Below are 57671 nucleotides of genomic sequence, written 5' to 3'. Positions count from 1 at the left end.
GCGCTGTCGCCGCTGATGCGCCTGCACGGCTTCCGCGACCCGGGCATGCCGCTCGGCCCTGACATGACGGGCGGTCCGAACGAGGTGTGGTCGTACGGCGAGGAGGCCGGCGCCATCCTCGAGAAGTACCTCCACCTGCGCGAACGCCTCAAGCCGTACGTCCTCGACGTGATGCGCGCCGCCCACGAGGAGGGCCTCCCGGTGATGCGGCCGCTGTTCCTCGAGTTCCCCGAGGACGAGACGGCGTGGTCGGTCGACGACGCATACCTGTTCGGCCCGGACCTGCTGGTGGCCCCGGTGCTGGAGGCGGGCGCGACGACCTGGACGGTGTATCTCCCGGCGGGCGCCCGCTGGACGGACGCCTGGACGGGCGAGGAGTACGAGGGCGGAGCGGCCGTGACGGTCGACGCCCCCCTGGACCGGATCCCGCTGTTCCTGCGGGACGGGGCGCGGCTGCCGGTAGCGGAGTAGCCGCGCAGGAAGGAGGGCGGCCGGTCCTTGGGGGGAACGGCCGCCCTCCGCCTACTGGCACCCGACCGCTCAAGGCCGGTGCCATACCAACGTGTATCGCCAGAACAAGCGACGACGCAGTCGCGCACCCGGCAGGACGTGCTGGGCTTCGCGGACGATCTGGGCGAAGCCCATCTCCGCCTGCCGGGTCCGGGCGGTCATCGAGACCGGCCGTGGTGCCGTACGGCCCTTGTTCTTGAACCAGCCCATGGCGGCGTTCAGCGGGATGGAGGCGACACTGAGCAGGTGGTCGCCGAGGGTCTCCTCGCGAGCCAGTCCGACGACCACCAGCGTTCCTCCCGGTGCCAGGTGCCGGTGGAAGGCGGTGAGCGCGTCGGTGAACGGCAGATGGTGGATGACGGCGACACACGTGATGACGTCGTAGGAACCGGCGGGGATCCCGGTGAGCGCATCCGCGACGGAGAACGTCACCGGGGCAGCCGGGGCGGTCAGTTCCTGCGCCCGGCCGACGATCGCCGGATCGGAGTCGATCCCGTGCACCTCCTTGGCGCGCGTGGCCAGGAGCCTGGCCAGGTCGCCACTGCCGGAGCCGACGTCGAGGGCACGGTCGAAGCGCCGCGGGAGCTGTCGCAGGATCCACCGGTGGTAGTGCGCGTTGTGGTCCCAAGGGTGGGCTTCACTGAACCGGCCAACCGCTTGCAGGACGCGGTGCAGCAGCATGGTCATACCCCTCCTAGCTGTCCTGGCCGCGGATGTTGCGGACAAGCCAGGGGCTGAGTGTCATGCGCAAGATCAGCTCCTTGTAGGTCTCGTCTCCGGGCAAGGGAACGATCAGCCACCGACCGGGCGGGAAGAACCTCTCTCTTACATGGGCCAGACCGCCGTAGACAGCCCGCAGGAACGCCGGAACCGAGTCGCGGGGGATGTCCTCGAACCCCACGCCTTCGACGGTGATCTTCGTGTCGCCGTCCGGGAAGATCCAGACGGTGACGGACGGAGAGCCCCCCAACTCGATGAACGCCTCGTGCGGCAACGAGCCGTCCGGGTCGAGAACCGTGAAGGCCCCGGCCGACGTCCGACGGGACGTCTGGTCAGCACCGATGTCGTGCGTGACGCTCAACTCCAGGTTGTGCTCACGCGCGATCTCGCGTATCGCCGTGACGGCAGCCTCGGTGGTGGGCAGATGCGGGTGACGTTGGTTCATGACCGGATCATCCCCCTCCCGGGAACATGACGTCGGCGTTCCCGGATTCCGAGCTGGTGCGCTGCGGCGTCCACCGTCTGAGCCAGCAGAACGGCGATGGTCATCGGTCCGACACCGCCGGGAACGGGAGTGATCAGACGAGCGCGCGTGCGGGCGGTGTCGAAGTCCACGTCGCCGACGTTGCCCGGGCTGTATCCGGCATCGATCACCACCGCGCCGGGCTTGATGTCCTGACCGCGGATCAGCCGGGGCCGGCCCACCGCCGCCACCACAACGTCCGCTTCCCGGACGATCGCGGGCAGGTCCGCGGTGCGGGAATGGCAGTACGTCACCGTGGCGTCCCGCGCGAGCAGGAGCATGCCGACCGGTTTGCCGAGGATCGCGCTACGGCCGATCACAACGGCGTGTCTGCCGGCGAGTTCGACGCCGTACTCGTCCAGCAGCCGCATGATCCCGCCCGGGGTGCAGGACACGAAGCCGGGAAGTCCGAAACTCATCGCGCCGAAGGAGTGCACCGTGACGCCGTCGACGTCCTTCTCCGGGGCGATGGCCTCGAAGGCCGCCCGCTCGTCGATGTCCGGGCCCGCGGGGTGCTGTAGCAGGATGCCGTGAACGTCCGGATCGCGGGAGAGAGTTGCGAGCGTGTCGACCAGTTCCGCGGTCGTGGTGGTGGCGGGCAAGCCGATGTGGCGGGACCGGATGCCGGCCTTGGCGCAGCGGGCCCGTTTCATGCGGACGTAGGTGACAGACGCGGGGTCCTCGCCCACCAGCACCGTCGCCAGGCACGGTGCGACCCCCGTGCTTTGTGAGATCTCCGCCGCCCTGGTGGCGGTCTCTTCGAGGATGCGCCGGGCGAGGCCGGTGCCGTCCATGAGCTGGGCCGTATGAGTCGGGGACATCATCGCCTCCCAGGCGTGATCGACCACTCGCCCAGGCGCACGGCATCGACGTTCTCGTCAGACCGCTCCCCGGTGGTGCTCCACCTCAGCGCCAGTCACGGCCCACGGCGCACTGTAGTGGAGTCGAGGTGTTCGGCGCGCCTCCTTTCTGCCCCGTGCCCGTCCGCTGGGAGACGGCGGGCACGGGTCGCGCCGTACCGGCGGCGCGCGGACGTCGCCGGTGTGTGGGCGATCGAGCGTTCCGCGGCTCAGGACGCCGCGTACGCCGTCGCCTGGATGCCGTACAGATCCGCGTACCGCCCGCCCAGCGCCAGCAGTTCCTCGTGCGTGCCGTGTTCGGTCAGGCTGCCCTTGTCGAGGACGAGGATCAGGTCGGCGCCGCTCACGGTCGAGAAGCGGTGGGAGACGATGACGGTCACGGCGCCCGTGCGGCTGGCGAGGGTGCGGGCGCGGTCCATGTAGCGCTGGAAGATGGCCTGTTCGCTCGGGGCGTCGAGGGAGGCCGTGGGTTCGTCGAGGACGAACAGCAGCGGGCCGCGGCGCATGGAGGCGCGGGCCAGCGCGGTCTTCTGCCACTGGCCTTCGGAGAGGTCGACGCCGCCCAGTTCGCGGCCGAGCTGGGTGTCCAGGCCGTCCGGGAGGCGGGCGACCAGGCCCTCGGCGTCGGCCGCCCGGACCGCGTCCGCGATGCGCTCGCGGTCGTCGATGTGCGGGAGGTCGCCGAGCCCGACGGTCTGGGCGAACACGGTGTGGAAGCGCCCGAAGTCCTGGTACGCGGCGCTGGTCCGGGCCCGCCAGGCGTCCGTGTCGAGCTCGGCGAGATCGGTTCCGTCGACGGTGATCCGCCCCTCGTCGGGCCGGTAGAACTTCGACAGCAGCTTCACCAGCGTCGTCTTGCCCGAGCCGAACTCGCCGACCACCGCGATCACGGCCCCGGCGGGCAGCGTGACGCTGATCCCGTCGAGCGCGCGGCGTTCCGTGCCGGGGTAGACGTACGACACGTCGGTGAAGGTGATGCCTTCACGGAGCGCGTCGGGGCTGGGCGCCGTGCCTGCGGTGCGGGCCCGCTGCTCGGCGGCGTACTCGCGCAGCCACAGGTACGGGCCGATCAGCCGCATCGAGTCGATCGCCCCGCCCGCTCGCATCACCGCCTGCTGCACGGACTGGCGCAGCGCCGCCGCGACGGTGATCGTCAGCACCAGGTCGCCGGGCGTGCCGAGGCCCTGTGCCGTGCGGTGGCCGACGAGCGCGAGGCCCCCGCCGAAGCCGAGCGTGAAGACCGTCCAGCCTGCCGCCCGCAGCCATGCGGAGCGCATCCGGGCCCGGTAGCGGACCTCGATCGCTTTACCGAAGGCCGCGCTCTGCCGCCGTACGATCTCGTCCCCCGCGCCCGCGACCCTGAGCTCCTTGCCGGTCGCCGCGCGCGTGCCGAGCTTGAACAGATGGCGCTGCACGCGGTGGTACTCGGCGGTGTCGGTCTCCGCCGCGTTGATCAGCCGCTGGCCGCGGGCGTTGGCCCACAGCGGGAGTGCGGCGGCGGGCAGCAGGAGCAGCAGCCAGGGGCTGACCGTACCCAGGAGCAGGAGCAGCACCACGAGCTGGAGCACGTCCGTGAAGATCGCGATCGCGCTCCACATGCTGGCGACGATGCCCCAGGCGGAGGTGCGGACCGTGGTCACCCGGTCCAGGTAGTCCGTGCGCTCCAGGTGCTCGAGGCCCTCCAGGGTCGCGATGTCGCGGTGGATGCCCTCATGGATGTCCGTCAGCCCGATCTTCTCGGTCGACATGATCATCAGGGAGCGGGCGCTGTTGTTCAGGGTGTGGGTCGCGGCGTATGCGCATGCCGCGCAGACCGCGCCGAGGGCCGCCGTGTCGTGGTCGCCGGTGGTGATGCCGTCCACGGCGGTGCGCAGGGAGAGCGCGACTGCGGTGGTGGCGGCCACGCCGAGCAGCAGTACGGAGAGGGTGGCCGCGGTGGCGGCCGGGATGCGGCGGCAGGAGAGCGCGAACAGTTCGCGCCAGAGCGCGAGTGTGCGCCTCACTGGTATTCCCCTTCCTCGATGCGGTCCTCGTGACCGCGCTGGAACCGTTCGGCCTGGATGGCGAACATCTCTGCGTATGTGCCCTCTCGGGCGATCAGTTCGTCGTGGGTGCCCGACTCGGTGATGCGGCCGCCGTCGAGGAGGACGATCCGGTCGGCCTGACGGACGGTGGACAGGCGGTGCGAGATCAGGACGACGGAGGTGTCGTTTCCGCGGGCCTGCGAGAGCCGGTCGAAGACGTCGAACTCGGTGCGGACGTCGAGGTGGGCGGTCGGCTCGTCGAGTACGAGGAGCCGGGCGCCGGTGTGCACGGCGTAGAGCGCGCGGGCGAGGACGACCTGCTGCCACTGTCCGCCGGACAGGTCGACGCCGTCGGTGCGGGAACGGGCGAGCGGGGTGTCCCAGCCGTGCGGCAGCCGCTCGAGGACGGCGGTCAGCCCGGCGTCGCGGGCGGCGGCTTCGAGTGCGGTGTCGTCGCGGGGGACGGAGGCCTGGCCGAGCGTCACGTTGTCGGCGGCGGAGAGTTCGTAGCGTACGAAGTCCTGGAAGACGACCGAGATGCGGCGGCGCCAGGCGTCGGGCGCGAGGCCGGCCAGGTCGGTGCCGTTCGCGGTGATGCGGCCGCCGGTCGGCTCGTACAGGCCGGAGAGCAGCTTGATGAGCGTGGACTTTCCGGCGCCGTTGAGGCCGACGACGGCGAGGAGTTCGCCGGGGCGGATCTCCAGGTCCAGGCGGTCGAGGACGGTGCGTTCGGTGCCGGGGTAGCGGAAGGAGACGCTCTCGAAGCGGACGTGGAGGGGGCTTTCCGGGAGGTCCTGGGTTCCCTGGCGCGGCACGGGCACCGGCAGGAGCTCCTCCAGCTCCGCGGTGGCTTCGAGTGCGGCCTCGGCCCCGGCGAGGTCGCGCGCGTCGGCGTAGTCGACGAGGGTCACCAGCGACCAGCCCGCGCTCAGCACGGCCGTGGCGACGGCCGCCGACTGCGTGCCGTCGGCTCCGCCTGCCGCCGCCGGTACGAACACGGCGAGCAGGCAGCCGAGGACGACGAGGCCGTGCCCGATGTTCTCCCACACGATGTGGACGGTCCGGCGCCACAGCGGCTCGAACATGGCCATCAGATGACGCCGCTGCTCGACGAGCATCCAATCGGCCAGGCCGAAGGTCCGTACGTCCTTCCCGGTGCTCGGTGACGTCATCGCCTCGGCCCACACCCCGCCCTGCTGGGCGCGGTCGGCGCCGGTCAGCCACTGCCGGATCAGCTCCAGGAAGCGCCGTACGGAGCGGATGCGCAGCGCGACGACGGGCAGCAGGATCACGGGCACCGCCCACCACGCGAAGGCGGCCAGCACGGCGGCGGAGGCGACGAAGCCGCACACGGCGCTGATGAACCGCAGCTGGGCGGCGGCGCCGTCGGCCGGGGTCCGCTCGGTCCAGTTCTCCGGGTCCGCGGAGGCGGCCTGCACGAGTTGCTGGGTCCTCGGCTGCTCCAGGCCGCCGATGGTGGGGACGGAGACGGCCCGGCGCAGGAGCGCGGCCCGGTGGGCGCCGACGATCCGCGCCTTGAGCAGCCAGTCCAGGGGTTCGATGAACGTTTCGAGGAGATGCGCGGCGAGGAGGAGGACGGTGAAGGCGGCCAGTGGCCATAGAAGGCCGCCGAGGGCTCCGTCGCCGGTCAGCCGCTCGGCGCGGCCGATGAGGTGCCCCATGGCGACCGCGGTGGCCGCGGGCAGCAGGGCCTGGGCGAGCAGGAGCAACGAAAGCCCCGCCAGCAGGGGGCGGGGTACGGTGCGGAGCGGGCGGAGCAGCGCGATGCGCTGCGTGAGTGGGCCGGACAGTAGGGGTCACCTCGCGGGTTCCGATGATGGTGGAGCCGGCCCCGGGACGGGACCGGCCCCCTTTCGCGGTACTCCATGGTGCCGTGGCGCTGTGGTGCCGTGCCGCTGATTTTCTTACGGCCCGTCAGCTGCTCGAGACGGTCAGGCTGTTCGTCTGGAAGTCCAGCCCGCCCGACGACGAGGTGATCTCGTAGCCGAACTGGACGTCTCCGATGGTCTCGTTGCCGAACCAGCCCTTGGTGTCCTTGATCCACTTGAGGATCGGGAGGATGTCGACGGTGCCGGAGGTCGAGTCCGAGGTGCGCAGGAACGAGAAGACGTCGTTGGCGCCGTTGTTGCCCTTGTAGACGGTCCAGGTGTGGCCGCCGAGGGTGACGTTGCCCTGTGAGGTGCCGAGCGGGCCGACGGCTCCGTTGTAGTTCACCCAGAGCATGACCTCGTAGTCGTAGTCGGTGTCCCAGATGTCGTACGAGGTGTTGTACGCGCCGGAGGACGGGACCGTGACGTTGTAGCTGCTGCTGAGCGAACCGAGCGAGGTGATCGACTTGTTGATCACCTTCTTGGAGTTGGGGTAGGACTTGATGCCGCCGGTGTCGGGGTGGTTGGCCCAGACGCCCCAGTTGGTGCCGGAGTTGGCCCATATGCACTGGCTGCCGGCGCCGGATCCCCAGATGTTGTTGTAGAGCGTGTAGCCGTCCAGCGTGGTGTTGCCCCACTGGTCGCAGGAGCTCCAGATGGCGGCCTGGGCGGGTGCGGAGGCGAGGCCGATCGTCGCACCGAGCGCGAGCGCCGGTGCCAGCAGGGCCTTGGTGATCTTGCTCAGTGTGCGTGGTGCCATGGTGTCCCTTTCCATGGGTGGGGGGATTTGCCGAGTTCGCCGATCTACCGCGCCTCCAGAGTGAGGACGCGGTCTTCCCCGGCATGCAGCGACACCTGTCGCGCGCCGGTGGAAGTCCATGGGGGCGTCCGCAGGTCGATGCGGACGGTGCGGGCGGGGCGGATCACGGCGGTGACTCCGTCGGAGCCCCAGGTGAGGTCGACTTCGGCACCGAAGCGGGTGCGTATGCCGAGGAGTTCGCCGCTCGCGTACACGGCCGGGAGCGCGGGCAGGAGGACGAGCCGGTCCGGTGTCGACTGCACCAGCATCTCGACGACCAGCGCGGGGAGCGCGTGGGCGGCGTCCGCGTTGTAGACGTCGCGGGCCGGGTAGTGCGCGCTCATCAGCGAGGCGTGGAAGAAGTCGCCCGCCAGGACCTGGCCCAGGGCGGCTTCGGCCCGCTCGCCGTCCCGCAGCCGGGCCGCGACCAGGGCGTGGTGCAGGTGGCCGTGTGCGGAGTCGTTCTCGGCGCCGCGGAGCTGGAGCGCACGGTGGGCTGCCGCGGCGAGGCCGGGCGTGTCGTAGGGGTTGATCTCGTCCAGCGGCCAGACGCCGTAGAGGTGGCTGAGGTGCCGGTGGTCGTAGGACTCCTCCAGACCCGGCCAGGCCCATTCGGCGAGCGCGCCGTCGTCGTTGACGCGGTGCGGCGGGAGCCGGTCGGCGAGGGCGCGCCAGCGGTCGGCGTCCGGGGTGCCGGGGTGGTAGGCGGCCGCGGTGAGCAGGGCGTGGCGGGCCGCGGAGAGGTCCATGGCGGCGTTGAGGGTGCCCCAGCTCGCGTTCGCGGGCCGGTTCTCCGGGGAGTAGGAGGGGACGACGACGAGCCGGCCGTCGGGTCCTTCCCGGGTGAGGAAGTCCTCGTAGAAGCACGCCACTTCGGTGAGCGCGGCGGCCAGGCGCGGGTCCTGTTCGCCGCGGATCTCGTCGTGGTCGACGAGCGGCTTGAGCAGCCAGTCGGCGCCCGCCGTCCACAGGTGGAGGGGGTACTCGCGGCTGAAGTGGTACGTGTGCCCGGACTCGCCGTCGGTGTGGGAGGGCGCGACGATGCCGCGTGTGCCGAAGATCGTGCGGGCGTTGTCCCGCCAGTCCGGCAGCTGGCCGTAGACCAGTGCGGCGTGCGCCTCGGTGACCTCGGGCAGGGCGGTGGCCGCGGCCGACGCGGTCTGCAGGTTGAGGTTGGCGTTGGTGGTGAACGCCCCGGACCACGCGGTGTTCCAGTCTCCGGTCCACAGGCCGGGCAGGCGCGGCGGCAGCATGCCGCTCGCGGAGAGCTGGTGGTAGCGGCCCGCCGCGAACAGCCGCTCCAGGAGAGCGGTGCTCTTGGGGCGGCTGAGCAGCTCGGAGCCGGGGAGTGTGCGGTCGGGGTCGTCGTCATCGGCGGTGCCGAGGCGCAGCGAGACGCGTTCGTAGGCGGGGCGGTGGAGTGCGGTGTGGCGGTCGAGGAGGTGGGCGTAGGCGTCGGCGATGTCCGCGGGCTCGCCCGCCTCGTCGCCGGGGCCGCCGCCGGGCAGCAGAGCGCGCAGCGCCTCGGCCTCGGCCAGGACGTCGAGTTCACCGGTGTGGCGCTGCACGCGTGTGAGGAGCAGTACGGCTTCGGCGTGCTGGACGCGGACGCCGGACAACTCCACCGTCGGGCGCCCGCCGGCGGTCACCACGAGCGTCACACCCGTGTAGGCGCGGTCGCTGTCCGGGTAGCGGGCGCGCAGCGTGAGCAGGGCGCCTTCCCGGGTGAGCGCCGCCCCGTGGCCGACCCCGAGGCCGGGCGGGGCGCCGGGGAGACGGTCGTCCTGGGAGATCTCCAGGGTCAGGCCCGGTCCGGTGACGTACTGGACGATGACGTCGTCCGCGCGGGAGACGAAGACGCGGCTGTGCCAGTCCGTGCACGCGGCGTCGGTGACGCCGGTGGTGAAGTCGACGGAACGCCGGTAGCCGGGCCGGTCGGCGGCCGGGTCCTGGCTGTTCTTCAGCCGGAGCTGGAACGCGGGGTGGAAGGGCTGCACCCACATCAGGCCGCGGCCGTCCGTGAAGCGCTCGGCGGCCGCCGTGTCACCGTCGAGCAGCCGGTCCTGGAGGGCGGCGAGTTCGGTGGCGAGCTGCGGGGGCCGGGCGTGCTCGCTGCCGTTGGGGCGGACGAGTGTGTGATGGTTGACGATGATCCGGTCGTCGTTCGGATCACCGAACACCATGGCGCCGTGCCGCCCGTTCCCGCTCAGGAAGGCGTCCTCCCAGCGGGCAGCGGGTGTCGGCTCCCATGTTCCGTCGCGCCACGCGCGCGTGCCGTCCCCGGTCGGCGTCGCGCGCGTGCCGTGCGTGTCCTGAAGCTCGTTCACTGCGCCAGCACCGCCACCCCGTACCGCTCCAGCTCCAGCGAGCCCTCGACGGCCTCGCCGGTGAGGAGATCCCGGTGCGCACCGGAGGGCACCTCCACCGTCACCGGTTCACGCCGGTGGTTGAGGACGAAGAGCAGCTCGCCGCGGCGGACCGCCTCGACGCCGGCCGGCAGGTCCTCGAGCACCGGGCGCACGCCCGCCTCGGCGGCGACCCGCGCCAGCAGGTCGCGCAGCGCGTCGGGCTCGGGCAGCGTCGAGACGTACCAGGCGCGGCCCTTGCGCAGCACCGCCGGCAGGCCGTCCAGCTCGCCACCCTTGTAGGGCGTGACGGCGTCCGCGTCCGCGGCCTGAAGCTCCTCGGACCAGAGCGTGCCGCGGAACCCGTCGGCCTCGACGGTCTCGTCCACGTCGAGGGGCCACCACTCGTGCAGGATCCGGATGCCGAACAGCTCGCGGAGCCGTTCGTCCATGCCGCCCGGCCGCACCCGGTCGTCCTCGTCGGCGACGCCGGTCTGGAAGCCGCAGACCAGGGTGCCGCCACCGCGCACGTACGCGAGGAGGTTGTCGATCGCCGTGTCGGTGAGCAGATACAGCTGCGGGACGACGACGAGCTTGTACGCGGACAGGTCGTGCTGGGGGTGCGCGAAAGCGGCCGTCGTGCCCGCCTCCCACAGGGCGCGGTGCCAGGAGCGTACGACGTCCTGGTAGTCGACGGCGGAGGAGAGCCGGCCGTCCTGCTGGCCGGCCCACCAGGAGTTCCATTCGTGCAGGATCGCGACATCGGCGGCCACGCGCGTGCCGGTCACCTCGCCGCTGATCCGGGCCAGTTCGGCGCCGAGCTGCTTGACCTCCTGGAAGGTGCGGCCCTGCTCACCGGCGTGGCTGACCATGCCGGAGTGGAACTTCTCCGAGCCCTGCCGGGACTGGCGCCACTGGAAGTAGCAGACGGCGTCGGCGCCGCGCGCGACGGCCTGGAGCGACCACAGGCGGTTGAGGCCGCGCGGCTTGGGGTGGTTGACGCCCCGCCAGTTGACCGGTCCGGCGGCCTGCTCCATGACCATCCAGGGACCGCCGCCCGCCTGCGAGCGGGTCATGTCCTGGATCATCGCGCCGTTCTGGCCGCCGAAGGGGTCGCGCGGGTCCGGATAGATGTCGACCGAGACGGCGTCCTCCTCCTCGGCCCACCGCCAGGCGTCCTGGCCCATCCAGAACGGCATGAAGTTGGTGGTCACCGGGATGTGCGGGGTGTGCCGGCGGACGATGTCACGCTCGGCGACGTAGCACTCCAGGAGCATGTCGGAGGTGAACCGCTTGAAGTCGAGCACATGGGCGGGGTTCTTCATGTAGTGGGCGCGGCGGGGCGGGATGATCTCGTCCCAGCTGTCGTAGCCCTGGCTCCAGAAGGCGGTGCCCCAGGCGGTGTTGAGGGCATCGAGTGTGCCGTACTTGTCCTTCAGCCAGCGGCGGAAGGTGGTGGCTGCCTCGTCGCCCCAGTCGTAGGTGCAGTACTCGTTGTTGATGTGCCACATCGTGAGGGCGGGGTGGCTGCCGTAGCGGGCGGCCAGGTCCTCGGTGATGGCGGCGGCGTACCGGCGGTAGGTGGCGCTGGAGTGCGAGAAGTGCTGGCGGGAGCCCCACCACTCGGTCTGGCCGTTCTCGTCGCGGGGCAGCGTCTCGGGGTGGAGGCGGCCCATCCACGGCGGGGGCGAGGAGGTCGGGGTCGCCAGGACGACCCCGATCCCGTTCTCGTGCATGAGGTCCATCAGGCGATCCAGCCATCCGAACTCACGTGCTCCCGGGCGCGGTTCCAGCTTCGCCCAGGAGAAGACGCCCAGCGTGACGGAGTTGACGCCTGCCTCGCGCATGAGGCGCACGTCCTCGTGCCAGGTCTCCTCGGGCCACTGCTCGGGGTTGTAGTCGCCGCCGAAGAGGATGTGGCCTCGGGTGGTGTCGGCAAGGGTCGGGCGGTCCGGCGTACCGGATGCGGTCAAGCTGGGCGTCTGGGGGGTCATGAGGAAGGTTCTCCGTAGGCGCTGGGCGTCTGGGGTCACGCCGTCGGGCGGGCTGTCAGGCCGGGTCTCCGTACTGGATGCCGCGGCCGTTGGTGCCGAGGTATACCCGGCCGTGGATGCGGGCGTCGCCGGTGATGACCTCACCGATCCAGCCCCACTGGTGGCTGTCGTCGTTGATCCGGATCCAGGTCTTCGCCTCGTCGTCGGACCGGTAGACGGCGGTGATCGCCTCCGTGGAGCCGACCTGGTAGATCGCCGGGTAGTCGGCTCCGTCGGCGGCCTTGCCGAAGCCGAGCGTGTACGACGCCCAGCAGCTGCTCACCTTGGTGAAGGTGGCGCCGCCGTCCGTGGAGCGGTAGAGGCCGTTCCACTTGGCCGAGAGCCACAGGTCGCCGCCGCGGCCGGGGGCTGCGGCGATCTTGAACTGGTTGTCGCCGGATGCCAGTCCGGTCGCACGGGCAGTGAAGGAGGCACCACTGTCAGTGCTCGCGTATAGCGTTCCTGTGTCGGTGTCGTACGCGTAGAAGAGTGTCGGGTCGGCCGGGTCGGCGACCGGCGTGGCGCCCTTCGGGAAGGAGGAGACCTCGGTCCAGGTCGCGCCGTTGTCCGTGGAGCGGTGCGCGGCGTACTTGGTGCCGTCCCAGTGGATGAACGACCACAGCAGCGTCGAGCCGTCGGCGCTGGTGGCGATCGGTCCCGGTGCGCTCTTGGCGATGTCGGGCTGGGCCGCGAAGGGCACCCAGGCCTGGCCTCCGTCGTTCGAGTAGGCGCCGTTGCCCTGGTCGCCCCAGCCGGACCGCACGACGTAGGACGGCTTGGCCGCGGCCAGCGCGAGTCCCGTCGCCGACCCGAACACGGGGTTCGTCGCCATGCCGCGCGACGGAGACGCCGTGAGCAGCTCGTGGTACATCACGCCGATGTCCCCGAGCCCGCTGAGCAGATGCGCTTCCCCGGCCGGAGGCGAGATCAGCTGGCGCACGGCGGTCTCCTCCAGACCGCGGATCTGCGGTGCCCAGTTCTTCAGGTCCCGGGTCGCGTAGAGCGTCGCGCCCGTCCCGTACACGATGTGCTTCGAGTCGTACGGGTCGATGCCGACGGCCTGGATCCACCAACCGAACTTGGGCTTGTCCCCGCCCCACTTCAGGAAAGGAGTCTCGGACACGTCGAAGACAGCGGAGTCCTTCAGGGACGTCCAGGTGCGGCCGCCGTTGGTGGACCGGTAGAGCGTGTCGATGTCCGCCCAGCGGTTGTTGGTGGAGACGACGACGGTGCCGGGGCGGCAGACATCCACGGCGACGCCGCCGTACCCGAAGGTGTCGTTGGAGCCGTCGGCCGTGGTGCCGCCCGGCTTCACCGGGGTGACCTCGGTCCACTTGCCGGACGCGGTGTTCAGCTTGTGCACCGAGCCGGTCGAGTGGCCGTTCGGGCCGGGGGTGTCGGCGTAGGTCACGTACAGCTCGCGCGTGCCGGAGTCGTACGCGGCGCGGATCGGCACCTTGGCGGCGGTCCCGGTGGGCTGCCCGGGCACGGCCTCCCAGCTGCCGGACGTGGTCGTGCGGTACAGGGTCGTTGCGGTCGCGCTGCCGTCGCCGTCGCCCCAGCCGGCGTACAGGGTGCGCCCGGCCGCGACGAGGAACATGATGCCCTGGCCGGACGCCGTCGCCTGCGCCGGGAAGTCGGCGGACGCCCAGGTCGCGCCCCGGTCCGCGGACTTGAGCAGGCCGTCGTGGCGGGTGCCGAGCCACAGGGTGTCGCTGTCGCGCGGGTCGACGAGGAGCCGCTCGCCGGCGCCGCGGCCGTCCTCGTTCGCGCCGAGCTTCACGCTCAGGTCGGTGCGGGTCCAGGTGGCGCCGCGGTCGTCGGAGCGCAGTACGGCGCCGTTGCCCGCCCACGACTGGGCGTACGTGCCGAGTGCCACGTACACGCGGTCAGGGTGGGCGCAGTCGACGGCGATCGCCTCGACGCCGAGCAGGTTCCAGTCGTCCCAGCCGATGTGGTCGATGAGCGGGACCCACGCGCTCGTGCCGTCGTCCCAGCGGTAGGCGCCGCCGATGTCCGTGCGGGCGTAGGCGAGTCCGCGGACGGAGGGGTGGAAGAGCACACCGGTGACGAAGCCGGTGCCGCCGATGGCGGCGTTGCGCCAGCGGTACGGGTTCCCGTTGGCATCGGCTGCCGCGGTGGTCGTGGGCGTCTTGGTGGCCGCATGTGCCGTGCCCTGGAGGGCGGGGAGGGCGGTGAGTGCTGCCGTGGCGGCAGTCCCGGCGAGGACGGAGCGTCTGCTGAGGTGGTACGTGCTCATGACATACCTCGTTATGTGCGGGGAGGAGCGGAGGAGCCTGATGGATCTGGAACCTGTCGGGGGACGGTGGGGCCAGAACAGGGAGGGACGGTCGGGAACAGGCAGTTCCGAGAGCGTCGCGACAGGCGGCCGCCGGGGGGATCCGGCCGCCGTATGGCGGGGCTGCGAGGGGGGAGGTGGGGGGAGCCGCGCCGTGGCGGGGATAGGGAACCCGCCGCGGCGCGGGGTTGGAGCCTGCCGTGTCCGGCCGGTGACAGGCCCGGCCGGACACGGCGGCGAACGAGGGGCGGTGCGGGGCGTCAGCCCTTGACCGCGCCGGTGAGCATGCCCTTCTTGAAGTGCTTCTGGACGAAGGGCGACAGGACGGCGACGGGCAGCAGTGCCATCGCCATGACCGCCATCTGGACGGCGAGTCCGGACAGCTGGCCGGTCTTGATGGCCTGGCCCATCCCCACCGGGGGCTCCTGCTTCTGGACGAGCTGGATCATGACGTTCTGCAGCGGCATCATGTCCTGGTCGCTCAGGTAGATCGACGCGTTGAACCAGGCGCTCCAGTAGCCGACGGCGTAGAAGAGCGTGATCACCGCGACGACCGCGCGGGAGAGCGGCAGCACGATCTTCCACAGGATCCGCCAGTCGCCGGCGCCGTCCATCCGCGCGCTGTCGATGAGTTCCGGCGAGATGCCCATGAAGAACCCGCGCAGCACGAGGATGTTGAAGACGCTCACCGCACTCGGCAGGATCAGCGCGAGATAGGTGTCCGCCAGCCCCAGGGACTGCACCAGCAGATACGTGGGGATGAGGCCCGCGCCGAAGAACATCGTGGCGAGCAGCGTCATCAGGAACCAGCGGTGCCCGAGCGACGACGTGCGGGACAGCCCGTACGCGCACAGGACGGACACCGTCATCGAGAACAGCGTGCCGACCAGGGTGATCAGAATGCTGATGATCGCCGCGCGGCTGACCTGACCGCCGCCCAGAAGTTCCCGGTAGGCGATGAAGGTGATGCCCTTCGGCACCAGGACCAGGCCGCCGGCCTCGGTGATGGTCTTCTTCGTGGAGAGGCTGGTGACGATGACGATCCACAGCGGGAAGAGGACACCGAGGCAGGCGATGCCGAGAACCAGGCCCTTGCTCGCCAGCCCGGCCTTGCTGGGCTCGCCCTCCCATGAGGGCCTCGGCGGGGCCGCCCAGCGGCCGGGCGGACGTTCTTGGGTGACGGCGCTCACTTCTTGTACACCCCTTGCTCGCCCATGAGATGGGCCACCTTGTTCGCCACCAGCACCAGCGCCAGGCTCACCACGCCCTTGATCAGGCCGGCGGCCGCCGCGTAGCTGAACTCCTGGTTGCGGACGCCGTTCCACCACACATAAGTGTCGAGGACCTCCGACGCGCCCGGGCCGACCGCGTCGCGTTGCAGCAGGATCTGTTCGAAGCCGACGGTGAGGGCGTCGCCGACGCGCAGCACCAGCAGCAGGGCGATCACCGGGCGCAGAGCGGGCAGTGTGACGTGCCACATCCTGCGCCACCGCGACGCCCCGTCCATCGCCGCGGCCTCGTACAGGTCAGGGCTGACGGAGGCAAGCGCGGCGAGGAAGACGATGATGCCCCAGCCCGCGTCCTTCCAGACGCCCTCCGCCGTCACCAGGAACTTGAAGATCCCCGGGTTGGTCATGAGGTCGAAGCCCTCGTAGCCGTGCTGCCGCAGGGTCTGCGCGATGATGCCCGCGCCGCCGAAGATCTGCTGGAAGACGGTGATGACCAGCACCCACGAGAAGAAGTGCGGCAGGTAGAGGATCGCCTGGGAGACGGCCCGTACGCGGGGCCTGACCACGCTGTTGATGAGCAGCGCGAGCAGGATCGGCACGGGGAAGAAGAGCACCAGCTGCAGGATGAACAGCACCAGCGTGTTCTGCACGGCGTCCCAGAACGCCGAGTCCTCGAAGATCCGCTGGAACTGCTCGAAGCCCACCCAGGGGCTGTGCAGGATGGCGATGACGCCGTTGTCGCTGACGTACGGGTCGTACTCCTGGAAGGCGACGACGTTGCCCAGGATCGGTACGTAGTTGAAGACCAGGACCAGCAGCACGGCCGGCAGGGTCATCAGGATCAGGGCGCGGTCCCGCTTGAAGCGGTTCCTGAACGTGCCGCTCTTCGCGGACGAGCCGGTCTTCTTCCTCCGGGCGGTGCGGCCCGTACGGGCGACGGACGGCTCGGTGCCGTCCGTCACCACGGACGAGGCGGTCCGGACTGGGGCGCCCGGGGCGGTGCTGTGCGACGACACCTCGTCACCCCTGCGAGCCGTTGGTGTCGAGCAGCTTCTTGTACCAGTCGCGCAGCTTGTCGCCGCCGCCGCTCTTCCAGTCGGCGATGGCCTGCTGCATGTCGCTGATCTTCTTGCGGCCGCGGACGACGTCGTCCTCCAACTGCTCGAAGTCGTTGGAGAGGTTGGTGTAGCGGGCGGGCTCGGTGATCTGCAGCCCGTAGAAGGAGGACTTCTTGGTGAAGGCGCCCATCCGCTGCTGCCACTCGACCATGTCCTTGGTGATGTCCGGGAAGTCCGGGTGCGCAATGGTCGCGGCGGGGCTGGCCAGCATGACGTAGGCGTTCACGACCTCCTGGTTGCCCTTGTCGGTCTTGACCGGCATGCCGTTCTTGACGGTGTAGTGCGTGCCCTCCACCCCGTACTCGGTGAGCATGTACTCCTTGGTGCCGTACGGGGCGGCGGTCACGTTGGCGGCGGCCAGGACGTCCTTGATCACGGACTCGGACGCCTTCTTGTTGACGAAGGCCCAGATACCGGCGGGCGAACCGGCCCACAGCGTCGGGTCACCGCCGTCGTGGCCGAAGATGTCCATGCCGCCGACGCGGAACTTCGGGTTCTGGGTGGCCTGCTCGGCGCTCTTGCCCCACCAGGCCGAGATGTCGTTGTTGTACATCAGCACCTCGCCCGAGGTGAAGCGCAGGCCCGCGTCGCCCTGGTTCTGCGCCTTGGCGTCCGGGTGGACGACGCCCGCTGCGTACAGCTTCCGCGTCCACTCCAGGGCCTCGAGGTACTCGTCCGTCTCGACGCGGTAGATCAGCTTGCCGTCGACGAGGTTCCAGCCGAGCGGCTTCTCGCCGCCGGACAGGACACCGAACACGTTGAAGGCGGTCCACTTCATGTCGTCGCAGGCCCACACCTTCGCCTTGGCGTTGGTGATCTCCTTGGCCAGCGACAGGAACTCGTCGGCAGAGGTGGGGAGCTTGTACCCCTTCTTGTCGAAGATGTCCTTGCGGTAGAACGGCACGATGTTGGCGACGTAGGACGAGGGCATCGGCAGACCGCGCAGCTTGCCGCCGAAGATGGAGCGCTGCCAGGCGTCGGTCGGGATGGCCGCGAGGTTCGGGTACTTCTTGACCTTGTCGCCGGAGAGGTACGGGCCGAGGTCGGCCATCTTGTTGATGATGGCGCTGGGTATCTTGCCGCCCATGTTCCAGCCGGGGATGACCACGACGTCCGGCATGTCGCTGGAGGCGAGGACCGCGCCGAGCTTCTCGTCGTAGGTGTTGCCGTCCTGGTTCTGCCAGACGATGTCGGCGCCGATCAGCTCGTTCATCGCCTTGTAGTAGGGGTTGCTGCCCTTCGGCGGCGTACCCCAGAACGGCGACATGATCTTGACCGTGGAGCCCTTGCCGAGCGTCTTCGGCACCGAGGTCTTCAGGTCGGCGAGCGAGAGCTCGCTGGTGAAGCCCATCGCAGAGCCGTTCTTCGACGGGATGTCGGGCGTCACGACGTTCTGCGCCACGAAGGTGGGAAGGATCTTCTTCGCGTCCTTGCCCGAGGTGGTGCCGTCCTTGGAACCGCCGTCCGACCCGCCGCAGGCGGTCAGCAGCGGCATCCCGCCGGCCACGGCCGCCGCTGCGACAGCCGTGGAGGCGAGGAAGCTTCTCCGGCTCGGGGAGGAGCTCGCGGAGGAGGAGTTCGGCGTCATTGCGTCAACCCTTCATGGCGCACCAGGACACCCGGGGGGCGTGCCACCGGTCGGCTGCGGTGTCGTGAGTGGTAACTGGCTGAGCCGAAGCGGACAGGGGAGCGGTTTGTGCACCTGAGGTGCCCGGCCCGTTGTCGAAGCGCTTCGATGTTGCTGCGAGGTTAAGTGAACACCCCGAGGCGCACAAGAGCCGATTCGAAGATTCCTCCGACCTATATATGGACGGGTAGGGGCTCCATGCGAGACTCAGAGCCAAGAGTTGTTGCCATGACGTGTCTTGACACCCGCCGTTCCGCGGCAACAGCATCGAAGCGCTTCGAAAGCGCGCCAGGCTCGTTCGACCACACCGGATCGTCCGACCACCCAGGGCGCACACCTCGCTCCACCACAAGGGGATTCCCACGTGACCGCACATCCGCTGCCCTTCCGCGACCCGCAACTCCCGGCCGCCGAACGCGTCGACGATCTGCTCGCGCGGCTCACGCTCGACGAGCGGATCGCGATGCTGCACCAGTTCGCACCCGCCGTGGAACGGCTCGGCGTCGCCGCGTTCCGCACCGGCCAGGAGGCACTGCACGGCGTGGCCTGGATGGGCCCGGCGACCGTGTTCCCGCAGGCCGTAGGGATCGGCGCGACCTGGAACGACGATCTCGTACGCAGGGTCGGCGAGGCGGTGTCGACCGAGGTCCGCGCCATGCGCGCCCGCGACGACCGCATCGGCCTCAACGTCTGGTCCCCCACGGTGAACCTGCTGCGCCACCCCCTGTGGGGCCGCAACGAGGAGGGCTACTCGGAGGACCCGAAGCTGACCTCGGCCATCGCGACCGCGTACACCCGCGGCCTGCGCGGCGACCACCCCGCGTACTGGCGCACGGCCCCCGTCCTCAAGCACTGGCTGGCCCACAACAACGAGACGGGCCGCGACGTCACCTCGTCCTCGGTCCGTCCGCGCGTGCTGCACGAGTACGACCTGCGTGCCTTCCGCGAGTCCGTCGAGGCGGGCGCGGTCGCCGGCGTCATGCCCGCGTACAACCTGGTCAACGGCCGTCCCAACCACGTCTCGCCGTACCTGCGCGAGCACCTGCGGACCTGGACGGACCAGGAGCTGCTGGTCTGCTCGGACGCGGGCGCGCCGTCGAACCTGGTCGACTCCGAGCACTACTTCGACACGCACGAGGAGTCGACGGCGGCCGCGCTGATCGCGGGCGTCGACAGCTTCACCGACCACGGCACCGACGGCTCCCAGATCGTGGCACGCGTGCGTGGCGCCCTGGAGCAGGGCCTGCTCTCCGAGGCCGACATCGACACGGCGGTACGCCGCCAGCTGGCCGTCCGCCTCAGCCTCGGCGAGTTCGACCCGGAGCTCGACCCGTACGCCGGCACCAAGGACTTCGACACCCCGGAGCACCGCGCGCTCGCCCAGGAGGCCGCCGAGCAGGCGATCGTCCTGCTCAAGAACGACGGCGTGCTGCCGCTGGCCGCGGACACCCGCATCGCCGTGGTGGGCCTGCTCGCCGACGAGTGCAAGCTCGACTGGTACAGCGGCACGCTGATCCACCGCTCGACTCCCCTCGAGGGCCTGTACGAGCGGTTCGGCGCCGAGCAGGTCGAGTTCGCCGAGGGCGTGGACCGCGTACGGCTGAAGACCTCGTCCGGCACGTACCTCACGGTGCCCGAGGCCGAAGGCGCGGACGACCAGGTGCGCGGGGCCGAGGGCGCCCTGGACCCGGCGCTGCTCGCGGGCCGCACGGACCTGCCGCCGCTGACCGCCGACGCCACCGGGACCGACCTCGCGCTGATCGACTGGGGCAACGACGTCATCACGTTCCGCGCCCCCGACGGCCGCTATCTGTCGGTCGCGGACGACGGCTTCGTACGGGCTTCCGCGGACCAGCCCGGCGGCTGGGTCGTCCAGGAGACGTTCCGCCTCGAGGCGTCCGAAGCCCACGAGAACGGTCACCTCCTGAAGCACCTGGGAACGGGCCGGTACGTCTCTGTCACCGCCGACGGCGTGAAGGTTGCCGCGGAAGACGCATCCGATGCGGAGATCTTCGAGGTGGCCGTCACCGAGCGCGGCGAGGACGTGGTGGCCCGTGCCGCGGCCGCGGCGGACGTCGTGATCGTGGCGGCGGGCAACGACCCGCACATCAACGGCCGCGAGACCGAGGACCGCACCACGCTCCGCCTGCCCGAGCAGCAGGAGCGCCTGCTGCGCGCCGCCCGCGCCGCGAACCCGCGCACCGTCCTGACCCTCGTCTCCGCGTACCCGTACGCGGTCGACCACGAGGACCTGCCGGCCGTGCTGTGGACCGCGCACGGCGGCCAGGCGGCGGGCACGGCGCTGGCCCGCGTCCTGGCCGGCGACGTCTCCCCCGCAGGCCGCCTGCAGCAGACCTGGTACGCGTCGGACGACGACCTGCCGGACCTCCTCGACTACGACATCATCGGCAGCCGCCAGACGTACCTGTACTTCGAGGGCACCCCGCTCTTCCCGTTCGGCCACGGCCTGTCGTACGCGTCCTTCGCGTACGGGGACCTGTCGGTGCAGCGGGACGGGGAGGTGCTCCAGGTCTCCTTCACCGTCACCAACACCGGCGGTGTGCCCGCCGACGAGGTCGCCCAGCTCTACACCCGCGCCGTCGACCCGACGGTCCCGCGGCCGCGCCGCGAACTGGCCGCGTACCGCCGCGTCCACCTGGCGCCCGGCGCGTCGGCCGAGCTGTCCTTCGAACTCCCGGTCAGCGGGCTCGGCTTCTGGGACGTCGCCCACGGCCGCTGGTGGGTGGAGCCGGGGCAGTACGAGCTGCTGGTGGGCGCGTCCAGCGAGGACGTCCGGCTGCGCGAGACCGTCCGGATCGACGGCGAGGCCGCGGGCCCGCGTCCGGTCGTCGCGAACGGCCTGGACGCCGCCGACTACGACGTACAGCGCGGCACCACGATCGTCGACCGCAGCAAGACCTCGGGCGACGCCGTGACGCCGGTGGACGACGCGACGGGTGAACTGGTCTTCCGCCGCTGCGACTTCGGTGACGGCGTCACCGAGGTGTCCGTCGAAGCGGCGGGCGAGGGCACCGTCGAACTCTCCCTGGCGGGCGAGTCGGGTGAGGCCGACGGCACGGTGCTCGCCTCGATCGATGTCCCGGCGACCGGCGGCCCCTACGCGTACGCCACCGTCGGCGCCGCGTTCACGGCGGTCGGCGTGCAGGACCTGCACATCAGGCTGCGCGGCCCGCTGCGGCTCGCGCACGTCGGCTTCTCTGGTTGAGGGTCCGGAAGAAGCCGGCGCACATGAGAAGGGGCCCGGCACCGAAGGCAGTGGGATGCTTCGGTGCCGGGCCCCTTCGTCACGCTCGTCGCGGCGACCGGCCGGCTAGAGGGCGATGCCCGTCAGGACCAGAACCCGCTCGTACGTGTAGTCCTCCATCGCGAACCGCACGCCCTCGCGGCCCACACCGGACTGCTTGACGCCGCCGTACGGCATCTGGTCTGCGCGGTAGGACGGGACGTCGCCGATGACCACGCCGCCGACCTCCAGCGCGCGGTGGGCGCGGAACGCGGTCTGCAGGTCGTGGGTGAACACGCCTGCCTGCAGGCCGTACTTGGAGTCGTTGACGGCTGCGAACGCCTCGGCCTCGCCGTCCACCTTGTGCACGGTGAGGACCGGCCCGAAGACCTCCTCGCAGGAGATGGTCACGTCGGCCGGGACGTCGGCGAGGACGGTGGGCGCGTAAGAGGCGCCGTCACGCTTGCCGCCGGTGAGCACCTGGGCGCCGGCCTGCGCGGCCTCGTCGACCCAGGACTCCACACGCTTGGCGGCGTCCTCGCTGACCAGCGGGCCGACCTCGGTGGCGTCGTCCGACGGGTCGCCGGTGACCTGCGCCTCGACGGCCGCCACGATCCGCGGCACCAGGCGCTCGTAGAGCGAGGCGTCCGCGATCACGCGCTGGACGGAGATGCAGGACTGGCCGCCCTGGTAGTTGGAGAAGGTCGCGATGCGCTGCGCCGCCCAGTCCAGGTCCTCGTCCGATGCGTAGTCGGCCAGGACGACGGCCGCGCCGTTGCCGCCGAGCTCGAGGGTGCAGTGCTTGCGCGGCACCGAGTCCATGATCGCGTAACCGACCTTCTCGGAACCCGTGAAGGAGATCACCGGCAGCCGCTCGTCCTGGACGAGGGCGGGCATGCGGTCGTTGGGGACCGGCAGGATGGACCAGGAGCCCGCCGGGAGGTCGGTCTCGGCGAGCAGCTCGCCGAGGACGAGGCCGGAGAGCGGGGTCGCGGGCGCGGGCTTGAGGATGATCGGCGCACCGGCGGCGATCGCGGGGGCGACCTTGTGGGCGCACAGGTTCAGCGGGAAGTTGAACGGCGCGATGCCGAGGACGACGCCCTTGGGGAAGCGGCGGGTCAGGGCGAGGCGCCCGGCGCCGCCCGCGTCGGTGTCGAGGCGCTGGGCCTCGCCGCCGTTGAAGCGGCGGGCCTCCTCGGCGGCGAAGCGGAAGACGGAGACGGCACGGCCGACCTCACCGCGCGCCCACTTGATGGGCTTGCCGTTCTCGGCGGAGATCAGCTGGGCGATCTCCTCGGTGCGCTCGACGAGCCGCTTGCACACGTGGTCCAGGGCGGCGGCCCGTACGTGCGCGGGGATCGCGGCGAGCTCGTCCCGGACGGCGTACGCGGCGGCCACGGCCTCCTCGACCTGGGCGTCGGTCGGAACGGCGGCCTTGCCGACGAGCCGGCCGTCCCAGGGGGACGTCACGTCGAAGGTGGCGTCGCCGGTGGCCTGGCGGCCGGCGAGCCAGAAGGCGTGGGTGGCTGCCTCGTTTCCCTGTGGCATCTTGAGTCCCGGCCCTTCCGCTGTCGGTGTCTTGGGTGGTGCAGGGGCCGGTGGTGCATGGTCCGCCGACCCGGGTGATGCGTGTCCCACCGTAGGGCCGGGGGCAGCCGGGGTCGCTTGTCCGGTACGGAGTGATCGGCCCGCCGGACACACCGCTTTGGCAGTGTGCCGTGGCGGGCGGTCGTCATTCGCTCGCGGTCGCCTTCAGCGCCAGCCACAGCTCCATGCGTACGTCCGGGTCGTCGAGGGAGCGGCCGAGGATCTCCTCGACGCGGCGCATGCGGTAGCGCAGTGTGTGCCGGTGGACGCCGAGGTCCGCGGCGGCCGCGTCCCACTGGCCGTGGCGTGACAGCCAGGCCCGCAGCGAGGCGACGAGGTCGCCCCGGCCCCGGGCGTCGTGTTCGTGCAGGGCCCGCAGCAGCCCGTCCGCGAAGGCGCGTACCGCGTCGTCGGCGAGCAGCGGCAGTACGGAGCCTGCCGCCAGTTCCTCGTGCTCGACGAGGCAGCGTCCGCGCCGGCGGGCGACGGACAGGGCCTGTTCGGCCTGCTTGTAGGCGGTGGCGGCGGCGATCGGACCGGCCGGCGCGGACAGGCCGACGACCAGCTCCTGCTCCTCGCCCGCAGAAGCCTCGTGGGCCGTGGCCTCACGCCCGGCGGCGTCTCGCAGCACGGCACGCGCGTGCTCCAGCGCATCGGCGTGCTGAAGGCAGGCCGCCACTGCGGCGCCTCCGTCGGCGGCGAGCAGGATGAGCCGGTCGCCGTCGGGGACCAGGAGAATCGCTTCACCGGCGCGCGCCGCCGCGGCCTCGACGACATCGGCGAGTGCTGCCCGCGGGTCGCCGGCCGCCGCATCGGCCGTGGGCGGCACGGCCGCCGACCGCTTGGCAGGCGGCACGCACGCGTGGCCGCTCGCCTTCGACGAGGCGGCACCAGCCACACCCGCGGGGCCGCCCGCCTGCGATTCGGCGACAGCCACGCGTGCGTGCCCGCCGGCCGGCCCTCGCGGGGGCGTGTTCTCGGGGGACGTCCCGTCGGGCTCGCCGTGCTCCGTCCGCCCGGCGGAAGAAGCACCCTTGGCATGGGCGCGCGCCGCAGAGGCCGGTGCCGCCTCCGCGATGATCAGGCGGAAGGGGGCGTCCAGCAGCCCGCCGTACAGGTCCCCGGCGACGGCCCGGGCGTGGTCGGGCTGTCCGGCGAGCAGCATCCGCAGCACGGCGGCGCCGATGCGCTGCTCGGCGTCGTGCAGGGAACGGGACCGCTCTGTCGTGAGCGTCAGCAGAGCGACGGCCGAGTGCACGGCGTACCGCTCAGCGGTACCCAGCGTCGACGCGGTGCCGACGGCGAGCGCGGCGCGTGCCCGGCGGCCGGTGCCCAGCGAGTGCAGCTCCACGCGGTCCTCGCCGCTGTCGCCCGGTGAGCCGCCCACGACGGCGCTCGCCGGAGCGGTCCGCTGCTGCAGCCGCTCGACGTCGGGGGTGAGCCGGGCGGCCCGGCGAGCGGCCCACTCCGGCGCGGCGGCGACGACGGCGCCCGACGCGTCGTACAGCGCCGCCCAGCCGTCGACCTGCGCGGCGAGCGCGGTGAGCAGGCCCTCCGGGCCGCCGCTCAGCGCCTGCTTGGTCAGTTCACGCTGGGCGGCGAAGCCGGCGGTCACCGCCCGGTACTGATCGGCGGCGATGGCGGCCGACACGGCCTTGCTTATGGCGAGGAACGGCGTCCGCCGCGGCACCTCGAGCAGCGGCAGGCCCTCCGCCTCGGCCGCCTCGACGAGCGCGTCGGGGATGTCGTCGTAGTTGACGCCGACGGCGAAGCCGAGCCCGACGACACCGGCGCCCACCAGTCGCTTCACATAGCGGCGCATCGCCTCGGGATCCTCCGCGTCCAGCTTGAGCGCGGTGATCAGCAGCAGCTCGCCGCCCTCCATGTAGGGGACGGGGTCGGCCAGCTCGCTGACGTGCGCCCACCGGACAGGGGTGTCCAGATGGTCCTCGCCCGCGCGCACCGTGAGCTTGAGCGCGGAGTGCTGGACGAGCGAGGCGAGCGTGGGGCGCATGGGTCTTCAGATCTTCTTCACAGTCGTCGGTCGAGGTGGAGTCGGAGTGACTTCGGCGTGAGGCCCCGGTGATACCGAGGCGCTTCCTTGGCCGCCGCGTACGAACGACCACCTCCGATTCTGCCTCACCGTACGATGCGCATGTGACCGAATGTCCGGACGTGACAGCCGAATGTCCGAACGTCACACCCCTTCCGCACGCTCCGCCGGGCCCGGACTCGGCCCTCAGCTTCTGAGATCCACCAGCAACGGCGGCGCGTGTTCGCCGCGCACATTCGTGAGGGACAGCACCGCGTGCCCGGGCGGCACGCTGTGGGCCAGCTCGGAGGCGGACCAGCGCTCGCGCTCCACCTGGCGGACGGTCACCGCGCGGGCGGTCGGGGCGTGGCCGGTGATCACGCGCCGCAGGACGTGCACGGTCTTGCCGAGCGGTGTCTCGGCGATGATCTGCCGGTCGGTGACGTCACGCGCCTCGATCCACTCCTTGCCCCACACCTCCGCGAAGTCCTGCCCGTCCCAGGGGGTCAGCCCCGACAGCGCCATACGGCAGCCGGTCGAGCCCAGCAGAGGTCCGCGCAGCGGCCGCGGGACGTCGTCGAGCGTGCGCAGCGTCAGTACAGCCCCCGCGTTCGCCGATCGCAGCCGCTGCAGGCCGCGTACCGCCTCCGCAGTGACCGCGCCCGTCGCGTCGTCGAGGACGAGGCAGGCGAACAGCGACCGGTCGTCGCGGACGGCGGCACCGGCCGTGAACTGGGCGAGCACGAGCCTGGAGAGGATCCGGGAGGCGTCGGCGTGCCCGCGCTCGGGAAGGTCGATACGGACCCGCACCGGGTGGTCGATCGACCGGAGCGAGAAGGGACGGCTCTGCCCCGACGTGTCGAAGAAGCCGGCGAAGGCCGGCCGGTCGAGGAGCGCGATCCGGTCGGCGAGCACCCCACCCAGGTCTCCGGGATGCCCCAGCTGCCGCTCGCGCGCGTCGAGCTCGCGCAACATCACCTCGTGCCCGGCCTCGGCGATCGCCTTGCGCAGCGCGCCGAGCGGACCGGGCGCACCGTCCAGAAGCTGCCGCAGCTCGGGTACGGAGGGGAAGCGGCCGTGGACCGCGTGGAACGGCCCGAGCAGTTGGGCGAGCACGGTGGTGGGGCGCCGGCCGGCGCCGCCGGGGTGCGGGTCCGCGAGGTCGCCGACGAGGGCCTCGGCGAGAATCGCCGCGGCCTCGTCGGGGTCGTGGGTTCCGCCGTACAGATCGAGGTCGTACACGGATTCGGGGTTGCCGATGCGGACGACGACGTCATACGCGTCGGCGGGCCCGAGCCCGGCGCCCGCGGCGCCGACCACGACCACGGCGGCCCGCCCCGCCAGCGCCTGCAGGCACAGCGCCTCGGCGAGCGGCCGCACGACACTGCTGGTCTTGCCGGATCCGGCCGGGCCGACGGCGAGCAGCGAGGTGCCGAGCAGCTCGGGGCCGAGCGCCAGTCCGGTGCCGCGGTACTGGTAGGGGTTGCGCGGATCGTCGGCGGTCGTGCCGATCCGCACCTGCGCTGTGGCGAGATCGTGCCGGGCGGCGCGGACGGGGAGGTCGCGCTCGCCGGAGGGGTGCAGACAGGCGGCGGCTCCGTCCTTGAGGACGGCGCGGGTGAAGGTCGCGAGGTTGTGCCGCCCGGTGCGTACGCCCTGCCACGCGCGCGTGATCCTCGCGTGGTCGACGTCGCGCATGAGCCCGGCGCGGGCTTCGGCGGCGAGCCTGTCGGCGGCGTCCTGGGCGCCGGCGGCCCTCAGCTGGGGCCATTGGGCGGGGTCCACCGCGGGCGGGGGCGGGGGCTCGGCCCTCGGGGCCGCCCGGCGCCACGCGGGGAGCCCGTACCGCCGCCAGATCTCCGACCACCGGCCGAGCCGCCCGACTCCCACCATGATCACAAGCGCGACGACGGTGTAGTACGCGTAGACGGCGACGACCGCGGCGAACGAGTGGGGCTCGGCCCAGGAGTCCGGAATCATCGCGTAGAGCGGCAGCAGCCACCATCCGCCGAGGTACCCGTTCCACAGCAGCGACCAGACCAGCCACCCCACGAGAAACGCGACCAGCGCCCCGCTGAGCAGCTGCCGCGCCGGGATGGCCTCGGGCTCCTCGGCGGCCCGCGGCCGGTGCCCGAAGCGCCAGATGCCGGGCGCGGCTTCGGGCCGGGGGGCCCGCAGCCAGGCGAGGAAGGCGGACCCGTCGGGAACGGGAGGGGCTCCAGGCGCCTGCGCGGGCCGAGGCGGGACACCGGCGGGCGGCCCGGCGGCCGGGGGCTGCGCGGGCATTTCGGGCCGCGCAGCCTGCACGGCCCGTGAAGCCGCGTCGGCCGACAGCGCGTCGGCGGAGGGGTCTACATCCGGCGACGGCCCGGCGTACGGGGGCTGTGCGGGCTGTGACGGCACATCGTCCGCCGGCCCGCCGTCCGGCGTCCGGCCCTGCACGGGCCGCCGCGGCCCGGCGCCCTGCGCGGCCCCGGCCGGCCCGGGCCCGACCGGGCGCGGCCCCGCCGGGCGCGGCACCGGATCGGCCTGTGTGCCGTGTGCGTCCTGCGTGCCGTCGGTGTTCATCGACCCCTTGCCCCCTGGCCTGCCGGTCCGTACGTCGTCCGCGAGTCAATCTAATGCGCTCGTATGGGGAGTTCACCGGTTACGCGCCCGGGCCTGCGGGAATGCGTCAGCGCGCCCCGGCGGGCGCGCCCGGTCGGCCGCTATGTCCACGAAGGACAACCGGCTCCTCGGACAGCGCCCTCATGGAGCATGCCCACTCCCCTCCCCCGGACCTAGCCTGCGAAGAGAGAACCGAAGCGTCCGGAACACAAGCGTCCAAGCGAAGCGTCCGGAATTCCGGAAATTCCGGATACGAACACCGCCGAACACCATCCCAGGAGCCCCGCATGAGTGCACTTCCGCAGGAGCGCCGCGTCGTCACCGCCATCCCCGGCCCGAAGTCGCAGGAGCTGCAGGCCCGCCGTATCGCTGCGGTCGCAGCCGGTGTGGGCTCCACGCTGCCCGTCTTCACGGCACGCGCGGGCGGCGGCATCATCGAGGACGTCGACGGGAACCGGCTGATCGACTTCGGCTCCGGCATCGCGGTGACGTCCGTCGGCGCCTCCGCCGAGGCCGTCGTACGCCGCGCCTCCGCCCAGCTGCAGGACTTCACCCACACCTGTTTCATGGTCACCCCGTACGAGGGCTACGTGGCCGTCGCCGAGGCGCTCGCCGAGCTCACCCCGGGCGACCACGCGAAGAAGTCCGCCCTGTTCAACTCGGGCGCCGAGGCCGTCGAGAACGCCGTCAAGATCGCGCGTGCCTACACCAAGCGCCAGGCCGTCGTCGTCTTCGACCACGGCTACCACGGCCGCACCAACCTCACGATGGCGCTGACGGCCAAGAACATGCCGTACAAGCACGGCTTCGGCCCGTTCGCGCCCGAGGTGTACCGCGCTCCCCTGGCGTACGCCTACCGCTGGCCGACCGGTCCGGAGAACTGCGGCCCCGAGGCCGCCGCCCAGGCCATCGACCAGATCACCAAGCAGGTCGGCCCGGACAACGTCGCCGCGATCATCATCGAGCCGGTGCTCGGCGAGGGCGGCTTCATCGAGCCGGCGAAGGGCTTCCTGCCGGCGCTGGCGCAGTTCGCCAAGGACAACGGCATCGTCTTCGTCGCCGACGAGATCCAGTCCGGCTTCTGCCGCACCGGCCAGTGGTTCGCCTGCGAGGACGAGGGCGTCGTCCCGGACCTGATCACCACGGCGAAGGGCATCGCGGGCGGTCTGCCGCTCGCCGCCGTCACCGGCCGCGCCGAGATCATGGACGCCGCGCACGCGGGCGGCCTGGGCGGCACCTACGGCGGCAACCCGGTGGCCTGCGCGGGCGCGCTCGGTGCGATCGAGACGATGAAGGAGCTCGACCTCAACGCCAAGGCCAAGCGCATCGAGGAGGTCATGAAGGGCCGCCTCACCGCCATGCAGGAGAAGTTCGACATCATCGGCGACGTGCGCGGCCGCGGCGCGATGATCGCCGTCGAGCTGGTGAAGGACCCGGCCACCAAGGAGCCGAACCCGGAGGCCACCGCCGCCCTCGCCAAGGCCTGCCACCAGGAGGGCCTGCTGGTCCTGACCTGCGGCACGTACGGCAACGTGCTGCGCTTCCTGCCGCCGCTGGTCATCGGCGAGGACCTGCTCACCGAGGGCCTGGACATCATCGAGGCGGCCCTGGCCCGTATCTGAGCGACCTGGGCCGTACCCGAAGGGCCGCACCACCGGCCTGAGGAGCCGCTCGGCCAGTTGGAGCCGCGATCTGCCCCAAACCGGGCGGATCGCGGCTCCGTATGTGCTCTGACATGTGTGGACGTCATACGGTAGAACTCTCGTGACCTGGGGTAACGGTCAGAGCATGTGAAGAACGTGTGCGAGGGCCATGGCAGGATGCCGTTCCGCCTGTTCGGTCCCGCACCCCTGCCGTAGGTTTTAGCCAGATGAGAGAAACACCCCGCCCACAGGCGACTGTGGGCGACGCCAGGTCGCGGCCTCCCCAGCTTCGTCCTGGTCGTGCCTTCGCGCACACACCCGGAGTTTCAGGCTCCGGAACTCCTCACCGGTCGGACGGCCGCCCGCCCCAAACCCCCCGGGGCGTGCGGCAAACCGACCAGGACGGCCGCCCCGGAACTCCCCCCCCTGTTCCGGGGCGGCCGAACGCACTTCGGCGCACACGCGTGCAGGGCCTGTGCGGGCTCCTCTTCCTCTTCGCCCTCATCACCTGGCAGGTGGCCGCTCACGGCCCCTTGCGCCGGATGGACGAGCGCATCGGCCTTGCGGCCAGACAGACCCGCCTCCCCAACGCCGTGGCGGAGTTCTTCGCCGATCTGGGCAGCGTGCCGATCGCAGTGCCGATCCTGCTCGGTGTGGCCGGCTATGTCGCCTGGCACGCCCGCCGCACCGGTGCGCCCCGCTGGTGGCTGCCACCGCTGGCCGCCCTGCTGGCGATGGCGGCCGTCCCCATGCTGATCGTCCCGATCAAGCTCCTGATCGCCCGTCCGGGCCCGCCCGGCATGGGGCTCGGCGACGGCTTCTACCCCTCGGGGCACACCGCCACCGCGACCGTGGCCTACGGAGCGGCGACACTGCTCCTGCTTCCGTATCTGCGCCCCAGCGCCTACGCCCGCCGCGAGGTGGTGATCGGCTGCCTGCTGCTGAACGCGGCAGTGGGCTTCGGCCTGGTCCGCCGCGGCTACCACTGGCCGCTGGACGTGCTCGGCAGCTGGTGCCTGTGCGGGGCGCTGCTCGTACTGGTGAGCGCGTGCATCGACAGGTTCGGCGACGCCCCGGACGACCCGTCTGCCTCATCCGGCAGTCCGGCAGAGCCTTCGCGCTGAACGGCCGCCACGCGCGCGTGGCGGCCCTCATCAGCTGTCGAAACCGAGGCCCATTCGGTCCATCACCTTCAGCCACGCGTTGCGCCGGCCGCCGTGTGCGTCGGCGCTCGCCATCGACCACTTGGTGAGTGCGATGCCGGTCCAGGCGAACGGCTCGGGCGGGAAGGGCAGCGGCTTCGTGCGGACCATCTCCAGGGACGTGCGTTCGGTGCGCTCGCCGGACAGCAGGTCGAGCATGACGTCCGCACCGAAGCGGGTGGCGCCCACGCCGAGGCCCGTGTAGCCGGCCGCGTAGGCGACACGGCCCTTGTACGCCGTGCCGAAGAAGGCCGAGAAGCGCGAGCACGTGTCGACGGCGCCGCCCCACGCGTGCGTGAAGCGCACGTCCTCGAGCTGCGGGAAGCAGCGGAAGAAATGGCCGGCGAGCTTCGCGTAGGTCTCCGGCCGCTCGTCGTATTCGGCGCGCACCCGGCCGCCGTACCGGTAGACGGCGTCGTAGCCGCCCCACAGGATGCGGTTGTCCGCGGACAGCCGGAAGTAGTGGAACTGGTTGCCGCCGTCGGCCAGGCCCTGGCGGTTCTTCCAGCCGATGTCGGCCAGTTGGGCGGGGCTCAGCGGCTCGGTCATCAGGGCGTAGTCGTAGACCGGGACGGTGTACGACCGGACGCGCCGGACCAGGGACGGGAAGACGTTGGTGCCGAGGGCGACCCGGCGGGCGAGGATCCGGCCGTACGGCGTGCGGACGCCCATGCCGGCGCCGCGCGGGGCCAGGGAGAGGGCCGGGGTGTGCTCGTACACCCGCACTCCCAGCGCGAGACACGCGCGCTTGAGGCCCCAGGCGAGCTTGGCGGGGTGGAGCAGGGCGACGCCCCGGCGATCCCAGAGTCCGCCGGTGAATGTCGGCGAGTCGATCTGTCCCCTCACCGCATCCGCGTCCAGGAGTTCGACGCCGTCCGCGAGACCGAGGCGGCGCATCGCCTCGTAGGCCTCGCGGAGCTCCTCGGCCTGGTACGGCTCGGTGGCGACGTCGATCTCGCCGCTGCGTTCGAAGTCGCAGTCGAGGGAGTAACGGTCGACGGCGGCCTCGATCTCGTCGAGGTTGCGGGCGCCGAGTTCCTCGAGCCGCGCGATCTCGTCGGGCCAGCGGGACAGGCCGTTGCCGAAGCCGTGGGTGAGGGATGCGGCGCAGAAGCCGCCGTTGCGACCGGAGGCGGCCCAGCCCGCCTCGCGGCCCTCCACGAGCACCACGTCGCGGCCGGGGTCGCGCTCCTTGGCGAGGAGCGCGGTCCACAGTCCGCTGTAGCCGCCGCCGACGACGAGCAGATCACACTGCTCGGCGCCGGTGAGGGCGGCTTCGGGGCGCGGCCTGCCGGGGTCGTCCAGCCAGTAGGACACCGGCTGGGCGTCGGAAAGAGATTTCGTCCAAGGGGCCATGGCGCTTGGGGCCATGATTGTCATCTCCCTACGAGGAATACGAATAACAATTGCCTACGGACACAAGAGAGGTTTACGTCTTCGGACTGGCGCGGCGCTTTCCGACCAGCATTCCGCTCAGCACGCACAGTACGGCCACCAGGAACATCGCCGTGCCGATGACATTGATCTGTACGGGTGTGCCGCGCTGCGCGGATCCCCAGACGAACATCGGGAAGGTGACGGCCGAGCCGGCATTGAAATTGGTGATGATGAAATCGTCGAAGGAGAGCGCGAAAGCCAGCAGCGCGCCCGCGGCGATTCCGGGGGCGGCGATCGGCAGCGTGACCCTGATGAACGTCTGGAAGGGGCCCGCGTAGAGGTCCTGTGCCGCCTGCTCGAGGCGCGGGTCCATCGACATCACGCGCGCCTTGACCGCCGTGACGACGAAGCTCAGGCAGAACATGATGTGGGCGATGAGAATCGTCCAGAAGCCGAGCTGGGCGCCCATGTTGAGGAACAGCGTGAGCAGCGAGGCGGCCATCACGACCTCGGGCATCGCCATCGGCAGGAAGATCAGCGAGTTGACCGCGCCGCGCGCCCGGAAGCGGTAGCGGACGAGCGCGAAGGCGATCATCGTGCCGAGGACGGTGGCGCCGAGCGTCGCCCAGGCGGCGATCTGCAGGCTGAGCCCGAGCGATCCGCACATATCGGCGACGCCGCACGGGTCGGTCCAGGCGTCCATGGAGAACTTCTGCCATTCGTAGTTGAAGCGCCCCTTCGGATCGTTGAAGGAGAACACCGTCACGACGACGTTCGGCAGCAGCAGATAGGCGAGCGTGAGCAGGCCGGCTATGACTACGAGATTCCGGCGAATCCAGCGGCTGAAGGATCCAGGGGACATCAGACGAGATCCTCCGTTCCGGACTTTCGGATGTAGAGCGTGACGATGACGAGAATCGCGGCCATGAGAATGAAGGAGAGCGCGGCGGCCGTCGGATAGTCGAGAATCCGCAGGAACTGCGTCTGGATGACGTTGCCGACCATTCGGGTGTCGGTGGAGCCGAGCAGATCCGCGTTCACGTAGTCGCCGCTGGCGGGGATGAACGTGAGCAGCGTGCCGGAGACGACGCCCGGCATGGAGAGCGGGAACGTCACCTTGCGGAAGGTCGTGAAGGGCTTCGCGTAGAGATCGCCCGCCGCCTCGTGCAGCCGCCCGTCGATGCGCTCCAGCGAGGTGTACAGCGGCAGGATCATGAACGGCAGGAAGTTGTACGTCAGGCCGCAGACCACCGCGAGCGGCGTGGCCAGGACGCGGTCGCCGGCCGTGATGCCCAGCCAGCTCGTGACGTCCAGGACGTGCAGGCTGTCCAGGGCTCCGACGACCGGGCCGCCGTCCGCGAGGATCGTCTTCCAGGCGAGCGTACGGATCAGGAAGCTGGTGAAGAACGGCGCGATGACGAGGATCATGATCAGGTTCCGCCAGCGGCCGGCGCGGAACGCGATCAGATACGCGAGCGGGTAGCCGAGCAGCAGACACAGCACGGTGGCAGCGCCCGCGTAGAGCACGGAGCGCAGGAACTGCGGCCAGTAGTCGGCGAGCGCGTCCCAGTACGTCGCGAAGTGCCAGGTGACCTTGAAGCCGTCCTCCAGGGAGCCCGTCTGCACGGACGTGGAGGCCTGGTAGACCATCGGGAGCGCGAAGAAGACCAGCAGCCACAGGATGCCGGGGAGCAGCAGCCAGTACGGGACGAGCCGGCCGCGGCTGCGCGGCCTCCGCGGCTCCTCGACGGGCGTGGGCGCGAGGGGTGGCGCCTCGGTGACGGTCGTCATGCGGCGGCCTCTTCCTCGACCGACTCGATGCCCGCGTCGATGGCCTGGGCGGCGTCGAGACCGAAGGTGTGGGCCGGGTTCCAGTGCAGGACCACCTCGGCGCCGGGCACCAGGCGCCCGTCGCGCTCGATGTTCTGGGCGTACACGGCGAACTCGTCGCAGACCGGGGTGTCGATGACGTACTGCGTCGAGACGCCGATGAAGCTGGTGTCCGCGATGGTGCCGGTGATGCGGTTACGGCCCTCCGGGATCGAGCCGGCGTCGTCCGCGTGGATGAGGGATATCTTCTCCGGGCGTATGCCGACCAGCACCTTGCCGCCGGTGGAGGCGGGGGCAGAGCAGCGCGCGGCGGGCAGGACGAGCTTGCTGTCGGCCGCCTTGAGGACGATCTCGTCGCCGCTCTTCGCGTCGACCTCGGCCTCGATCAGGTTCGAGGTGCCGAGGAAGTTGGCGACGAACGTGGTCCCCGGATTCTCGTAGAGGTCGGCGGGCGAGCCGAGCTGCTCGACGCGGCCCGCGTTCATCACGGCGACCGTGTCGGCCATGGTCATGGCCTCCTCCTGGTCGTGCGTGACGTGGATGAAGGTGATGCCCACCTCGGTCTGGATGCGCTTGAGTTCGAGCTGCATCTGGCGGCGCAGCTTGAGGTCGAGGGCGCCGAGGGGCTCGTCGAGGAGCAGCACCTTCGGGTGGTTGATCAGCGCGCGGGCGACGGCGACGCGCTGCTGCTGGCCGCCGGAGAGCTGGTGCGGCTTCTTACGGGCCTGCTCGCCGAGCTGCACGAGGTCGAGCATCTCCTCGACCTGTTTCTTCACGGACTTGATGCCGCGCCGGCGCAGGCCGAAGGCGACGTTCTCGAAGACGTCGAGGTGCGGGAAGAGCGCGTACGACTGGAAGACGGTGTTCACGGGCCGCTTGTACGGCGGCAGCACGGTCACATCCTGGTCGCCGAGCGCGACGGTCCCGGTGGTGGGCTCCTCCAGTCCGGCGATCATGCGCAGCGTGGTGGTCTTGCCACACCCGGACGCCCCGAGCAGCGCGAAGAAGCTGCCCTGCGGCACGGTGAGGTCGAGGGGGTGCACGGCGGTGAAAGAGCCGAAGGTCTTACTGATCCCGGAGAGGCGAACGTCGCCGTTGGTGTCTGTCATTTGGGGGTTCCCAGGGGTCGAGGGGGACGGGAGTGCTGCTGTGGGCAGAAGGCCAGTGCCTACGACCCCGTGAGCTTGGCGAACTTCTCCTCGTACGCCGTCTCTTCCTTCGGCTTCAGCGACCGGAAGGCATGCGACTTGGCGGCCATGGCCTTGTCGGGAAGGATCAGCGGATTGTTCGCCGCGTCCTTGTCGATCTTCGCGAGTTCGTCGCGTACCCCGTCGACGGGACACACGTAGTTGATGTACGCGGCGAGCTGAGCGGCGGGCTTCGGCTCGTAGTAGTAGTCGATGAGCCGCTCGGCGTTGGTCTTGTGGCGCGCCTTGTTGGGAACCAGCAGGTTGTCCGAGGACGTGAGATAGCCGCTGTCGGGGATGATGAAGTCGACGTCGGGGCTGTCCGCCTTGAGCTGGACGACGTCGCCGGCCCAGGCGAGACACGCCGCGAGGTCGCCCTTGGTGAGGTCCGACGTGTAGTCGTTGCCGGTGAAGCGGCGTATCTGGCCATTGTCGACGGCCTTCTGAAGACGCGCGACCGTCGCGTCGAAGTCGTCGTCCGTGAACTTCCCGGGGTCCTTGCCCATGTCGAGCATCGTCATGCCGATGCTGTCGCGCATCTCGGAGAGGAAACCGACGCGCCCCTTGAGCTTGGGGTTGTCCAGCATGTCGGAGACCGAGGAGACCTTCTCGCCGTCCAGCGCCTTCTTGTTGTACGCGATGACCGTCGAGATGCCGGTCCAGGGGTACGAGTACGCGCGGCCCGGGTCCCAGTCGGGGCTGCGGAACTGGGACGACAGATTGGCGAACGCGTGCGGCAGGTTGGACGGGTCCAGTTTCTGGACCCAGCCGAAACGGATGAGCCGGGCGGCGAGCCAGTCGGTGACGCAGATGAGGTCGCGCCCGGTGTCCTGGCCGGCGGCCAGTTGCGGCTTGATCTTGCCGAAGAACTCGACGTTGTCGTTGATGTCCTCGGTGTACTTGACCTTGATCCCGGTGCGCTTGGTGAACGCGTCCAGCGTGGGGTGGTGCTTCTCGCTGTCGTCGACGTCCATGTACTCGGTCCAGTTGGAGAAGTCGATCTCCTTCTCCTTGGCCGAGTGGTCCTCGGAGGAGACACCCTGGGTCTTGCTCGCCGGGGGGATCCCGCAGCCGCTGAGCAGCCCGAGCCCGCCGACGGCCAGCGCGCCGCCGGTGGAGGCACGCAACAGGGAACGGCGGGTGAGGGCGGCTCTGCCGTTCCTCATACTGCGCCGCATCGCGGCCAGTTGGGCTGGGGAAAGGCGGTCGGGCTCGAACTGCTGCATGCGCGTGGTGCCCTTTCGGGTGGGTTCCCTTGGCGTGAAAACTGCCCTTGGTGGGGGTGGTGGGTGCCGTGCGGGTGAGGGGCGGCGTGCGGGCGGCTGCTACCGGTCCCCGAAAACCGTGCGGTGCCAGTCCTTCGCGACCACCGCAGTGTTGTCGAACATGACGTGCTTGATCTGCGTGTACTCCTCGAACGAATACGAGGACATGTCCTTGCCGAAGCCGGACGCCTTGTATCCGCCGTGGGGCATCTCGCTGATGATCGGGATGTGGTCGTTGACCCAGACGCAGCCCGCCTTGATCTCGCGGGTCGCGCGGTTCGCGCGGTACACGTCGCGGCTCCAGGCGGAGGCCGCGAGGCCGTACGGGATGTCGTTGGCGAGCTGAATGCCTTCGTCGTCGCTGTCGAAGGGGAGCACGGCGAGCACCGGCCCGAAGATCTCGGACTGCACGACCTCGCTGTCCTGCGGGGCGTCCGCGACCAGCGTCGGCCTGTAGTACGCGCCGTTCTTCAGGGCGCCGCCGGGCGCATCGCCGCCGGTGACGATCCGCGCGTAACCCCTGGCGCGCTCGACGAATCCGGCGACGCGGTCGCGCTGGACATGGGAGATGAGCGGGCCGAGATCGGTGGACGCATCGAAGGGGTCGCCGAGCCGGACGGTCGCCATCAGGTCGGCGACGCCCTGGACGAACGCCTCGTAGAGCGGACGCTGCACGTACGCGCGCGTGGCGGCCGTGCAGTCCTGTCCGGTGTTGATGAGCGAGCCCGCGACCGCGCCGTGGACGGCGGCCTCCAGGTCCGCGTCGTCGAAGACCACGAAGGGCGCCTTGCCGCCGAGTTCGAGGTGGAGGCGCTTGACGGTGGCGGTGGCGATCTCGGCGACGCGCTTGCCGACGGCCGTGGACCCGGTGAAGGACGTCATCGCGACGTCCGGGTGCCCCACGAGATGCTCGCCTGCGTCCTTGCCCATGCCGGTGACGATGTTGACGACACCGTCGGGAATGCCCGCGTCGGTGGCCGCCTGCGCGAAGAGCAGGGAGGTCAGGGGCGTCAGCTCGGCAGGCTTCAGAACGATGGTGTTGCCTGCGGCGATGGCCGGCAGGATCTTCCAGGCGGCCATCTGCAACGGGTAGTTCCAGGGGGCGATGGACCCGACGACCCCGATGGGCTCGCGACGGACGTACGAGGTGTGGTCGCCGCTGTACTCCCCCGCGGACTGCCCCTGGAGATGACGGGCGGCGCCCGCGAAGAACGCGGTGTTGTCCACCGTGCCCGGCACGTCGAACTCGCGGCTCAGCTTGATCGGCTTGCCGCACTGCAGCGACTCCGCGTGCGCGAACTCCTCGGCGCGCTCGGCGAGTACGGCGGCGAAACGGTGCATGGCGTCGGAGCGCTCGCCCGGGGTGGTCCCGGCCCAGCCCGGAAAGGCCTCGCGGGCGGCGGCGACGGCGGCGTCGACATCCGCTGGGCCCCCGAGTTCGTAGGTGTACACCTCGTCGCCCGTGGCCGGGTCGATCACCGCGTGCGTGCGGCCCGACGTGCCCTTGGCCGGGCGGCCCGCGATGTACTGCGCGCCCTGCGCGAAGCGGTCCTGCGCAGACCAGCGGTCGCGGTTTCCGTGCCCCGGGTTCTGCATGTCGCTCTCCTTTGCCGACCTCCCCTTTTACGTGAGGGCAGGCGTGGCTCCAGCTCGATTTGAGTGCCGATCCTGACAGAGCCATACTCCCCCAACAAGTGATTCCGTTGTTTCCTTTTGGTTACGCGACGGAATCTGTCGACACGCAGGCCGCAAGGCGCGGAAAGCCGGAGCATGGTGTCAGTGGCGGCTGCCAGACTCGGGGCCATGGTGACGATCGATTCTTGGGAGTCCCTGACCAGGGAGATCCGCTCGGGGGCGAGGGTCAAGTACCTGCACTTCTGGGGGCACAGACCGCGGCCCGACGGGACCGTCGGCGTGAGCTGCCTGAGCCAGTGGTGGCCGGCCCCGTTCACGGTCGGCGGGGTGGACTATGCGACCGCCGAGCACTGGATGATGGCCGAGAAGGCGCGGCTGTTCGACGACGCCGAGGCCGAGAAGCGCGTGCTGGCCGCCTCCTCGCCGGCCGCCGCGAAGAAGGCGGGGCGGCTGGTGCGCGGCTTCGACGAGGCGATATGGGCGCGCGAGCGGTTCGCGATCGTCGTGGAAGGCAGCGTGCACAAGTTCTCGGCGCATGCGGATCTGCGGGAGTTTCTGCTCGCCACGCGGAGGCGGGTGCTCGTGGAGGCCAGTCCCATGGACCGGATATGGGGAATCGGGCTGGCCGCGGACGACGAGCGGGCCCAGAACCCGGAGCGCTGGCGTGGGCTGAACCTGCTGGGTTTCGCGCTGATGGAGGCACGCGAGCGGCTGGCGGCGGACCTCGTCGACCGGCCCTGACCACCCGAGTCGACCGGCCCTGACAGTCCGGAACACCGGACCGTCAGGGCGGGGGTGTGCGTCAGGTCAGGTCATCCCCATGACGCTGGCGAACAGCACGATGCCGAGCAGGGGCAGCAGCACGGTGGCCACGATGCCGCAGACGAGTCCGGCGGTCGCTGCACCCTTGTTCGTGGCCTCGCCGCGGTTGGCCTTACCCCGGCCGATCGCACCGAAGATGATCGCGAGGATGCCGAGGATGACGCCGAAGATCCACAGGAAGAACGTCAGGCTGCAGACGACGCCGATGATGCCCAGGACCAGACCGGTGGTCCCCATACCGTTGCTCGGCTGCACCGGCACCACATAGCCCGGCGCTCCGTACGGCGCGGCCGGCGGGGTCGCCGGGCCCGGGTAGCCGTATCCGGGAGCCGCCGGCGGCGTCTCCGGACCGGGATAGCCGTACCCGGGAGTGGGCGGGGTAGGCGGAGTGGGCGGCTGCTGCGGCGCCCCGTACGGGTTGTTTCCGTAGTCACCGGGTGGTCCGAAACCACCGGGCTGTGCATTCGGATCGGACACGAAACGATCTCCCCTCCGTTAACGAGTCGAGCCATCGTATGGCCATGAACACGACCAATGGGCTCAGCTGCCGGAGCCCACGATCAGAGAGGTGGAGAACGGGTCGCTGTCCCCCGATTCCTCGTACTCCGACAAACTGCTGAATCCCCAGATCATCAGGCCCACGACCACTATTCCCAGCACGATGCCGACGATGCCCGTGACGACCCCCGTGATGGCCATCCCGGAGTTGGTCGCCTCACCGCGCCGCACGAGTTTGCGCCCTTGCAGGCCGAAGATCAGGGCGAGAATGCCGAGGACGATGCTGACCACGCCGTACAGGCAGAAGAGACAGACCGAGAGGATGCCGAGGACCATGGCCGCGACGCCCATCCCGTTGCGCGGCTGCGCCGGCACACCGGGCCACCCGTATCCGGGATAGCCGTAGCCGCCGTAGCCCTGCGCCGCCGCCCCCGAGGTCTCGGGGTAGGGCGGGAGACCTCCATAGCCCAGGGCCGGACCGTCGGGGGCGAGCGGTACCGGGGGCACCCCGTCGCCCGGCCCCGGAACCGGACCCGGAACGGGACCCGGAACCGCACCCGCGCCCCCGTCCAGCGGCGCGAACGAACCGCCCGCCCGCCCGTCGATGAGCGTCTCCGACTGCTGCACCGGTACGTCCTGCCCGCGCTGGGGCGGCACCGGCGGCTGCGGCGGCTTGCTCAGCCCGATCCCGGGGGCGGAGTCCTCCGGCGGCGCCCACGGGTCCCGGGGCGCGGGATCACCCGGTATGTGCTGGTCGTTGTCGGTCATCCGGGCGAGTCCCCCTCGTCGTCTGCGTGCAGGTCATGTTAGGGCCCCCACCGGCTCGGCGCTGGCGCCGCCTACCCTGATCCCTGAACCACCGATCAGCCGATCACCCGCGCCCCCCGCACACCGGGCAGGCGCCGTTCCCGGGAGGGACCCTTGACCGACCGCCGCGACAGCGACCGCATCCACCACCGTGATCTGCACGCCTTCATCGCCGGACTGCCCAAGGCCGAACTGCATGTGCACCACGTCGGCTCCGCCTCCCCCCGGATCGTCTCGGAACTCGCCGCCCGCCACCCCGACTCGAAGGTGCCGACCGACCCCGAAGCGCTGGCCGACTACTTCACGTTCACGGACTTCGCGCACTTCATCGACGTGTACCTGTCCGTCGTCGACCTGATCCGCACCCCCGAGGACGTACGGCTGCTGACGTACGAGGTGGCCCGCGACATGGCCCGGCAGAATGTGCGCTACGCCGAGCTCACCATCACCCCGTACTCGTCGACCCGCCGGGGCATCGACGAGCGGGCCTTCATGGACGCGATCGAGGACGCCCGCAAGGGGGCCGAGGCCGACCTCGGTGTCGTACTGCGGTGGTGCTTCGACATTCCGGGTGAGGCGGGGCTCGAGTCGGCCGAGGAGACCGCGCGCCTTGCCACCAGTGACGGGCTGCGCCCGGAGGGCCTGGTCTCGTTCGGGCTCGGCGGACCAGAGATCGGCGTACCGCGGCCCCAGTTCAAGCCCTACTTCGACCGCGCGATCGCCGCGGGCCTGCACTCCGTGCCGCACGCGGGCGAGACCACGGGCCCGCAGACGATATGGGACGCCCTGACCGAGCTGCGCGCGGAGCGCATCGGCCACGGCACGAGCGCCACTCAGGACCCGAAGCTGCTCGCCCATCTCGCGGAGCGGCGTATTCCGTTGGAGGTCTGCCCGACGTCCAACATCGCCACCCGTGCCGTGCTCACCCTCGACGAGCACCCGATCAAGGAGATGGTGGCGGCCGGCGTCCTGGTCACGATCAACTCCGACGACCCGCCGATGTTCGGCACGGACCTCGACAACGAGTACGCGGTCGCGGCCCGCCTCCTCGGTCTCGACGAGCAGGGGCTCGCCGCCCTCGCGAAGAACGCCGTCGAGGCGTCCTTCCTGGACGCCCCGGGCAAGGCCCGTATCTCCGGCGAGATCGACGCCTACACCGCGGCGTGGCTCGCGGGATGAACCGAACCGTCCCGGCCGACAGCGGCCGCGGCACCGGCGGCTCCGGTCCGCGCGACGACAGCCTGCGCTTCTACGGCCTCCCGGGGGGCGGGGCTGCCGACAATGGGCCCTTGCGCACTGTGGCAGCCGTGGCCCACCGGGGAGACCCGTACCGCTTCCGGGAGAACACGCTCCCGTCGCTGCGCTCCGCGATCGCCCGGGGCGCGGACGCCGTCGAGTTCGACGTCCGCCTGACCCGCGACGGCGTCCCGGTGCTGCTGCACGACAGGACGCTGAAGCGGCTGTGGGGGCGCGACCGGCCGGTCTCGGCCCTGTCGGCCACCGAGGTGAAGGAGATCACCGGCAACGGCGTACCGACCCTGGTGGAGGCGCTGTCGGTGCTGACCGCTCCCGCAGACGGCGACAGCGGCAAGGGCGACGGCAGTGGCAAGGACGGCGGCCGGATCATGGTCGATCTGCCGGACGCCACGCCGGAGGCGGTGCGCACCGTCGTGGGCGTCGTCCGCGACTGCGGGGCAGCCGACCGGGCGTACTACTGCGCGGGCGCGAGGGCGATGCTGGCCGTCCGCGCGGCCGACCCCGGCGCCGAGATCGCCCTGACCTGGACGACGCTGGCGCCGCCGCGCCCCGCCCTGCTCGACGCGATACGGCCGCGGTGGCTCAACTACCGTTTCGGGCTGATCAGCCGGGAGCTGGCCGCCAGGGTGCACCGCGACGGGTACCTGCTGTCCGTCTGGACCCCGGACACCCGCCGCTCCATGCTCCGGCTCCTCGGTCTGGGGGTCGACTCGATCACGACGAACCGCATCGACACACTGTGCGCGCTGCGCCGCCGCTGACAGGCTCGTGGGGCGGCGCACGTACGGTGGTCCGCCCCTACACGCGGGACTGCTGAGGCACCGTCGCCGGATCCGCCGGAGTCGCGCGCGTGACGTACTGCGGCACCGGGGCGGTGTCCTTGCCGTTGTCGCGTACGAGGCCGTAGCGGATCGCGCCCTGGGCGGGCCCGGTCATGATGTCCTTGGTCGCGGCGTCCCAGCTCGACGGGAAGACGCTCAGGCCGTAGTCGCAGCCGCGTTCGTTCACGGTGAGGGTGACGCTGCCGTCGAGGTAGAAGTACTCGTTCTGCCACATCTGCTGGGTGCCGGGCGGCAGTACGGCGTAGCCGATGCTCGGCCCGCCCATACCGGTGACGTAGCCGTCAGGGCTGCCCGGGAGCGGATCGTCCATCCGGCGCCAGCCGCCCGAGGCCACATGGAAGAGCTTGCCCTTCAGACCGGTCCAGGATGGCATGACCACCAGTCCGGACCGGTACTTCGGCGAGAGCTGCCAGCGTACGAGGACGTAGCCCCGGCCCTTGAGCGTCACGCTGTCTCCGCGGTGGTTCATCACGGCGTGCGCGCCGCCGGTGCTGGTGATGCCGGTCTCGGGCCGGTGCGGGAGGGCCGCGGGCCGTGCGTCCGGGTCCGGGGCCCGGTCGACGGCGTCGACGACCGTCCCGTAGAGGTCGGCCTTCTTCGTCGGCGCCGGTGAGGGCGAATGTGAGGGCGAGGGCGAGCGGGACGGCGTGGGTGAAGGGGCGTACGACGGCGGGCGCGCCGTGCTCGCCGCCGTGGGCACGACGGCCCCCGGGGGCGGGTCCGGCTGCTCCTGGACCACGACGTACGCGCCGCCCGCGGCGAGCGTCGCTCCGGCCGTCACCGCCACGGCGGGCTTGGTGAGTGCGCCGAGCACCTTGGCCGACCAGGCCACCGGGGCGGCGGCCGCGGCGGCGGTCTTGCCCCCGAGTGCGAGGGAGAGAGCGAACCCGGCGGGCACCGGCACCAGGGCGAGACCGACCAGCAGCCGTTCGGCGGGCACGACTCCCTCGCTCGGTGCGCCGCACCTCCCGCAGCCCCTGATATGCCTGGCGAAACGTTTACGCCAGACCGAGTCGGTGCGCCCGTCCCAGCGCACGGTCAACTTCCGCAGATCCGTGCACGGGGACTCCAGCGCGCGCACTATCCCGCGCGCCGACTCGAGCCGTCCCTTCATGCGCTGGACCCGTACGGCGGCGTGCTGCCTGCTGATACCGACGGCCGCCGCGAGTTCGCGCCTGGTCAGTTCGCCCGCGACCTCCAGCCACCACAGCGAGAGGAGCTGCCGGTCGTCGTCGTCGAGCCAGCGCACCGCCTCCGCGACCTCACGGCGCTGCCCCTCCAGCTGGAGCCGCAACACCGTGAGCTCGGCGAAGTCGGCGGCGGAATCGGCCTCTTCGGCCAGCTCCCGCGTGCCCGAGTTGCGGCGTGCCCGCTCGCGCACCTGCCGCATGGCGATGGCGACCAGCCAGGACCGGAAGCTGTCGGGGTCGCGCAGCGAACCGAGGCCGTGGACGGCGCGGAGCATGGTCTCCTGTACGACGTCGTCCACGTCTGCGTGGCCGTTGAGCGCCCGGCCGACGATGTTGTAGACCAGCGGCAGCCAGCCGGCGACGAGTTCGTCCAGCGCCTGCCGGTCTCCTGCCTGCGCGGCCGTGATCGTGCCGCGCCACTGCCGCCCGTCCACGCTCGCCCCCTCCAGCATGCCGTTCACCGTGCGCGCCCGAGGCTACTTGGCGTACATGAACGTCCCGAATCCGAGCCGAGTGTCCGGCGATGCCTGGTGTGCTCTGCCATTCCTCATTGCTCCCGTACGGTCAGGACTGCGGCGGGCCGCGCTACGCCGCAGTCCTGACCCCCGGGGAGGAGACGGGTGTGAGCGACACGCGATAACACTTTTTCGGTCCCCACTTCGGCCCCTTTCGGCCGGGCCCCGCCGGCCGTCCCCCTAGGGGCCCGCCCTGACCAACACCCCTGACGAAAAAGGGAGTTCGCCCGGACACAGGACAGGGAACGCCCCCTCCCCGAAGAGGATCCCCACCGCTTCGAAGATCCCGAGGATGAGACCCGTCCACTCGCGCCGCGGCCCGCACATCACGGGCAGCCGACACCGGGAGTCATCCATGAAGCCACTCAGCCTCCGCACGAGCGCGGGAGCCCCCGTCGCCCTCGCCGCCGTCTCCGCGGTCCTCGCGATGGGCCTGGCGGCCGGCCCGCTGGCGGCGCCCGCGCTGGCCGCCTCCCCCACCGCGGCAACCGCCCCCTCACATGTCGAACACCCCAGCGCCGACGCCCTGCGCGCGGCGCTCGCCGGCCTGCCCGACGCCGACGCGACCGCCGCGGTGATCCGCGTCGGGGGTACGGACGGCACGTGGCGGGGCAGCGCCGGGGTGGCCGACGTGCGGACCGGCCGCAAGGTCCTGGAGAACGGCCTCTTCCGGGCCGGGTCCACCACGAAGGTGGTCACGGCGGCTGTGGTGCTGCAGCTCGCAGCCGAGGGGAAGATCGACCTGGACGCACCCGTCCAGAAATACCTCCCGGGCCTGTTCACGCAGGCGTTCAAGCCCATCTCCGTACGGCAGTTGCTCAACTACACCAGCGGCCTGCAGTCGGGGGCGTCGCTGGGCGAGTCGGTCGAGGAGGGATATCCGCACCGCTTCGAGACGCTGACGCCGGAGGAGGTCGTGGCCTCGGCCATCGCCAAGGGCCCGGCGGCCGATCCGGGCACCGTGCAGGACTACTCGAACATCCACTACACCGTCCTCGGCATGCTCATCGAGAAGGTCACGGGCGACTCGTACGAGCACCAGGCGGCCGTGCGGATCTTCCGGCCGCTCGGCATGCGGCACACGTCCTTCCCCGACGGTCCCGACCCTCGCATCCACGGCCCGCACAACCACGGCTACGAGGAGATGGACGGAAAGCTGGTGGACGTCACCGAGTGGAACATGTCGGACCGCTGGGCGGCGGGCGACATGATCTCGACGGCCGCGGATCTGGAGCGGTTCCTCGTCGCCCTGTTCCGGGGACAGGTGGTGCCGGAGCCGCAGTTGGAGGAGATGTTCACGGTTCCGGACATCCCCGGGGCGACGATGGGCGCGGCGCTGGAGCGGTTCGTGATCGACGGCAGGGAGGTGTGGGGCAAGAGCGGGGCCCGCCCCGGCTACAACACCGCGATCGCCGCGACCCGCGACCTCTCCACGACGCTCGTCTACTCGGTGAACGGCACGCACGCCAAGGAGGCGGGCCTGGCGATCGCCCAGCGTTTCGCGTTCCCCGCGTTCACGCGGTGACGGCCGTCGGCGCCGGCAGCCGTCGGCTCCGCAGCCGATCTCACGCGTATGGTCGAAAGCTCTCTTCCGGCGTAGAACATTGCGTTCTACGCTGGGAGCATGGACCGCATTCCCGTTCGTGAGCTCAATCAGAACACCAGCGCTGTGCTGGCCCGGGTGCAGCGAGGCGAGTCCTTGGAGGTGACCGTGAAAGGTACTGCCGTGGCGAGATTGATTCCGATCACCGCTACACAGTCCCTGCTCGACCGGCTTGTCGCGGAGGGCCGTGCAACCGCGCCGACCACGAGCGGTCCGGTGCCTGTGCCGCCGACGCTGGGCGACCCTGCAGTGGAAGCCGCTGCCGAGCTGACCGCGATGCGCGACGAGGAGCGCTGGTGATCTACCTGGACTCGGCGGCGGTCGTCAAGCTCGTCCGCCGGGAGCACGCCTCCGCCGAACTCAACGCCTGGCTGAACGCCCGTCCGGAGGAAGCTCTGGTCGCGTCGTCGCTCGTCGAGGTCGAAGTCCCTCGCGCGCTGCGCCGAGCCGCCCCACAGGCTCTGGCCGGTGTACCGGGCGCCCTGACGCGGTTGTACCGACTGGAGATCGACCAGGCCGTGCGGGCCACCGCCGCTGCGTACAGCGACCCGAATCTGCGCTCGCTGGACGCCGTCCACTTGGCCACCGCGCAGCTCCTCGCCCATCAACCGGGGGCCGAGCCAATCACGTTCGTCACCTACGACCAGAGGCTGCTCAAAGCCGCGGAATCAGCAGGGCTGACCGTCGCGGCGCCCGGCGCCTGAACGGCGGCGGCAACAGCGCGGCCCCGGACGGGACAACTCCCGTCCGGGGCCGCGTCGTTCACGCAGAGAACGTCAGCCGTCCAGCGACGTCATCACGTGCTTGATCCGCGTGTAGTCCTCGAAGCCGTACGCCGACAGATCCTTGCCGTAGCCGGACTGCTTGAAGCCGCCGTGCGGCATCTCGGCGACCAGCGGGATGTGCGTGTTGATCCAGACGCAGCCGAAGTCCAGGGCCTTCGACATGCGCATCGCGCGCGCGTGGTCCTTCGTCCAGACCGAGGACGCGAGGGCGTACTCGACACCGTTCGCGTACTCGACGGCCTGCGCCTCGTCCGTGAACGACTGGACGGTGATGACCGGGCCGAAGACCTCCTTCTGGATGATCTCGTCGTCCTGCTTGACGCCGGAGACGACGGTCGCCGCGAAGAAGTAGCCCTTGTCGCCGACGCGCTTGCCGCCGGCCTCCACGCGCGCGTGCGCGGGCAGGCGGTTGATGAAGCCCTCGACCTGCGCGAGCTGGTTGGGGTTGTTCAGCGGGCCGAAGAGCACGTCCTCGTCGTCCGGCTGGCCGGTCTTCGTCTCGGAGGCCGCCTTGGCCAGCGCGGCCACGAACTCGTCGTGGATGGACTCGTGCACGAGGACGCGGGTCGCGGCCGTACAGTCCTGGCCCGCGTTGAAGAAGCCCGCGACCGAGATGTCCTCGACGGCCTTGGCGATGTCGGTGTCCTCGAAGACGACGACCGGCGCCTTGCCGCCGAGCTCCAGGTGGACGCGCTTGACGTCCTTGGACGCGGACTCGGCGACCTGGATGCCGGCCCGTACGGAACCGGTGATCGAGGCCATCGCCGGGATCGGGTGCTCGACCATCATGCGGCCGGTCTCGCGGTCGCCGCAGACGACGTTGAAGACACCCTTGGGCACGATCGAGCCGATGATGTCGGCGATCAGGACCGTGGACGCCGGGGTGGTGTCGGACGGCTTCAGGACGACCGTGTTGCCCGCGGCGAGCGCCGGGGCGAACTTCCACACGGCCATCATCATCGGATAGTTCCACGGCGCGACCTGCGCGCAGACGCCGACCGGCTCGCGGCGGATGATCGACGTCATGCCCTCCATGTACTCGCCGGCCGAGCGGCCCTCGAGCATCCGGGCGGCACCCGCGAAGAACCGGATCTGGTCCACCATCGGCGGGACCTCTTCGCTACGCGTGAGGCCGACCGGCTTGCCGGTGTTCTCGACCTCGGCCGCGATGAGTTCCTCGGCCCGCTCCTCGAACGCGTCCGCGATCTTGAGGAGGGCCTTCTGGCGCTCGGCGGGCGTCGCGTCGCGCCAGGCCGGGAACGCCGCCGCGGCTGCGGCCATGGCGGCGTCGACGTCCGCCTGCCCCGACAGCGGCGCCGTGGCGTACGCCTCGCCCGTCACGGGGTTGACCACCTCGGTGGTCCGTCCGTCGGCCGCGTCCCGAAGCTCTCCGTCGATGTAATTGCGCAGACGACGCAGTTCGGTGGTCACTGCCGCCTCCTGTCAGATGTCCAATGGGTGAGACACCCCACCCTAGGTCCGTCCATCGACGTTTTCAACAGGGCCGACGGGGGCTCAAGTACGGATTCCGTTAGTCACGGCCTCGTAAACAACGGATTTCATTGATTTGGCCTTGCGGAAGTGACGAGTCCTCGTGCACAGTGAGCCCGTGGCCAGTCGTAGTGCAGACCCCAGTGACCCCAGGACCGCCAAGGAATCCGGGAGCTCGAGGACCTCCGGCAGCTCCAGGGAGTCCCGGAGCGGAAGCGGATCTCCTCAGCTCGACGCCGTCTCCCTCGCCATCATCGAGCAGCTCCAGGAGGACGGCCGCCGGCCGTACGCCGCCATCGGCAAGGCCGTCGGCCTGTCGGAGGCCGCCGTCCGCCAGCGGGTGCAGAAGCTGCTGGACCAGGGTGTGATGCAGATCGTCGCCGTGACGGACCCGCTCACCGTCGGCTTCCGCCGGCAGGCGATGGTCGGCATCAACGCCGAGGGCGACCTGGATCCCGTGGCGGACGCACTGACGGCCATGTCGGAAGTCGAGTACGTGGTGATGACGGCGGGCTCGTTCGACCTCCTCGTGGAGATCGTCTGCGAGGACGACGACCACCTCCTGGACGTCATCAACAAACGCATCCGGGCCATTCCCGGAGTGCGCTCCACCGAGAGCTTCGTCTACCTCAAGCTCAAGAAGCAGACCTACATGTGGGGAACCCGATAGCCGTGAGCAAGGACCTCAGCAAAGCCGCGTACGACCACCTGTGGATGCACTTCACCCGCATGTCCTCGTACGAGAACGCGCCCGTGCCGACCATCGTGCGGGGCGAGGGAACCTACATCTACGACGACAACGGCAAGCGGTACCTCGACGGCCTGGCCGGCCTGTTCGTGGTCCAGGCGGGCCACGGCCGCACCGAGCTCGCCGAGACCGCGTTCAAGCAGGCGCAGGAGCTGGCCTTCTTCCCCGTCTGGTCGTACGCCCACCCGAAGGCGATCGAGCTCGCCGAGCGCCTCGCGGGCCACGCACCCGGCGACCTCAACAAGGTCTTCTTCACCACCGGCGGCGGCGAGGCGGTCGAGACCGCCTGGAAGCTCGCCAAGCAGTACTTCAAGCTGCAGGGCAAGCCCACCAAGTACAAGGTGATCTCGCGGGCCGTCGCCTACCACGGCACCCCGCAGGGCGCCCTGTCCATCACCGGCCTGCCCGGTCTGAAGGCCCCCTTCGAGCCGCTCGTCCCGGGCGCGCACAAGGTGCCGAACACCAACATCTACCGCGCCCCGATCTTCGGCGACGACCCCGAGGCCTTCGGCCGCTGGTGTGCCGACCAGATCGAGCAGCAGATCCTCTTCGAGGGCCCCGAAACGGTCGCCGCGGTCTTCCTGGAGCCCGTGCAGAACGCGGGCGGCTGCTTCCCGCCGCCGCCCGGCTACTTCCAGCGGGTGCGCGAGATCTGCGACGAGTACGACGTGCTGCTCGTCTCGGACGAGGTCATCTGCGCCTTCGGCCGGCTCGGCACGATGTTCGCCTGCGACAAGTTCGGCTACGTCCCGGACATGATCACCTGCGCCAAGGGCATGACGTCCGGCTACTCCCCCATAGGCGCCTGCATCGTCTCCGACCGCCTCGCCGAGCCGTTCTACAAGGGCGACAACACGTTCCTGCACGGCTACACGTTCGGCGGCCACCCGGTCTCCGCCGCCGTGGCGCTCACCAACCTCGACATCTTCGAGCGCGAGAACCTCAACCAGCACGTGCTGGACCACGAGGACGCCTTCCGGGCGACGCTGGAGAAGCTGCACGACCTGCCGATCGTCGGCGACGTCCGCGGCAACGGCTTCTTCTACGGCATCGAGCTCGTCAAGGACAAGGCCACCAAGGAGACCTTCACGGAAGAGGAGTCGGAGCGCGTCCTCTACGGCTTCGTCTCCAAGAAGCTCTTCGAGTACGGCCTGTACTGCCGCGCCGACGACCGTGGTGACCCGGTCATCCAGCTGTCGCCGCCGCTGATCGCGGACCAGTCGACGTTCGACGAGATCGAGTCGATCGTCCGCCGGGTACTCACGGAGGCCTGGACGAAGATCTGACCCTCGGCCAGAAACCCTGAACCCTCGGCCAGAAGCTCTGATCCGCGTTCAGAAGCTCTGCATCCGCGTTCAGAAGTTCTGATCCCGGTCCATCCGCAGACGACTCACGGCCCGGGTGCCCCTTTTCGAGTGAGAAGGGCGCACCCGGGCCGTGTGCTTCCCAGGACCCCAGGCTCCCTGTCCCTACGGTGCAGTAACCGATCGGACCCGCCTTCGTTCCCCCGTGCGGGGGACGCGACAACCGACCTGAACCGAGGTGTTCGCCATGGTGGCCCCGCCGGACAACGACGTGATCTGGGCACGTTCCCTGCACTTCTCCCACAACGGCTCCCCCGCGCTGGCCGGTGTCTCGGTCGGCGTCCGCGAGCGCGAGATCCTCGCCGTCGTGGGGCCCCGCGGCAGCGGCAAGACGACACTGCTGCGGTGCCTGTCCGGCCAGTTGCTGCCCGATCAGGGCGAGGTGTGGTTCAACGGCGCACCCGTGCACAACATGAGCCCGGTCGTCCGGGACCAGCTGCGACGCGAACGGTTCGGCTGGATCGACCCGGTCCCCCATCTCGTACCGGAGCTGAAGGCCTGGGAGAACGCGGCGCTGCCGCTGATGCTGCGCGGCATCTCGCGCCGCATCTCGCGGGCCGCAGCCCTGGAGTGGCTGGAGCGCCTGGACATCGACACGTGCGCCCCGAAACGGCCGCATGCCCTCCTGCAGGCCGAACGGCAGCGCATCGCGATCGCCCGCGCCCTGATCACCACGCCGACCGTGATCTTCGCCGACGAGCCGACCGCGCCGCTGCACCGCGCCGACCGCGCCCAGGTCCTGCACACGCTGACGGCCGCGGCCCGCTCGCACGGCATCGCGGTCGTTCTGGCCACCCATGACGTGGGGATCGCAGCCGCCGCGGACCGCACGGTGTCGCTGCTCGACGGGCGGCGCGTGAACACGGTCAACCTGCCCAATGACGCCGACGCGGAAGGCTCTGCCGCGTGCTCGCTCTCCGTCTAGCCCGCGGCGCCGGGGTCCTGGTCCAGCTCCGCAGACTGCTGGTCTCCCTCGCCTCCGCCGGCACCGGTTTCCTGCTGCTGTGCGCGCTGGGGTACGCGATGGGGCATCCGGACGCGCCCGCGGAGTCCGCCGCCCGCCTCGCCTGGTGCCTGGTGCCGCTCGCCGCCACCGTGTACCTCGCCGTCTCCGTGGCCCGCAGCGACCCGGCGACCAGCCCGCGTACCGGGCTTTCGGCGATCGGGCTCGGCCCGATCCGGCTGATGGCGCTGACGGTGACGTCCACCGCGCTGGCCTGCATCCTGGGATCGCTGCTGGCGCTGCTGTTCTTCCTGCATCTGCGCGGCGATCTGACGGGGCTGCCGTTCGACGGCGCCGCGGCCGGGCTGCTCGCCGCCGGCCAACCCCTGCCGGTGCCCGCGTTGGCCACCCTGCTCGCCCTGGTCCCGTTGACCGCGACGACCGCGGCCGTCTTCGCACTGCGTCCGGGTGCCCGCAGGGCCGCGGAGACACTCGAACCGTCCGGGCCTCGCGCCCCGGTGCCCGCCCCGGGCGGGCTGCCCTGGGGAGTGGCCCTCCTCGCCATCGGCCTCGCCTCGGAGACCTACGCCGGCCGCGGCACCGGTGCGGCCGCCCTGCCGGGAGCGGGCGGTGACGGTCTCGGCGGCAGTTCCGCAGGAGTGCTCGCCGCCTGGTGCCTCACCGCACTCGGGCTGGCGCTCTCCGGCCCCGGCCTGACCCATCTGTGCGGCCGGATGCTGGTGTCCCTGCGTCCCGGCGCCCTGCGGATGCTCGCGGGCCGCGTGCTACAGACGGAGGCCCAGCGCATCGGACGGCCGCTCGGCCTGCTGTGCGCGGTGGCCTCCGGGGTGTACGCCGCCGGCCGGCTGTACGGCGGGAACCACCTGGCCCCTGGCCCGCTGACCCTGCTGGGGACGGTAGTGGTCGCGGGCTGCGCCATCGCGACGCTGCTGACGGCCGCGGGCGAGTCCCGGCAGTTCCATGCGGACACGACGGCGACGCTGGTGCAGATGGGTGCGCCTGCCAAGGTGCTGCGCGGGACGGCCGTACTGCGAGCGGGGACGCTGTTCGTCGTGTTCGCGCCGCTGACGTGGGCGGTTGCGGAGTTGGCCGCGGTGCCGCTGGTCTCCTGAAGGAGGCCCCCTGCCCCCTGAGGGAGGCCGCTGAAATTTTCTGCACAAGACAGGCCCGGCACCGATGAGTTCTGTGCCGGGCCCCGGTCTATCCCTCCGTACAGCACCTCACACAACGGGAGAGACCTCCGATGTACCAGCAGATGATCTTCGTGAACCTGGCCGTGAACGACGTCGACGCCTCGAAGAAGTTCTTCGCGGAGCTCGGCTACACGATCAACCCGCAGTTCACCACCGACGACTGCGCCTGCGTCGTCATCAGCGACACGATCATCGCGATGCTCCTGAGCAGGCCGCGCTACCAGGACTTCACGAAGAAGGAGATCGCCGACTCGACGAAGACCAGCGAGGTGCTGCTGTGTCTGAGCGCCGAGAGCCGCGAGAAGGTCGACGAGCTGGTCGGCAAGGCCGTCGCGGCGGGCGGCACGGTGTCGGGCGAGACGCAGGACTACGGCACCATGTACGGCCGGGCGTTCGACGACCTCGACGGACACACGTGGGAGGTCATGTGGATGGACCCGTCGCAGGTCCAGGGCTGAGACGGCGGTTCCGGCCCTCCGGCCGGGAGCCGGGGCGGCGTCGCACGTACCGCAGGATCACGGCAGCACGTACCGCGGGATCACGGCAGTACGACGACCTCCTGCGCGTCGAACGCGACGCCGACCTCGGCTCCGGGCTCCGGAGCCTCGCGCAGCGCGCACGCCGCCTCCAGCCGCGGCGCGTCCCGCGGCTGCAGATGTACGGCGACATGGGTACCGCGGAAGGTGCGTGCCGCCACCGTGCAGACGAGCCCCTCGCGCGCGGGCACGAGCCGGACCCCCGCGGGGCGCACCAGCAGCCTGCACTCGCCCTGCGGGGTCCCGTCCGGTACGGGCACCTTGCCCCAGGGGGTGTCCGCCGACCCGGTGCCGACCGTCGCCTGCACCACGTTGTCGAAGCCGAGGAAGCGTGCGACGAACTCGTCCGCCGGATGCTGCCACACCTCAAGGGGGGTGCCCGACTGGGCGATCCGCCCGTCGCGCATGACCACGACCCGGTCAGCGAGCGCGAAGGCCTCGCCCTGATCGTGGGTGACCGCGAGCACGGTGGTGCCGAGCTCCGTGAAGAGTCCCCGGAGTTCGACGACGAGGCGTTCGCGCAGGGACCGGTCGAGCTGGCCGAGCGGCTCGTCCAGCATCAGCAGGCGGGGGCGGGGCGCCAGCGCGCGGGCCAGCGCCACCCGCTGCTGCTCGCCTCCGGACAGCGCGGCGACGGTGCGCCGGGCCGCCCCGGGCAGGCCCACGAGCTCCAGCAGCTCCTTGACCCGTACGTCCTGTTCGGCCCGCGAGGCGCCGTGCATGCGGGGCCCGAAGGCGACATTGCCGCCGATGTCCCGCTGGGGGAACAGCTGATGGTCCTGGAACATCAGTCCGACGCCCCGCCGGTGTGCGGCCACCCCCGACTGGTCACGGCCGTCCAGGAACACCCGGCCCGAGTGCAGTTCCTGCAGCCCCGCGACCACCCGCAGCAGCGTCGACTTGCCGCTGCCGCTCGGCCCGAGCACGCACACGATCTCGTGTTCGGCGACGTCGAGGTCCACGGCGTCGAGCGCCGCGCGGGCGCCGAACCGCACCGTCGCTCCCTCGAGGCGCAGCAGGGCCCGGGAGGCGGACGCGGCAGTGGTCTCGGTGGCGGTCTCGGTGGCTTCAGTGGCCTTGGACAACTGCCGCATCAGAACTCCCCCGTGGAATCGGTCCGGACACGTTCGAGGAGCAGCAGCGACACCGCGCACACCACCATCAGAATCGTCGAAAGGGCCATCGACTGGCCGTAGTTGAGCTCGCCGGCGCGCCCCAGGAGCCGCGCCACGGCGACGGGCAGCGTCGGGTTGTCGGGCCGCGCGATGAAGACCGTCGCGCCGAACTCGCCCAGGGACACGGCGAAGGCGAAACCGGCCGCGACGAGCAGCGCCCGCCGCACCATCGGCAGATCGACCTCGCGCCACACCCGCCACGGCGAGGCCCCGAGCACGGCCGCCGCCTCCCGCAGCCGTTCGTCCACGGCCCGCAGCACGGGCAGCATGGTGCGTACGACGAAGGGGACGCCGACCAGCGCCTGGGCGAGCGGCACCAGGATCCACGAGGCGCGCAGATCCAGCGGCGGTTCGTCCAGCGCGATGAGGAAGCCGAAGCCGACGGTGACGGCGGAGACGCCGAGCGGCAGCATCAGCAGCGCGTCGAAGCCGCGTACGAGGCGGCCCGCGCGCCGGGTGAGGGCGGCCGCGGCCAGGCCGCCGATCAGCACGGCGATGGCTGTCGCGGCGAGCGCGTACTGCAGCGAGTTCCCGACCGCGTCGATCGGCGGCACGAGGAACGCGCCACCGTCCGCCGAGGTCAGGGCCCGGAAGTACGTGAAGCCGTAGCCGTCGGGCCCCTTGAGCGACCGCTGGACCAGCACCCCGAGCGGCAGCAGGATCAGCACGGCGATGGTGGCCAGGACCCCGCCGAGGAGCGACCACTGCCCGGCGCCGCGCGGCCTGCGCGCAGTGGCCGCCGCGTCCACCAGCCGCAGGGCGGTCTCCCGGCGCCGCACCGTCCAGGCGTGGATCGCGAGGATGGCGCCCACCGCGGCGAACTGCACGAGCGTCAGCACGGCGGCCGTGGAGAGGTCGAAGATCTGCGACGTCTGCCGGTAGATCTCCACCTCCAGCGTCGAGTACGTCGGGCCGCCCAGGATCTGGACGATGCCGAAGGAGGTGAAGGTGAAGAGGAAGACCATCAGCGAGGCCGCGGCGACGGCGGGCGCGAGCGCGGGCAGCGTCACCTTCCGCCAGGCCGCGAACCGCGAGGCGCCGAGGACCCGCGCGGCCTCCTCCTGGCGCGGATCCAGCTGGCTCCACAGTCCGCCGACGGTACGGACGACCACCGCGTAGTTGAAGAACACGTGCGCGAGGAGAATCGCCCAGACCGTCGTGTCCAGGCGCACTCCCCACATCTCGTCGAGCAGCCCTCCCCGTCCCAGCAGCGCCAGGAATGCCGTGCCCGCCACCACGGTGGGCAGCACGAACGGCACCGTGACGACCGCCCGCAGCACCTGCTTGCCGGGGAACTCGAACCGCGCGAAGACATACGCCGCGGGGAGCGCGATCAGCAGCGTCGACGCGGTCGAGGCGAGGGCCTGCCAGGTGGTGAACCACAGCACGTGCCGGACGTCCGGCCGGCTCACGACCTCGGCGATCCGCCCGAACTGCCAGGCCCCGTCGACCTTGAGTCCGCGTGCCACGATCGCGGCCACCGGGTAGGCGAAGAAGGCCGCGAAGAACGCTATGGGCAGCACCATGAGGCCGAGCCGGGCGAGATTTCCCCGACTCGGCCTCAGGCCGAGACCTCGGCCCTCCGGGGCCCTTACTTCAGTACGAGCGACGTCCACGACTTGACCCACTGGTCACGGTTGTCGGCGATTGCGCCGGGCGCCATCGTCTCCGGGTCGTCGACCTCGACGGCGTACTTGACGTAGTCCGCGGGCGCCTGGGCGTCCTCCCGGACAGGGTCCACGAACATGTTCAGCGGCATGTCCTCCTGGAACTTCTTGCTGATCAGGAAGTCCAGCAGGGCCTTGCCGCCCTTCTCGTTGCCCGCGTTGCTGAGCAGCCCCGCGAACTCGATCTGCCGGAAGCAGGTGCCGGTCGCGACACCGGTCGGCGCGGTCTTCGGCTGCGGGTCGGAGTAGATCGCCTCGGCGGGCGGCGACGAGGCGTACGACACGACGAGCGGCCGGTCCCCTCCCGCCTGCTTGCCGCCGGCAGAGCCGGAGAACTCCTCGTTGTACGCCTGCTCCCAGCCGTCGACGACCTTGACGCCGTTGGCCTTCAGCTTCTTCCAGTAGTCCTGCCAGCCGTCGTCGCCGTAGTGCGCGGCACTGCCCAGCAGGAAGCCGAGGCCCGGCGAGGACGTCGAGGCGTTCTCGGTGACCAGCAGGTTCTTGTACGCCGGCTTGGTCAGGTCGTCGAAGGACTGCGGCGGGTCCAGCTTGTGGTCGGCGAAGTACTTCTTGTCGTAATTGACGCAGATCTCGCCGGAGTCGATGGGGGTGACGCGGTGCTTGTCCTTGTCGAGCTGCACGTCCTCGGCAACGGACGACAGGCCCTTCGCCTCGTACGGCTGGAACAGCCCGTTGTCGAGCGCTCGGGACAGCAGCGTGTTGTCGACGCCGAAGAACACATCGCCCTGCGGGTTGTCCTTGGTCAGGATCGCCTTGTTGACTGCCTGCCCGGCGTCGCCGTCCTTCAGCACCTTGACCTTGTAGCCGGACTGCTTCTCGAACTCCTTCAGGACGTCCTTGGACGCGGCGAACGAGTCGTGGCTGACCAGCGTCACGGTTTTCGACTCCGCCTGCGCGGACTCGCCGTTGGAGCCGCCGCACGCCGAGAGCGTGAGGAGGCCGAGGCCCGTGGCCAGGGTGACGGCCCTGATCTTCTTGGTGGTGGTCACTGAGTTTTTCCTCCTGGGGTGACCAGGAAGAGACGCGGCCCTGCCCGGGACCTGTCGGAGGTTCCCGGGCAGGGCGCAACAGCTTGAGTAAAGACCGAACTTCCTACCCGGAATGACCCGGGCGAGGTTCAGAGGGTCTGCAGCCCACCGGTTTCCCGGCTGCCGCACTCTCAGCGCTGTGGCGCTCCCCTGTCGGAATATGAAGATGTCGATATGGAGACACCGGACACCGGTGAGGCACCGGCGTGGAGATGTCGGGGCCCAGAGTACCGGTCTAGCGTTCGGACGCTGCCAGCTGTCCGCAGGCTCCGTCGATCTCCTGACCGCGCGTGTCCCGGATGGTGACCGGCACACCGTGCGCCTCGATGGCCGCCACGAACGCCTTCTCGTCCTCGGGCCGCGATGCCGTCCACTTCGAGCCGGGCGTCGGGTTCAGCGGGATCAGGTTCACGTGCACGCGCTTGCCCTTGAGCAGCCGCCCGAGCAGGTCGCCGCGCCACGCCTGGTCGTTGATGTCCCGGATCAGCGCGTACTCGATGGAGATACGGCGGCCCGACTTCGCCGCGTACTCCCACGCGGCGTCCAGGACCTCGCGCACCTTCCAGCGCGTGTTGACCGGTACGAGCGTGTCGCGCAGCTCGTCGTCGGGCGCGTGCAGCGACACGGCGAGGCGGCACTTGAAGCCCTCGTCGGCGAAGCGGTGGATCGCGGGGACCAGGCCGACCGTCGAAACGGTGATGCCTCGCTGGGACAGGCCCAGGCCGTCCGGCTCGGGGTCGGTGAGCCGCCGGATGGCGCCGACCACGCGGTTGTAGTTGGCGAGGGGCTCGCCCATGCCCATGAAGACGATGTTGGACAGCCGTGCAGGACCGCCCGGGATCTCACCGTCCCGCAGGGCCCGCATGCCGTCCACGATCTGGTGCACGATCTCGGCCGTCGACAGGTTCCGGTCGAGGCCGGCCTGTCCGGTCGCGCAGAACGGGCAGTTCATGCCGCAACCCGCCTGCGAGGAGATGCACATCGTCACGCGGTCCGGATAACGCATCAGCACGGACTCGACGAGCGTGCCGTCGAACAGCCGCCACAGGGTCTTGCGCGTCGTGTCGTCGTCGCAGCTGATGTGCCGCACCACCGACATCAGGTCGGGCAGCAGCGCCTCCTGCAGCTTGCCGCGCGACCCTGCGGGAATGTCGGTCCACTCCGCCGGATCGTGCGCGTACCGCGCGAAGTAGTGCTGCGACAGCTGCTTGGCGCGGAACGGCTTCTCGCCGATCCCGGCGACGGCCTCCTTGCGCTCGGCGGGCGTGAGATCGGCGAGGTGCCGCGGGGGCTTCTTGGCTCCGCGGGGCGCGACAAAAGTGAGTTCTCCGGGCTTGGGCATGGTTGTTCCAGTGTCGCAGACATACGGCGCGGGGCCCGCCACCCTGTGGACAACGAGCCCCGCACCGTACGAAACGCAGAGAAACCCCTGGTCAGCGCCTGACTATCAGCCCTCAACCCGCCCCGACGAAGACGACCAACAACAGCCACACCACGGGAGCGGTCGGCAGCAGCGAGTCCAAGCGATCCATGATCCCGCCATGCCCCGGCAGCAGCGTGCCCATGTCCTTGATGCCGAG

The 57671-nt window shown here is 70.7% G+C and carries 45 protein-coding genes and 1 riboswitch (2 of these 46 only partly in view); of the genes, 15 read left to right on the top strand and 30 right to left on the bottom strand.

The window, feature by feature from the left end; all coding sequences use genetic code 11:
* Positions 1-471, top strand: the 3' portion of a protein-coding gene (locus ACWD4J_RS25005; RefSeq protein ID WP_451397654.1) for a glycoside hydrolase family 31 protein. 1584 nt of this gene lie to the left of the window's left edge; only the last 471 of its 2055 coding nucleotides appear in the window; the start codon falls outside the window, past its left edge; the stop codon is at positions 469-471.
* A gap of 69 nt (positions 472-540) precedes the next feature.
* Here ACWD4J_RS25005 and ACWD4J_RS25000 read toward each other — a convergent pair whose 3' ends face one another.
* The 12 genes from ACWD4J_RS25000 to ACWD4J_RS24945 all read right to left on the bottom strand — a co-directional run bounded on the left by ACWD4J_RS25000 (position 541) and on the right by ACWD4J_RS24945 (position 17937).
* On the bottom strand, positions 541-1197 hold the full coding sequence (locus tag ACWD4J_RS25000) for a class I SAM-dependent methyltransferase (RefSeq protein WP_451397653.1): 657 nt from the start codon (positions 1195-1197) through the stop codon (positions 541-543).
* Positions 1198-1204: 7 nt separating this feature from the next.
* On the bottom strand, positions 1205-1675 hold the full coding sequence (locus ACWD4J_RS24995) for a hypothetical protein (RefSeq protein ID WP_451397652.1): 471 nt from the start codon (positions 1673-1675) through the stop codon (positions 1205-1207).
* Positions 1672-2574 (bottom strand): bifunctional 5,10-methylenetetrahydrofolate dehydrogenase/5,10-methenyltetrahydrofolate cyclohydrolase, encoded by a 903-nt coding sequence (locus ACWD4J_RS24990; protein WP_451397651.1) that lies wholly within the window; start codon positions 2572-2574, stop codon positions 1672-1674. Before ACWD4J_RS24990 ends, ACWD4J_RS24995 begins: the two co-directional genes overlap by 4 nt.
* Before the next feature lie 22 nt (positions 2575-2596).
* Positions 2597-2683: riboswitch (ZMP/ZTP riboswitch) on the bottom strand.
* Positions 2684-2822: 139 nt separating this feature from the next.
* Positions 2823-4616: an ABC transporter ATP-binding protein gene (locus ACWD4J_RS24985; protein ID WP_451397650.1), complete on the bottom strand. Its 1794-nt coding sequence runs from the start codon at positions 4614-4616 to the stop codon at positions 2823-2825.
* Positions 4613-6367 (bottom strand): ABC transporter ATP-binding protein, encoded by a 1755-nt coding sequence (locus ACWD4J_RS24980; protein ID WP_451397649.1) that lies wholly within the window; start codon positions 6365-6367, stop codon positions 4613-4615. The genes ACWD4J_RS24985 and ACWD4J_RS24980 overlap by 4 nt, the downstream gene beginning before the upstream one ends.
* A gap of 205 nt (positions 6368-6572) precedes the next feature.
* Complete coding sequence (locus tag ACWD4J_RS24975) at positions 6573-7286, bottom strand: glycoside hydrolase family 12 protein (RefSeq protein ID WP_451397648.1); 714 nt, start codon at positions 7284-7286, stop codon at positions 6573-6575.
* Between the two features lie 44 nt (positions 7287-7330).
* Positions 7331-9652, bottom strand: a complete 2322-nt coding sequence (locus ACWD4J_RS24970) for a glycosyl hydrolase family 95 catalytic domain-containing protein (RefSeq protein WP_451397647.1) — start codon at positions 9650-9652, stop codon at positions 7331-7333.
* Positions 9649-11664, bottom strand: coding sequence for a beta-galactosidase (locus ACWD4J_RS24965; protein WP_451397646.1), 2016 nt, complete (start codon positions 11662-11664; stop codon positions 9649-9651). The genes ACWD4J_RS24970 and ACWD4J_RS24965 overlap by 4 nt, the downstream gene beginning before the upstream one ends.
* A 55-nt stretch (positions 11665-11719) precedes the next feature.
* Positions 11720-13963 (bottom strand): 1,4-beta-glucanase, encoded by a 2244-nt coding sequence (locus ACWD4J_RS24960; RefSeq protein ID WP_451397645.1) that lies wholly within the window; start codon positions 13961-13963, stop codon positions 11720-11722.
* A 299-nt stretch (positions 13964-14262) separates the two neighbouring features.
* The gene (locus ACWD4J_RS24955) at positions 14263-15192 is read right to left on the bottom strand and encodes a carbohydrate ABC transporter permease (protein ID WP_451397644.1); all 930 of its coding nucleotides are present in this window, start codon (positions 15190-15192) and stop codon (positions 14263-14265) included.
* Complete coding sequence (locus ACWD4J_RS24950) at positions 15189-16247, bottom strand: ABC transporter permease (protein ID WP_451397643.1); 1059 nt, start codon at positions 16245-16247, stop codon at positions 15189-15191. The genes ACWD4J_RS24955 and ACWD4J_RS24950 overlap by 4 nt, the downstream gene beginning before the upstream one ends.
* A 4-nt stretch (positions 16248-16251) precedes the next feature.
* Entirely contained in the window at positions 16252-17937 is a 1686-nt protein-coding gene (locus ACWD4J_RS24945) for a Tat pathway signal sequence domain protein (protein WP_451397642.1), read from the bottom strand.
* A 403-nt stretch (positions 17938-18340) separates the two neighbouring features.
* On the opposite strand from ACWD4J_RS24945, the gene ACWD4J_RS24940 reads away from it, so the two are divergent.
* A complete protein-coding gene (locus ACWD4J_RS24940) occupies positions 18341-21202 on the top strand; it encodes a glycoside hydrolase family 3 C-terminal domain-containing protein (protein WP_451397641.1) in 2862 nt (953 codons plus the stop codon).
* Between the two features lie 105 nt (positions 21203-21307).
* Here ACWD4J_RS24940 and ACWD4J_RS24935 read toward each other — a convergent pair whose 3' ends face one another.
* The 3 genes from ACWD4J_RS24935 to ACWD4J_RS24925 all read right to left on the bottom strand — a co-directional run bounded on the left by ACWD4J_RS24935 (position 21308) and on the right by ACWD4J_RS24925 (position 27125).
* Positions 21308-22768, bottom strand: a complete 1461-nt coding sequence (locus ACWD4J_RS24935; RefSeq protein ID WP_451397640.1) for an aldehyde dehydrogenase family protein — start codon at positions 22766-22768, stop codon at positions 21308-21310.
* A 184-nt stretch (positions 22769-22952) separates the two neighbouring features.
* The gene (locus ACWD4J_RS24930; RefSeq protein ID WP_451397639.1) at positions 22953-24821 is read right to left on the bottom strand and encodes a PucR family transcriptional regulator; all 1869 of its coding nucleotides are present in this window, start codon (positions 24819-24821) and stop codon (positions 22953-22955) included.
* Between the two features lie 225 nt (positions 24822-25046).
* Positions 25047-27125, bottom strand: a complete 2079-nt coding sequence (locus tag ACWD4J_RS24925) for an ATP-binding protein (RefSeq protein WP_451397669.1) — start codon at positions 27123-27125, stop codon at positions 25047-25049.
* A gap of 608 nt (positions 27126-27733) precedes the next feature.
* Here ACWD4J_RS24925 and gabT point away from each other — a divergent pair.
* A complete protein-coding gene (gene gabT / locus ACWD4J_RS24920) occupies positions 27734-29068 on the top strand; it encodes a 4-aminobutyrate--2-oxoglutarate transaminase (RefSeq protein ID WP_451397638.1) in 1335 nt (444 codons plus the stop codon).
* Between the two features lie 485 nt (positions 29069-29553).
* Positions 29554-30213 (top strand): phosphatase PAP2 family protein, encoded by a 660-nt coding sequence (locus tag ACWD4J_RS24915; protein ID WP_451397637.1) that lies wholly within the window; start codon positions 29554-29556, stop codon positions 30211-30213.
* Between the two features lie 30 nt (positions 30214-30243).
* On the opposite strand, the gene ACWD4J_RS24910 is transcribed toward ACWD4J_RS24915, so the two are convergent.
* From ACWD4J_RS24910 to ACWD4J_RS24885, 6 genes are all read right to left on the bottom strand, one after another.
* Complete coding sequence (locus ACWD4J_RS24910; protein ID WP_451397636.1) at positions 30244-31662, bottom strand: NAD(P)/FAD-dependent oxidoreductase; 1419 nt, start codon at positions 31660-31662, stop codon at positions 30244-30246.
* Positions 31663-31720: 58 nt separating this feature from the next.
* On the bottom strand, positions 31721-32530 hold the full coding sequence (locus ACWD4J_RS24905) for an ABC transporter permease (protein WP_451397635.1): 810 nt from the start codon (positions 32528-32530) through the stop codon (positions 31721-31723).
* Positions 32530-33459, bottom strand: a complete 930-nt coding sequence (locus tag ACWD4J_RS24900; RefSeq protein ID WP_451397634.1) for an ABC transporter permease — start codon at positions 33457-33459, stop codon at positions 32530-32532. The genes ACWD4J_RS24905 and ACWD4J_RS24900 overlap by 1 nt, the downstream gene beginning before the upstream one ends.
* On the bottom strand, positions 33456-34607 hold the full coding sequence (locus tag ACWD4J_RS24895) for an ABC transporter ATP-binding protein (RefSeq protein ID WP_451397633.1): 1152 nt from the start codon (positions 34605-34607) through the stop codon (positions 33456-33458). The genes ACWD4J_RS24900 and ACWD4J_RS24895 overlap by 4 nt, the downstream gene beginning before the upstream one ends.
* A 59-nt stretch (positions 34608-34666) precedes the next feature.
* The gene (locus ACWD4J_RS24890; protein WP_451397632.1) at positions 34667-35911 is read right to left on the bottom strand and encodes a polyamine ABC transporter substrate-binding protein; all 1245 of its coding nucleotides are present in this window, start codon (positions 35909-35911) and stop codon (positions 34667-34669) included.
* Positions 35912-36010: 99 nt separating this feature from the next.
* Positions 36011-37546 carry a gamma-aminobutyraldehyde dehydrogenase gene (locus tag ACWD4J_RS24885; RefSeq protein WP_451397631.1) on the bottom strand — a complete coding sequence of 512 codons (1536 nt, stop codon included), beginning with the start codon at positions 37544-37546 and terminating at the stop codon, positions 36011-36013.
* A gap of 207 nt (positions 37547-37753) precedes the next feature.
* Between ACWD4J_RS24885 and ACWD4J_RS24880 the strand changes: the two genes are divergently transcribed.
* Positions 37754-38326: an NADAR family protein gene (locus ACWD4J_RS24880; RefSeq protein ID WP_451397630.1), complete on the top strand. Its 573-nt coding sequence runs from the start codon at positions 37754-37756 to the stop codon at positions 38324-38326.
* Positions 38327-38392: 66 nt separating this feature from the next.
* On the opposite strand, the gene ACWD4J_RS24875 is transcribed toward ACWD4J_RS24880, so the two are convergent.
* Together ACWD4J_RS24875 and ACWD4J_RS24870 are read right to left on the bottom strand one after the other, a co-directional pair.
* Positions 38393-38884 (bottom strand): DUF4190 domain-containing protein, encoded by a 492-nt coding sequence (locus ACWD4J_RS24875; RefSeq protein WP_451397629.1) that lies wholly within the window; start codon positions 38882-38884, stop codon positions 38393-38395.
* A gap of 63 nt (positions 38885-38947) precedes the next feature.
* Complete coding sequence (locus tag ACWD4J_RS24870; protein WP_451397628.1) at positions 38948-39673, bottom strand: DUF4190 domain-containing protein; 726 nt, start codon at positions 39671-39673, stop codon at positions 38948-38950.
* Between the two features lie 102 nt (positions 39674-39775).
* Here ACWD4J_RS24870 and ACWD4J_RS24865 point away from each other — a divergent pair, with 102 nt between their 5' ends.
* Both ACWD4J_RS24865 and ACWD4J_RS24860 read left to right on the top strand, forming a co-directional pair.
* The gene (locus ACWD4J_RS24865) at positions 39776-40891 is read left to right on the top strand and encodes an adenosine deaminase (RefSeq protein ID WP_451397668.1); all 1116 of its coding nucleotides are present in this window, start codon (positions 39776-39778) and stop codon (positions 40889-40891) included.
* A 110-nt stretch (positions 40892-41001) separates the two neighbouring features.
* A complete protein-coding gene (locus ACWD4J_RS24860) occupies positions 41002-41730 on the top strand; it encodes a glycerophosphodiester phosphodiesterase (protein WP_451397627.1) in 729 nt (242 codons plus the stop codon).
* Between the two features lie 37 nt (positions 41731-41767).
* On the opposite strand, the gene ACWD4J_RS24855 is transcribed toward ACWD4J_RS24860, so the two are convergent.
* Positions 41768-43453 carry a sigma-70 family RNA polymerase sigma factor gene (locus ACWD4J_RS24855; protein WP_451397626.1) on the bottom strand — a complete coding sequence of 562 codons (1686 nt, stop codon included), beginning with the start codon at positions 43451-43453 and terminating at the stop codon, positions 41768-41770.
* 418 nt (positions 43454-43871) lie between these two features.
* On the opposite strand from ACWD4J_RS24855, the gene ACWD4J_RS24850 reads away from it, so the two are divergent.
* From ACWD4J_RS24850 to ACWD4J_RS24840, 3 genes are all read left to right on the top strand, one after another.
* A complete protein-coding gene (locus ACWD4J_RS24850; protein WP_451397625.1) occupies positions 43872-45041 on the top strand; it encodes a serine hydrolase domain-containing protein in 1170 nt (389 codons plus the stop codon).
* 99 nt (positions 45042-45140) lie between these two features.
* Positions 45141-45419 (top strand): type II toxin-antitoxin system Phd/YefM family antitoxin, encoded by a 279-nt coding sequence (locus ACWD4J_RS24845; protein WP_451397624.1) that lies wholly within the window; start codon positions 45141-45143, stop codon positions 45417-45419.
* The gene (locus ACWD4J_RS24840) at positions 45416-45823 is read left to right on the top strand and encodes a type II toxin-antitoxin system VapC family toxin (RefSeq protein WP_451397623.1); all 408 of its coding nucleotides are present in this window, start codon (positions 45416-45418) and stop codon (positions 45821-45823) included. The genes ACWD4J_RS24845 and ACWD4J_RS24840 overlap by 4 nt, the downstream gene beginning before the upstream one ends.
* Positions 45824-45895: 72 nt before the next feature.
* On the opposite strand, the gene ACWD4J_RS24835 is transcribed toward ACWD4J_RS24840, so the two are convergent.
* On the bottom strand, positions 45896-47335 hold the full coding sequence (locus tag ACWD4J_RS24835; RefSeq protein WP_451397622.1) for a gamma-aminobutyraldehyde dehydrogenase: 1440 nt from the start codon (positions 47333-47335) through the stop codon (positions 45896-45898).
* Between the two features lie 163 nt (positions 47336-47498).
* Between ACWD4J_RS24835 and ACWD4J_RS24830 the strand changes: the two genes are divergently transcribed.
* The 5 genes from ACWD4J_RS24830 to ACWD4J_RS24810 all read left to right on the top strand — a co-directional run bounded on the left by ACWD4J_RS24830 (position 47499) and on the right by ACWD4J_RS24810 (position 52122).
* Complete coding sequence (locus ACWD4J_RS24830) at positions 47499-48065, top strand: Lrp/AsnC family transcriptional regulator (protein WP_451397621.1); 567 nt, start codon at positions 47499-47501, stop codon at positions 48063-48065.
* The gene (locus ACWD4J_RS24825) at positions 48050-49429 is read left to right on the top strand and encodes an aspartate aminotransferase family protein (protein ID WP_451397620.1); all 1380 of its coding nucleotides are present in this window, start codon (positions 48050-48052) and stop codon (positions 49427-49429) included. The genes ACWD4J_RS24830 and ACWD4J_RS24825 overlap by 16 nt, the downstream gene beginning before the upstream one ends.
* A 265-nt stretch (positions 49430-49694) precedes the next feature.
* Positions 49695-50432: an ABC transporter ATP-binding protein gene (locus ACWD4J_RS24820; RefSeq protein WP_451397619.1), complete on the top strand. Its 738-nt coding sequence runs from the start codon at positions 49695-49697 to the stop codon at positions 50430-50432.
* Positions 50414-51583: a hypothetical protein gene (locus tag ACWD4J_RS24815; protein WP_451397618.1), complete on the top strand. Its 1170-nt coding sequence runs from the start codon at positions 50414-50416 to the stop codon at positions 51581-51583. Before ACWD4J_RS24820 ends, ACWD4J_RS24815 begins: the two co-directional genes overlap by 19 nt.
* Positions 51584-51714: 131 nt before the next feature.
* Positions 51715-52122 carry a VOC family protein gene (locus tag ACWD4J_RS24810; protein WP_451397617.1) on the top strand — a complete coding sequence of 136 codons (408 nt, stop codon included), beginning with the start codon at positions 51715-51717 and terminating at the stop codon, positions 52120-52122.
* An 80-nt stretch (positions 52123-52202) separates the two neighbouring features.
* Here the strand turns inward: ACWD4J_RS24810 and ACWD4J_RS24805 are convergent, their stop codons facing one another.
* From ACWD4J_RS24805 to ACWD4J_RS24785, 5 genes are all read right to left on the bottom strand, one after another.
* On the bottom strand, positions 52203-53294 hold the full coding sequence (locus ACWD4J_RS24805; protein ID WP_451397616.1) for an ABC transporter ATP-binding protein: 1092 nt from the start codon (positions 53292-53294) through the stop codon (positions 52203-52205).
* Entirely contained in the window at positions 53294-54991 is a 1698-nt protein-coding gene (locus ACWD4J_RS24800) for an ABC transporter permease (protein WP_451397615.1), read from the bottom strand. Before ACWD4J_RS24800 ends, ACWD4J_RS24805 begins: the two co-directional genes overlap by 1 nt.
* The gene (locus ACWD4J_RS24795; RefSeq protein WP_451397614.1) at positions 54967-56052 is read right to left on the bottom strand and encodes a thiamine ABC transporter substrate-binding protein; all 1086 of its coding nucleotides are present in this window, start codon (positions 56050-56052) and stop codon (positions 54967-54969) included. The genes ACWD4J_RS24800 and ACWD4J_RS24795 overlap by 25 nt, the downstream gene beginning before the upstream one ends.
* Positions 56053-56326: 274 nt before the next feature.
* The gene (gene rlmN / locus ACWD4J_RS24790; protein ID WP_451397613.1) at positions 56327-57433 is read right to left on the bottom strand and encodes a 23S rRNA (adenine(2503)-C(2))-methyltransferase RlmN; all 1107 of its coding nucleotides are present in this window, start codon (positions 57431-57433) and stop codon (positions 56327-56329) included.
* Between the two features lie 112 nt (positions 57434-57545).
* Positions 57546-57671 carry the 3' portion of a phosphatidate cytidylyltransferase gene (locus tag ACWD4J_RS24785; RefSeq protein WP_451397612.1) on the bottom strand. Its footprint extends 1029 nt past the window's final position, so 126 of the gene's 1155 nt are visible here — the last part of the coding sequence; its start codon lies beyond the right edge, outside the window — the gene reads right to left on this strand; its stop codon occupies positions 57546-57548.

The sequence above is a fragment of the Streptomyces sp. NPDC002577 genome, assembly GCF_053594815.1.
This window is presented reverse-complemented; position numbering and strand designations above follow the sequence as displayed.

Bases quoted from the DNA above. Each gene is read 5' to 3' on its own strand.
- ACWD4J_RS25000 (WP_451397653.1), bottom strand. From the start codon at position 1,197: ATGACCATGCTGCTGCACCGCGTCCTGCAAGCGGTTGGCCGGTTCAGT.
- ACWD4J_RS24995 (WP_451397652.1), bottom strand. From the start codon at position 1,675: ATGAACCAACGTCACCCGCATCTGCCCACCACCGAGGCTGCCGTCACG.
- ACWD4J_RS24990 (WP_451397651.1), bottom strand. From the start codon at position 2,574: ATGTCCCCGACTCATACGGCCCAGCTCATGGACGGCACCGGCCTCGCC.
- ACWD4J_RS24975 (WP_451397648.1), bottom strand. From the start codon at position 7,286: ATGGCACCACGCACACTGAGCAAGATCACCAAGGCCCTGCTGGCACCG.
- ACWD4J_RS24965 (WP_451397646.1), bottom strand. From the start codon at position 11,664: ATGACCCCCCAGACGCCCAGCTTGACCGCATCCGGTACGCCGGACCGC.
- ACWD4J_RS24960 (WP_451397645.1), bottom strand. From the start codon at position 13,963: ATGAGCACGTACCACCTCAGCAGACGCTCCGTCCTCGCCGGGACTGCC.
- ACWD4J_RS24945 (WP_451397642.1), bottom strand. From the start codon at position 17,937: ATGACGCCGAACTCCTCCTCCGCGAGCTCCTCCCCGAGCCGGAGAAGC.
- ACWD4J_RS24935 (WP_451397640.1), bottom strand. From the start codon at position 22,768: ATGCCACAGGGAAACGAGGCAGCCACCCACGCCTTCTGGCTCGCCGGC.
- ACWD4J_RS24930 (WP_451397639.1), bottom strand. From the start codon at position 24,821: ATGCGCCCCACGCTCGCCTCGCTCGTCCAGCACTCCGCGCTCAAGCTC.
- ACWD4J_RS24925 (WP_451397669.1), bottom strand. From the start codon at position 27,125: ATGCCCGCGCAGCCCCCGGCCGCCGGGCCGCCCGCCGGTGTCCCGCCT.
- gabT (WP_451397638.1), top strand. From the start codon at position 27,734: ATGAGTGCACTTCCGCAGGAGCGCCGCGTCGTCACCGCCATCCCCGGC.
- ACWD4J_RS24910 (WP_451397636.1), bottom strand. From the start codon at position 31,662: ATGGCCCCAAGCGCCATGGCCCCTTGGACGAAATCTCTTTCCGACGCC.
- ACWD4J_RS24905 (WP_451397635.1), bottom strand. From the start codon at position 32,530: ATGTCCCCTGGATCCTTCAGCCGCTGGATTCGCCGGAATCTCGTAGTC.
- ACWD4J_RS24900 (WP_451397634.1), bottom strand. From the start codon at position 33,459: ATGACGACCGTCACCGAGGCGCCACCCCTCGCGCCCACGCCCGTCGAG.
- ACWD4J_RS24895 (WP_451397633.1), bottom strand. From the start codon at position 34,607: ATGACAGACACCAACGGCGACGTTCGCCTCTCCGGGATCAGTAAGACC.
- ACWD4J_RS24890 (WP_451397632.1), bottom strand. From the start codon at position 35,911: ATGCAGCAGTTCGAGCCCGACCGCCTTTCCCCAGCCCAACTGGCCGCG.
- ACWD4J_RS24885 (WP_451397631.1), bottom strand. From the start codon at position 37,546: ATGCAGAACCCGGGGCACGGAAACCGCGACCGCTGGTCTGCGCAGGAC.
- ACWD4J_RS24880 (WP_451397630.1), top strand. From the start codon at position 37,754: ATGGTGACGATCGATTCTTGGGAGTCCCTGACCAGGGAGATCCGCTCG.
- ACWD4J_RS24870 (WP_451397628.1), bottom strand. From the start codon at position 39,673: ATGACCGACAACGACCAGCACATACCGGGTGATCCCGCGCCCCGGGAC.
- ACWD4J_RS24855 (WP_451397626.1), bottom strand. From the start codon at position 43,453: ATGCTGGAGGGGGCGAGCGTGGACGGGCGGCAGTGGCGCGGCACGATC.
- ACWD4J_RS24850 (WP_451397625.1), top strand. From the start codon at position 43,872: ATGAAGCCACTCAGCCTCCGCACGAGCGCGGGAGCCCCCGTCGCCCTC.
- ACWD4J_RS24845 (WP_451397624.1), top strand. From the start codon at position 45,141: ATGGACCGCATTCCCGTTCGTGAGCTCAATCAGAACACCAGCGCTGTG.
- ACWD4J_RS24820 (WP_451397619.1), top strand. From the start codon at position 49,695: ATGGTGGCCCCGCCGGACAACGACGTGATCTGGGCACGTTCCCTGCAC.
- ACWD4J_RS24810 (WP_451397617.1), top strand. From the start codon at position 51,715: ATGTACCAGCAGATGATCTTCGTGAACCTGGCCGTGAACGACGTCGAC.
- ACWD4J_RS24805 (WP_451397616.1), bottom strand. From the start codon at position 53,294: ATGCGGCAGTTGTCCAAGGCCACTGAAGCCACCGAGACCGCCACCGAG.
- rlmN (WP_451397613.1), bottom strand. From the start codon at position 57,433: ATGCCCAAGCCCGGAGAACTCACTTTTGTCGCGCCCCGCGGAGCCAAG.